43 protein-coding genes (1 of these 43 cut by a window edge) are annotated in these 57,671 nt (G+C 47.2%); 32 read left to right on the plus strand and 11 right to left on the minus strand.

Annotated features, from left to right (window positions below):
* Positions 1-275 carry the 3' portion of a type 1 glutamine amidotransferase family protein gene (locus ACE04G_RS22205; protein ID WP_221821017.1) on the plus strand. Its footprint begins 391 nt before the window's first position, so the window shows 275 of its 666 coding nt (coding positions 392-666); its start codon lies off the left edge, out of view; its stop codon occupies positions 273-275.
* 335 nt (positions 276-610) lie between these two features.
* Here the strand turns inward: ACE04G_RS22205 and ACE04G_RS22210 are convergent, their stop codons facing one another.
* Complete coding sequence (locus ACE04G_RS22210; protein WP_221821016.1) at positions 611-1,516, minus strand: NAD-dependent epimerase/dehydratase family protein; 906 nt, start codon at positions 1,514-1,516, stop codon at positions 611-613.
* A gap of 623 nt (positions 1,517-2,139) precedes the next feature.
* Positions 2,140-2,700 carry a TetR/AcrR family transcriptional regulator gene (locus ACE04G_RS22215; RefSeq protein ID WP_221821015.1) on the minus strand — a complete coding sequence of 187 codons (561 nt, stop codon included), beginning with the start codon at positions 2,698-2,700 and terminating at the stop codon, positions 2,140-2,142.
* A gap of 292 nt (positions 2,701-2,992) precedes the next feature.
* Between ACE04G_RS22215 and ACE04G_RS22220 the strand changes: the two genes are divergently transcribed.
* Together ACE04G_RS22220 and ACE04G_RS22225 are read left to right on the plus strand one after the other, a co-directional pair.
* Entirely contained in the window at positions 2,993-3,676 is a 684-nt protein-coding gene (locus tag ACE04G_RS22220; RefSeq protein WP_221821014.1) for an NAD(P)-dependent oxidoreductase, read from the plus strand.
* Positions 3,666-4,316 carry an MBL fold metallo-hydrolase gene (locus ACE04G_RS22225; RefSeq protein ID WP_221821013.1) on the plus strand — a complete coding sequence of 217 codons (651 nt, stop codon included), beginning with the start codon at positions 3,666-3,668 and terminating at the stop codon, positions 4,314-4,316. Before ACE04G_RS22220 ends, ACE04G_RS22225 begins: the two co-directional genes overlap by 11 nt.
* Before the next feature lie 321 nt (positions 4,317-4,637).
* Here ACE04G_RS22225 and ACE04G_RS22230 read toward each other — a convergent pair whose 3' ends face one another.
* Complete coding sequence (locus ACE04G_RS22230) at positions 4,638-7,460, minus strand: endo-beta-N-acetylglucosaminidase (RefSeq protein ID WP_221821012.1); 2,823 nt, start codon at positions 7,458-7,460, stop codon at positions 4,638-4,640.
* A gap of 440 nt (positions 7,461-7,900) precedes the next feature.
* On the opposite strand from ACE04G_RS22230, the gene ACE04G_RS22235 reads away from it, so the two are divergent.
* The 11 genes from ACE04G_RS22235 (at position 7,901) to dnaI (ending at position 29,308) form a co-directional block, all read left to right on the plus strand.
* Positions 7,901-9,730, plus strand: a complete 1,830-nt coding sequence (locus ACE04G_RS22235) for a sensor histidine kinase (RefSeq protein ID WP_397376257.1) — start codon at positions 7,901-7,903, stop codon at positions 9,728-9,730.
* Between the two features lies 1 nt (position 9,731).
* The gene (locus tag ACE04G_RS22240) at positions 9,732-11,246 is read left to right on the plus strand and encodes a response regulator transcription factor (protein ID WP_221821010.1); all 1,515 of its coding nucleotides are present in this window, start codon (positions 9,732-9,734) and stop codon (positions 11,244-11,246) included.
* 281 nt (positions 11,247-11,527) lie between these two features.
* Positions 11,528-13,000 carry an ABC transporter substrate-binding protein gene (locus ACE04G_RS22245; protein WP_036605779.1) on the plus strand — a complete coding sequence of 491 codons (1,473 nt, stop codon included), beginning with the start codon at positions 11,528-11,530 and terminating at the stop codon, positions 12,998-13,000.
* Positions 13,001-13,077: 77 nt separating this feature from the next.
* A complete protein-coding gene (locus tag ACE04G_RS22250) occupies positions 13,078-14,007 on the plus strand; it encodes an ABC transporter permease (protein WP_036605780.1) in 930 nt (309 codons plus the stop codon).
* A 23-nt stretch (positions 14,008-14,030) separates the two neighbouring features.
* Positions 14,031-14,951, plus strand: coding sequence for a carbohydrate ABC transporter permease (locus ACE04G_RS22255; protein WP_221821009.1), 921 nt, complete (start codon positions 14,031-14,033; stop codon positions 14,949-14,951).
* Positions 14,952-14,987: 36 nt separating this feature from the next.
* Positions 14,988-17,342, plus strand: coding sequence for a glycoside hydrolase family 3 N-terminal domain-containing protein (locus ACE04G_RS22260; RefSeq protein WP_221821043.1), 2,355 nt, complete (start codon positions 14,988-14,990; stop codon positions 17,340-17,342).
* A gap of 4 nt (positions 17,343-17,346) precedes the next feature.
* The gene (locus ACE04G_RS22265) at positions 17,347-20,562 is read left to right on the plus strand and encodes an alpha-mannosidase (protein ID WP_221821008.1); all 3,216 of its coding nucleotides are present in this window, start codon (positions 17,347-17,349) and stop codon (positions 20,560-20,562) included.
* A gap of 255 nt (positions 20,563-20,817) precedes the next feature.
* Complete coding sequence (locus tag ACE04G_RS22270; RefSeq protein ID WP_074096344.1) at positions 20,818-22,137, plus strand: glycoside hydrolase family 125 protein; 1,320 nt, start codon at positions 20,818-20,820, stop codon at positions 22,135-22,137.
* Positions 22,134-25,313: a beta-galactosidase gene (locus tag ACE04G_RS22275; RefSeq protein ID WP_221821007.1), complete on the plus strand. Its 3,180-nt coding sequence runs from the start codon at positions 22,134-22,136 to the stop codon at positions 25,311-25,313. The genes ACE04G_RS22270 and ACE04G_RS22275 overlap by 4 nt, the downstream gene beginning before the upstream one ends.
* Positions 25,310-28,093, plus strand: coding sequence for an alpha-mannosidase (locus ACE04G_RS22280; protein ID WP_221821006.1), 2,784 nt, complete (start codon positions 25,310-25,312; stop codon positions 28,091-28,093). The genes ACE04G_RS22275 and ACE04G_RS22280 overlap by 4 nt, the downstream gene beginning before the upstream one ends.
* A gap of 264 nt (positions 28,094-28,357) precedes the next feature.
* Positions 28,358-29,308, plus strand: a complete 951-nt coding sequence (dnaI, locus tag ACE04G_RS22285) for a primosomal protein DnaI (protein WP_076319793.1) — start codon at positions 28,358-28,360, stop codon at positions 29,306-29,308.
* 128 nt (positions 29,309-29,436) lie between these two features.
* Here dnaI and ACE04G_RS22290 read toward each other — a convergent pair whose 3' ends face one another.
* Positions 29,437-29,592, minus strand: coding sequence for a hypothetical protein (locus tag ACE04G_RS22290; protein WP_017692450.1), 156 nt, complete (start codon positions 29,590-29,592; stop codon positions 29,437-29,439).
* 262 nt (positions 29,593-29,854) lie between these two features.
* On the opposite strand from ACE04G_RS22290, the gene trxA reads away from it, so the two are divergent.
* A complete protein-coding gene (trxA, locus tag ACE04G_RS22295; RefSeq protein ID WP_017692451.1) occupies positions 29,855-30,172 on the plus strand; it encodes a thioredoxin in 318 nt (105 codons plus the stop codon).
* A 472-nt stretch (positions 30,173-30,644) separates the two neighbouring features.
* A complete protein-coding gene (gene uvrC, locus ACE04G_RS22300) occupies positions 30,645-32,732 on the plus strand; it encodes an excinuclease ABC subunit UvrC (RefSeq protein ID WP_221821005.1) in 2,088 nt (695 codons plus the stop codon).
* Here uvrC and ACE04G_RS22305 read toward each other — a convergent pair.
* Positions 32,701-34,398, minus strand: a complete 1,698-nt coding sequence (locus ACE04G_RS22305) for a CPBP family intramembrane glutamic endopeptidase (protein WP_221821004.1) — start codon at positions 34,396-34,398, stop codon at positions 32,701-32,703. The genes uvrC and ACE04G_RS22305 overlap by 32 nt on opposite strands.
* A gap of 445 nt (positions 34,399-34,843) precedes the next feature.
* On the opposite strand from ACE04G_RS22305, the gene ACE04G_RS22310 reads away from it, so the two are divergent.
* Together ACE04G_RS22310 and ACE04G_RS22315 are read left to right on the plus strand one after the other, a co-directional pair.
* Positions 34,844-36,163 carry a TrkH family potassium uptake protein gene (locus tag ACE04G_RS22310; protein WP_405132472.1) on the plus strand — a complete coding sequence of 440 codons (1,320 nt, stop codon included), beginning with the start codon at positions 34,844-34,846 and terminating at the stop codon, positions 36,161-36,163.
* A 54-nt stretch (positions 36,164-36,217) separates the two neighbouring features.
* Complete coding sequence (locus tag ACE04G_RS22315; RefSeq protein ID WP_017692455.1) at positions 36,218-36,889, plus strand: potassium channel family protein; 672 nt, start codon at positions 36,218-36,220, stop codon at positions 36,887-36,889.
* A 61-nt stretch (positions 36,890-36,950) separates the two neighbouring features.
* Here the strand turns inward: ACE04G_RS22315 and ACE04G_RS22320 are convergent, their stop codons facing one another.
* The gene (locus ACE04G_RS22320; RefSeq protein WP_221821003.1) at positions 36,951-37,874 is read right to left on the minus strand and encodes a LysR family transcriptional regulator; all 924 of its coding nucleotides are present in this window, start codon (positions 37,872-37,874) and stop codon (positions 36,951-36,953) included.
* A 295-nt stretch (positions 37,875-38,169) separates the two neighbouring features.
* On the opposite strand from ACE04G_RS22320, the gene ACE04G_RS22325 reads away from it, so the two are divergent.
* From ACE04G_RS22325 to ACE04G_RS22355, 7 genes are all read left to right on the plus strand, one after another.
* On the plus strand, positions 38,170-38,838 hold the full coding sequence (locus tag ACE04G_RS22325; RefSeq protein WP_036605792.1) for a succinate dehydrogenase cytochrome b558 subunit: 669 nt from the start codon (positions 38,170-38,172) through the stop codon (positions 38,836-38,838).
* 43 nt (positions 38,839-38,881) lie between these two features.
* A complete protein-coding gene (gene sdhA / locus ACE04G_RS22330) occupies positions 38,882-40,624 on the plus strand; it encodes a succinate dehydrogenase flavoprotein subunit (protein WP_221821002.1) in 1,743 nt (580 codons plus the stop codon).
* 61 nt (positions 40,625-40,685) lie between these two features.
* Complete coding sequence (locus tag ACE04G_RS22335) at positions 40,686-40,937, plus strand: hypothetical protein (protein ID WP_449004107.1); 252 nt, start codon at positions 40,686-40,688, stop codon at positions 40,935-40,937.
* Positions 40,938-41,075: 138 nt separating this feature from the next.
* The gene (gene sdhB / locus ACE04G_RS22340; RefSeq protein WP_036605794.1) at positions 41,076-41,840 is read left to right on the plus strand and encodes a succinate dehydrogenase iron-sulfur subunit; all 765 of its coding nucleotides are present in this window, start codon (positions 41,076-41,078) and stop codon (positions 41,838-41,840) included.
* 175 nt (positions 41,841-42,015) lie between these two features.
* A complete protein-coding gene (locus ACE04G_RS22345) occupies positions 42,016-42,990 on the plus strand; it encodes a metallophosphoesterase (RefSeq protein WP_449004106.1) in 975 nt (324 codons plus the stop codon).
* Between the two features lie 57 nt (positions 42,991-43,047).
* Complete coding sequence (locus tag ACE04G_RS22350; RefSeq protein WP_449004105.1) at positions 43,048-43,779, plus strand: metallophosphoesterase family protein; 732 nt, start codon at positions 43,048-43,050, stop codon at positions 43,777-43,779.
* 168 nt (positions 43,780-43,947) lie between these two features.
* On the plus strand, positions 43,948-44,580 hold the full coding sequence (locus ACE04G_RS22355; protein ID WP_449004104.1) for a GNAT family N-acetyltransferase: 633 nt from the start codon (positions 43,948-43,950) through the stop codon (positions 44,578-44,580).
* Positions 44,581-44,995: 415 nt separating this feature from the next.
* Here the strand turns inward: ACE04G_RS22355 and ACE04G_RS22360 are convergent, their stop codons facing one another.
* Together ACE04G_RS22360 and ACE04G_RS22365 are read right to left on the minus strand one after the other, a co-directional pair.
* On the minus strand, positions 44,996-45,805 hold the full coding sequence (locus tag ACE04G_RS22360) for a histidinol-phosphatase (protein WP_449004103.1): 810 nt from the start codon (positions 45,803-45,805) through the stop codon (positions 44,996-44,998).
* A 30-nt stretch (positions 45,806-45,835) separates the two neighbouring features.
* Complete coding sequence (locus tag ACE04G_RS22365; RefSeq protein WP_036605798.1) at positions 45,836-46,738, minus strand: LysR family transcriptional regulator; 903 nt, start codon at positions 46,736-46,738, stop codon at positions 45,836-45,838.
* A gap of 457 nt (positions 46,739-47,195) precedes the next feature.
* Between ACE04G_RS22365 and ACE04G_RS22370 the strand changes: the two genes are divergently transcribed.
* The 5 genes from ACE04G_RS22370 to ACE04G_RS22390 all read left to right on the plus strand — a co-directional run bounded on the left by ACE04G_RS22370 (position 47,196) and on the right by ACE04G_RS22390 (position 52,252).
* Positions 47,196-47,654, plus strand: a complete 459-nt coding sequence (locus ACE04G_RS22370; RefSeq protein ID WP_036605799.1) for a chemotaxis protein CheX — start codon at positions 47,196-47,198, stop codon at positions 47,652-47,654.
* A gap of 56 nt (positions 47,655-47,710) precedes the next feature.
* Positions 47,711-48,484, plus strand: a complete 774-nt coding sequence (locus tag ACE04G_RS22375) for an SDR family NAD(P)-dependent oxidoreductase (RefSeq protein WP_449004102.1) — start codon at positions 47,711-47,713, stop codon at positions 48,482-48,484.
* Between the two features lie 394 nt (positions 48,485-48,878).
* Positions 48,879-50,252 (plus strand): DEAD/DEAH box helicase, encoded by a 1,374-nt coding sequence (locus tag ACE04G_RS22380; protein WP_076211121.1) that lies wholly within the window; start codon positions 48,879-48,881, stop codon positions 50,250-50,252.
* A 27-nt stretch (positions 50,253-50,279) separates the two neighbouring features.
* Positions 50,280-51,032 (plus strand): ABC transporter ATP-binding protein, encoded by a 753-nt coding sequence (locus ACE04G_RS22385; RefSeq protein ID WP_036605802.1) that lies wholly within the window; start codon positions 50,280-50,282, stop codon positions 51,030-51,032.
* A gap of 2 nt (positions 51,033-51,034) precedes the next feature.
* Positions 51,035-52,252 (plus strand): ABC transporter permease, encoded by a 1,218-nt coding sequence (locus ACE04G_RS22390; protein WP_449004101.1) that lies wholly within the window; start codon positions 51,035-51,037, stop codon positions 52,250-52,252.
* A 169-nt stretch (positions 52,253-52,421) separates the two neighbouring features.
* On the opposite strand, the gene ACE04G_RS22395 is transcribed toward ACE04G_RS22390, so the two are convergent.
* The 3 genes from ACE04G_RS22395 to ACE04G_RS22405 form a co-directional block, all read right to left on the minus strand.
* The gene (locus ACE04G_RS22395) at positions 52,422-52,547 is read right to left on the minus strand and encodes a YjcZ family sporulation protein (RefSeq protein WP_206759599.1); all 126 of its coding nucleotides are present in this window, start codon (positions 52,545-52,547) and stop codon (positions 52,422-52,424) included.
* Positions 52,548-52,764: 217 nt separating this feature from the next.
* Positions 52,765-54,063 carry an aminotransferase class I/II-fold pyridoxal phosphate-dependent enzyme gene (locus ACE04G_RS22400; RefSeq protein WP_449004109.1) on the minus strand — a complete coding sequence of 433 codons (1,299 nt, stop codon included), beginning with the start codon at positions 54,061-54,063 and terminating at the stop codon, positions 52,765-52,767.
* A gap of 178 nt (positions 54,064-54,241) precedes the next feature.
* Positions 54,242-54,859 carry a pyridoxamine 5'-phosphate oxidase family protein gene (locus ACE04G_RS22405; protein ID WP_221820993.1) on the minus strand — a complete coding sequence of 206 codons (618 nt, stop codon included), beginning with the start codon at positions 54,857-54,859 and terminating at the stop codon, positions 54,242-54,244.
* Positions 54,860-55,016: 157 nt separating this feature from the next.
* Between ACE04G_RS22405 and pdxR the strand changes: the two genes are divergently transcribed.
* The gene (gene pdxR / locus ACE04G_RS22410) at positions 55,017-56,474 is read left to right on the plus strand and encodes a MocR-like pyridoxine biosynthesis transcription factor PdxR (protein WP_449004108.1); all 1,458 of its coding nucleotides are present in this window, start codon (positions 55,017-55,019) and stop codon (positions 56,472-56,474) included.
* 178 nt (positions 56,475-56,652) lie between these two features.
* On the plus strand, positions 56,653-57,438 hold the full coding sequence (locus ACE04G_RS22415; RefSeq protein WP_036605807.1) for an AraC family transcriptional regulator: 786 nt from the start codon (positions 56,653-56,655) through the stop codon (positions 57,436-57,438).
* The last annotated feature ends 233 nt before the right edge of the window (positions 57,439-57,671 follow it).

A 57,671-nucleotide genomic window follows, 5' to 3' on the forward strand; every position in this document is an offset into this window, starting at 1 on the left:
CTGCAAAATGGTTAAGCTTGAATAACACGGATGAAGTTGAAACAAGTACTATTTATGATGGTATTGGCTTTGATCATTTTGCCTACGAATCTCATTCTCAACGCGATTACGCAACGTTTGTTCAAGGCTACCTGTTCCCCTTGTCTGAAGAAATTGATATTTATGCGGCAGAACAGGAGAGCGCTATACGTGTCGAGGACGGCAAAATAGAAATAATGGGACCAGTATATTTAATTTCCCACTCAAAGATTCAGAAGTTGGTTGAGACGTTCTAATTAGGGTGAGTGGCTGGGGACCTTACATAAGTAATTCCTTTTGATGTATAAAATCATGACTTACAGCAACCTCTCTATGAGTGGAATACTGTTTGTAAACAGATGCAATCTTAACATTCCTAGGACCTATAGTCGGCAGGGTATCAAAGTGATCATCTGCTGTTTTCAACTAGCGGACGGACAATAGGAGCGTTGCAGAAATGGTGACGCTCCTTTTTTGTATACCTTTATAGAAAGTAGAGAACAGGAACAATATGATATTAGGATGATGAGCTCCTCATTAAGCTAACGGGCAGGTTAACTCAATGCCATCTTGCGAATAAGAGGTGTAATTTTTATTGACTGAAAGCGTTGTTAATACCCATGGCAAGCCAAGTTTGCACGGATTCGGCTTCAGGCTTCCAGCCAAGCAAGTTTCGAGCATGCACAGAGCGAATTCGGCAATTCGTCGCAAGTGTATATTGAGCCAGAAGGCCAAATTCAGCAACCGCTTCTTCCAGAGACCAGCTCACCGTGCGTCCCTCATATCCAAGCGCCTCACTCACGTAACGGCTTAGATCACGGAACGATTCCTCGCCATTTTCTGCGAAAAAGTAAGAGGAGGAGGGCGCTTTGTCTAGCGCAAGAAGATACAATTGGGCCAAGTCACGAATATGGACATTCGACCATCTGTTCAGACCTTTGCCAATATATACTCCGGCCTTCATTTCTTTCGATTTCTGTACAATCATTGGAAGCTGAATGCTGTCTCTTGGAAGTCCGAGAGACGTTCCATATACCATCGAAGGTACGATGACAATACCTCGCACTCCTTGATCGACCCCTGCTTTACGCACCAGCTCATTGACTCGAATCGATTCCAAGTCCCTTGTTACAGGTGTTTCTTCGTTATAGATTTGCTCGCTCTGGAATTCGCCTTTGGCATCATCCCCAACGTTGCCTGAACCGGATGTGTGAATTAATGGCTTTCCTGTACCGCGCAAAGCGCTAATAAACGTCTCAATAGCCTTGCGGTGAGCAACGTCAGCTGTATGAATCACTCCATCGCTCCGTTTTGCGTAATCAGCCAGTATTTCCGTATCTCCAAGTGTGCCCACGACAGGCTCCACTCCAAGCTCTTTCAACTCGTTTATTTGGCTGGTGTTCCGGGTCAGACCATAGATAGAATGCCCTGCATCGAGCAATACTTTAGCCACAGAACTTCCTATATATCCGGTAACGCCTGTCATAAATATTTTCATCGTTCGTCATCTCCCTAATCTAAGTTCTTAAAAGTAAAGTAATACGATCTGTCACTGCTTCCTATACTTAGATTAATAATAAGATATTATAGATATTTTATATCTATAATAGAAGCAAAAAAAAGGTGCGTGATTCAGCTTGCATTCATACAAAGTCGAGTTAAGAATAATTCATTTGCGCTCCTATTATCGACTCATCGAGTCCATAATCGACTGACTTAGCTCATTTTAGGGCTATGCATTACATATGTCAAGTACCGAGCTCGCCTAAACCGGCATAAAACTTCAAAGCTGTTCGCAATTTCTTTGTTAGCTTTATATCGTTCTCGTGCCAAATGTTTTTAACAACGAGCATCCGGTTTTTCGTTCTGCAATTATCTCAGCTCGGCCGATGAAGCTATCAACAATTAGGAAATCCTCTGCATATTATTTCAATAAATTTCTACTTCGGTTTCCTTTTGAAAAAATGAAGTGATTGCTGACATCCTAGCAGTAAAGGATATTGAACTAACGAAGAAACGATAGCTCAATTTAACTAAGAAAGCAACTGATCCATGTGATCGGCTGCTTTTATTCAACTAACGGGCAGGATAGCGAAATAAAGTGTGTTGATTCAAGATCGATTATAAATTCCTTTCTAACAATGCCCCCACTCGTTGTGCCATATAGTGAGGGGGGGAGGGCTTTCCATTCTTGAACCACCATTCCACTACCCCTACGATAGCAGCTCCAAAAAATTGAATAATCACATCTTCAGCGTCACCGTCACTTAATCCTTGAGAATCTCCTTCGGTTATGTTTTCTACATTCTTTAACTCTTGGAGGACAAACTCAAGGAACCGACTGTGAAAAAAAGGACCTCCTTGATTCGCCAACATCGTTGAAAAGAATAAATAATGACTCTCAAAGTACTCGAACCATAACAATACCGCATCATAAAAAACGGTATTATTAGCTGCTAATTCACAGAGTTTCCGTAGTTCGTTAATATGTTCTTCCATTAGCTTATCTAGAAGATCAAATTTATCTATGTAGTGAAGATAGATGGTTCTTCGGCTAACATTTGCCCTATCGGAAATTTCTTGTATAGTAATTTGGTCGATTTTTTTTTCAATCATCAGTTCAATCAGAGCTTTTTTTATCGCTTCTTGAGATTTGATTATTCTTCTATCCACCTTAGACACTATGAGTCACCATGCTTTCTGAAATAAATTACACAACTTCAAATGATTTGTGAATAAATGCACGAATTACGGTTATTTGGTAATTGCTGACGCATTATTTTTTTGTTTATAATTATACACAGTTGTTACTTAATACTCCAATGTGCATTTTTCTGTGGATATTAACCAGTAGAGAGCCGATTTTCTTCGCGGTTAGCAAGCTGCGTCAAAGCTTTGGCAGCCACTGGTGCTGTCTAGTAAAGCAGCTATGAATAGAAGTAATAATTATCATATTCAAAGGGGGAACTACTTAATGAAGATAACGGTAATAGGAGCGACGGGTGCGACTGGCAGGAAAGTGATAGAGCGAGCACTTGATTTGGGGCACGAGGTTGTAGCCGTGGCTCGCCGGCCGGAAGTCATCGCCCCCACAGCGCGCCTCAGCGTCCGACAGGGAGATGTACTTGATATGCCGAGCATTGCCAAAGCCTTGGCCGATACAGATGTGGTAATTAGTTGCATAGGTCCTACCGGACACTTTTCGCAGGGTACCGTCATATCGGAGGGGATCTCGAACATCCGCAAAAACTTTTCGCCAGGAACCATCATGTCGGTGGGCATTACAAACATCCTGGCAGCCTGTCAGAGCGCCGGAGTTAAGCACTTCGTCATGCAGAGCGGCATTGGTCTGAGCGATGGAAAAGAACTTTCAGCACTAAATCGTTTAGCCATAAATATTTCGGGTCGTATTTTCACGAAGGCGGTTGAGGACAAGGCCATTGCCGAGCGTGCAGTACAACGGAGCGAATTAGATTGGATCATTGTACGACCGCCAGCTCTTAGCGACGTAGCCGCCACTTCGAAATATACGGCAGGCCCCTCGATCCGCATTTCTCCGCTCCGGCCACTTTCCTTCGCTGACTGCGCCGACTGCCTCGTAAGGGCGGCGACGAATGAGCCAACCTGGGTCAGGAAGATCGTTAACGTTGGGCGATAATGGGGTTGTCTTAAACGGAACGTTAGTTTTCGTTATTCTAATTTTGACATTTCTAAGTATTGTTCTTATGAACTCTTTGCCCGTTTTTGGAGCAAGACCGACCAGAAAGAAGAAAAGCCAATTCCAACAATCCAAGAACTTCGTAAAAGGGAAGTTTAAATATCCTATTGAATCGCGTGTCGACTATAGACTGAAGGTGTTACTACCACTACTTTGTGAAATCGCGAAGGGAAATCCTAATGCGCGACCTAAAGAACCGCTTCAAGTTCAAAGGATAACAAAATCTTTTTTCTCAAGAAGCATGGATAATGCATCGTTTACATGGTTCGGACACTCTACCTCATTAATCCAACTGGATGGCAAATTATTATTGTTAGACCCGGTATTTACGGACTATACCTCTCCCTTTAGATTTGGTGGCAGGCGTTATAGTGAACAAATGCCAATCGGAATTGAGGAACTTCCAGAAATTGATGCTGTACTTATATCACACGATCACTATGATCATCTAGATTATCGAGCAATCAAGAAATTAAGAAACAAAGTAAGAAAGTTTCTTGTCCCTCTCGGAGTAGGCAGCCATCTTGAGAGATGGGGGGGATCTAATTGGCTGTCTGTATGTTTTGATCCTTTGCGATAGAGTTTATTGTTACGGGGAACGTTAGTTGAACAAAACTTAAAATGGCATCAAAGTGATTAGCTGCTGATTTCAACTAGCGGACTGACAATACGGATCGTTGCAAAAATCCGAACGATCTTTTTGTATACATTTCGGGACGAGAATGATGATGCCAATTAAGCTAGAATGTAGGTTACGGCAACTTTGGTAAACTCATGCGTTAAATCTCAGTCGCTAACATACTCGAGATCAACCAATACAGCCCTTCAACTTCCTTTGGGAAGTGAAGGGCTGTACGTTTCTTTTTTGTTATGCAGGCGGGCGCGAAAATACCTTGTAGTGTTACCTCAAAATCGTAGCGGCCTGATTGCCCGCATAATCCTCAATAACCAGCTTCAAAGAGCTGTTGCTGGATGATGGCGTGAAGGTCAGTTCACTCAGCTTTGTTCTTCCCCGAATGATATACGGGAATTTTTGCGATACGTAAGTGACTCCGAACTCGCGTGCCACCCCATTTTCATATACATAGATCTTATACCAGTCCTCCAGATCCGGGAGGGCTAATGTGTACTTTCCATCTTTTACCGTGACCTTTTCCTTGGCGTATGGTGTAATCTGAAGATCTGCCAGCTGTCCGGTATGGGTTACCGGGTTCTGCCCGCCAATGGCGATGTTCAGCACGTAATGCTCACCGTTGGTCGGAAGTCCGGTCAAGACGGCAGACTGTTTTCCTTTTTTAACCTGAAGTGACTTGGTGAAAGGTTCTTTTGTGTATTCGGCTTGTAGTGTGAGTTGAATAGACTCATTGCCTTTACCTTTGTCTTTATTTTTATCCTTGTCTTTACCGGTATTCTTATCTTTGTCTTTGCCCGAATCTTTTGCTTTTTTCGGGTTTTTCCAGCTTACGATGGCATCGCCATTCTTTTTGAATTTCACATCCATATTCTGAACGGCTGCATTCAGATCGTAAGGCAGGACGGTTGCTTCACTCTCGGTACCATCTGCACCCACCGCACGTATAGACAGTTCACCAGACGGCTGTTTTAGCGATTTGATATAAAAAGTGGAATCATACACGCCGCCTACATAGGCGCCATTTTCATATAAATTGTATTGCTTGACCTCTGAATAGTCCTTCATGTCCCATGCAACAACCAGTTCGTCGGTGTTGGTCAGTGCTTTGGCAATATGGAATCCGGTCGGTGCATCCGGTACAGCCGCTGAACCGTCGGAAATGCGGATCTCGCCAATGTTCATCTGGTAATTCTCAATTGCTTTGCCATTCGGGTCAAAAGATAATCCCATAGCGGCAATGGTTTTGCCTTGATAGGCACTCAAATCCAGCGAAGTTGTCTTCCAGCCTTCTGTATGCTGGCCTGCATTAGGCACATTTACGTTGACCACGTTGGATGGATCATCTTCGAAGATCAACCCAACATGCAGGGAGGAAGCGTCACTAGTCGACGGTTTGTTATACGTCAGTTCCAGTTTCGATTGTCCGTTGACGGACAGGTCGGTCTTGTACAGGCGCAGGAAGTTCTCCGCGTTCAGTGTGCCGTTCACCACGAGAGAGCTGCCGCCATTAAACGCGCCAATGGAGTCATAGTTGTACCTTGCGCCTTTCTCATAAGAGGGACCATAGTCAAAATCAACACTGAGCTTGTCACCTTTACTATCCATCCACCATTGCCAAGTGACAGGGATATCCTGAATGTTGATGTTCGACCATTCTTTATCGTTCGAGACAGCGCCGTCTTCATAATATTTCAGACCGTGGCCCGTATTGAAGCTGGTCGCAAAATTAGAGCCGTTGATAACGGAGCGTTCGGTCAGATACGCAGCGATTCCATCCCAATTTGCACCGGAAGCATACACATCCGACAGATCGGCAGACGCATTACGACGTGCATCTGTCGGATCTTGATTTGGACCAGACCACCACGCACGATCGCGCACAAAGGTCATCCACTGGTACTCATCCTCAGCTCTGTGATTGGTGCTGCCGTCGCCCATCTCTTCATCCAGGGCGTTGTGGGTGAAGTCGGCACCCAATGTCGCGATGCTGTTCATGGGTTGACCGTTCTCATCCAGGTTATGGCGCAGGTCATAGGATTGCTTCCAGCGGCCGAACTTGTCATGTCCACCTTCGACACCAGCAAATACGGTTTCCAATGGATCCAGTCCCAGACTAAGGGCATGATCACGGGAATCGCGGAGCATCTTGTGGTTCCATACATAATTCAGGAAGATGGAATCCGAGACTCTGCCGAGAACGGAATCTTGTACAAAGGGGCTGTTGAGCCCATTGAATTGGTTCTGGTATTGAATTTTGCCTGTTGTATTGATGGTGGAATCATACCACTGAACGTACAGGCCTTTATTTCTTAGATATTTCATGAATTTCTTGTAGGAAGCGATATCCTCAGGGGCTACACCCCGGGCAACCTCTTCCTGATTGAAGAAATATCCATCGTAGTTGTAGTATTCTGCCATCTCGGCCAGTTTCTCGGCCACAGGGAAGTTACCGTTTTCATCCTGGATCAGCATTTGTTTATAGGTTTGTGGTCCACGGTCATTGTCCGAGAAAAAGATGTTAGCAATGGACTTAACGCCGTTCTTGTGGGCTGCATTGGTGTAGGCCGGATTCGGAATGTTCAAAATGCCAAACTCGAAGTATTTCTCCGTCCACTCTTTACTCGGATCGTACAGCTCCTCAGGTACTCCCGCAGAGGCCATGCCGTGCCAATAGCTGTAGTAATCTGTATATTGCCAATAATTAAATAGATACTGGCTGAATTCATTGGTATAAGGTGTGCTATCGAAAAATGCATTGCCGTAATCACCACTCATTGTGAACAGTTGGGTGTCCGGGCTAAGCTCGGGATAAGCTTGGGTGGCGGCGAAGGCTTCATTACGGGGCTGCAAGGGAACATGGGCACGAAGTAAATCGCCATGGATATCACTTTCGGGTGTCCAGTTCAGAATCTGGGCCGAGGTGTATCCGTGTTGATAGGGCTGATTAACCCCTTTGGCACTTTCACCGGTGTAAGGGAGCGTGTCTCCGGCATAAACGGATGATGCAACAACTTGTCCAAGCAGAGCCGTGGTCAGGACCATGGCAGTGACCTTGGGAATGAGGCCTTTTGGTTTGAGTTTGCGTGTCATGCTGTTCCTCCTTCAAGTGGAATGAATGTAAGGTATTCTTTTACACAAAGCTAAACTTATGGTTAACGATAGTGGATGAAAGCGTTTTTAAATAGGGTGAAATTAAAGAAACACAGATATAAACTAAAGAAAAGTTCCAGGTGACAAGTTAATGTCAGAAGCCTGGTGATATAATTCAATATAAGTTGAACTAATCATTTACACGATAACGGAGAGGACAGAAGAAACCTGAAAAAGCGAAGCGTTCGCCTAAAAGCTTTCTGAAAGAAAGCTGCATCGGAAGCATACGCTATCACCGGATTTTCCCTTAAGAAAAGGGAATCGAAAAAATCTGGGGATAACAGCGATTGGAAGGTTATTCTGTCATCGTAGTGTCAGTGTAAGTAATCTTTAGTTCAACTTATATAGTCAGGAAAACAGCATCGGAGGGAACATGCGAATTGAAAATTGTTAGCGTTTACAATAATTTCTTCAAAAATAATATGTTTATGAAAATGCTCCTGATCTTTTCGATGATATCTATTGTCACGATCATTACGTTATCTTATATCATCTTCCTGTCGGTGTCCGACTCCACGATTCGCCGGGAACTGGCGATCCAGAAAGCGGCGATGGAACATGTGGATCGATACATTCATCAGCAGTATGAATCGGTACAAAACATGGTGAGGGACATGCATCAGAATGAGGCGCTTTCCGCCAACATTACTTACCTGATGAATCATTCGTACGCTGAATATGTTCAGCACATGACCAATGGATATTACGCCAACCAGGACGACTATTCGGCCGATGTATTGAAACATTTTCAGAACATTATGGATCGCAATTCGCAGATTAATCAACTCATGTTGTATAGCGCCGAGCAGCAGGATCTGTCTACCTTTAATCAACACAAGCAGTTCCGCAAGCTGGACGCGAATGTGGCTCATTCCTATATTCCGGACGTGATGGCGATGGAAACACCCAATATCAGTGCACCCAATTACTGGATTCGCAAAGAGATTAATCAATGGGACCCTGCGCTCTATTCCATCCGCGTACCAATTAACAATACACAGACTCTTCGGAATCTGGGCCAATTTCTTGTTTTCTTTGACTCAGAAGGAATCGGTAACGCTCTGGATAACTACGAGAGTAATCTCAAGGGAGAAATCGTGGTGTTATCGGCGAAGGGGACAGTGTTATTTGACTCCAACAATCATTATTACGGGAAGAAGTACCCCTACGTGAATGTGGCCGATTCGCTGTTTGATCAGACGGATATGGATTCAATGAAAAAGGAGCAGAACATGTACGTGAACAAGTTTGTCTCCGCGGATCAGGGTTATGTGGTCATTGGTACCGTTCCGGTGGAAGAGATGGCTGAAACCTATGCGGGCATTCGCAATACCATCATCTCGATCAGTATTGTGTGTATTCTGTTTGCCGTGCTGGTTCCGGCGTTTTTCATTATTAACTTTGCCAAACGAACCCGTCGAATTATTCGCTTTACGCAAAAAGTGAAATATGGCAACTTGACGGCTCGCATCGACGACGCACGTGATGATGAACTGGGGCAGATCTCACATAGCTTCAACGACATGCTGGATGAGCTGAATCTGTATATTGAACGGGTCTACAAAGCCGAGATCAAACAGAAGGAGACCGAGCTGGTCGCATTACAGGCGCGCATCAACCCTCATTTTCTCTACAATACGCTTGAAGTGATTCGGATGAGGGCGATATCCCAAGGGGCGAGAGATGTTGGCGAGATGATCTATAGTCTATCCGTATTGTTCAAGAGCCTGGTACAGCAGAAGAAAAATTATACGCTGAAGGATGAGATGGAAGCTTGTCGATTGTATCTGGAGTTATTCCGAATCCGCTACAAGGATATTTTTATATACACGATCCAGATCGACGCTGCTTATTATCAGCACCCTGTGGTCAAACTTTCGCTGCAACCTATCATTGAGAATTATGTTGTACACGGCATTCAGACAGAACGTTCGGATAACCGATTATCGATTGTTGTGGAAGAGACAGATGATGTGGTGCAAGTGGAAGTGAAAGATAATGGCAAAGGCATTGATCCGGCACGCCTGTCGGAAATCCTTGAAGAACTGGAACGTCCTGAAGAGTCTGGTCAGATGTTCGGGCTGCGCAGTGTCCATAGTCGATTGCGCTTCCTGTATGGACCAGAGTTCGGTATCACCATAGAGAGCACCCTCGGAGAAGGAACACGAATCAGGGTGCGTTATCCACATACAGAAGGGACAGGTGTGTAATATGTACAAGGTGTTTATTGTGGACGATGAGCCATTCATCATTGAAGGTTTATACGATATTGTGGATTGGTCTTCATTTGGTATGGAAATTGTGAGCCATGCAGGTAATGGGCAGGCAGCGTTACAAGCGCTCTCCACTCAGCCTGTGGACATTCTGATCACGGATATATCCATGCCACTCATGAATGGTCTTGACCTGATTCGGGAAGCAAGGCGAGTGCAACCTGAGATCAAGGTCATTATCCTGAGTGGTTTTAATGAGTTCGAATATCTGAAGGAAGGCATGCAGCTGGGGATCGAAAACTATCTGCTCAAACCGATTAATGTGGAGGAACTGGAATCCACGCTGAGCAACACGGCGTCCAAGCTGGATCATACGTTATCACCTCAAGCCGATGATGCGTATGGTATCCAGATTCTAAAAGATAACATTCTTCATCGATGGCTTACGGGACAGATTGCAGCTACCGAATTTGAAGAACGTGCCCAGTTTATGAACCTTTCGCTAGATGCACCTTACGTTGCTGTGGCTGTCTTGCGGGACAAAGGGCAGACAGCTGGCATGTTTGAACGCGTTGAGGAAATGCTGAGAGACAAACGCCATTTGAACGTATTTCATGATATCGATGGAGACATCGTCATTATTGCCAATATTCAGGGTACGAGTGACGAGGAACAGGAGCTAATGGATGGCCTTCAGGCATTATCTGATGCGATAACCCTAACCCATCCGGCGGCACGCATTGGAGCAGGCAGATTGATGAAAGGGTTATACCATGCGCCGACCAGTTATGCGGAGGCCAAAAAAGCACTCCAGTATGTGATGATTTATCCCGACCTTAAAGTCATCGACCATGCCATGCTGGAAAGGTGCGGAAATTCAACGGCGACCTTTTTCATTGAATGGAGGGAGTATGCCAAACTCATTCTATCCCGCAATACAGAACAACTTGCCGACCGGATTCGCATGGATTTTGAACAGCATCGCGATGGGCTTACACCTGGGGAGTTACAGAATACCGCATTGGAAGTTGTGATTCGCTTCAAAATGGAACTGGAGAGCATCAAACACTCGGATGAGTCTGCCATATACCAACAAGGGCTTCAACTTGTACTGGACAGTGGCACTTTTGATGAACTCGTGCGGGCACTTCAGCAGGTTGGGTCGCAGACGATCCAATCCCTATTGCAGGATCTGAAGAATCCGATTGTGAACCAGGTGCTTCAGCATATCGACAAACACTACGCAGAAGAGCTTTCCCTGAAGCTGCTGGGTGCCCATTATCATCTTCATCCGGTGTATTTGGGACAATTGTTCCATAAGGAGACCGGGGAGACATTTGCCGAATATATCAACAAATACCGGATTGAACGTGCGAAGGAGCAACTACGTAATTCCAATCTGAAGGTACATGAGATCGCCCGAAATGTAGGGTATTGGGAGACGGGGTATTTCTATAAACAGTTCCGCAAATATGTAGGGATTTCACCGACTGATTTCAAGGTGTTTGGTTAATTCGGTGACGGGTAGATCCAACCATGCGGACAGAGAGCCAAGAGACATATCGGGAACAGGAATGGCATGGATGAAAATCATGGCATACGTTACCCGGCATGTCTCTTTCATGTAAGCGATTTATTTAAATAGGTACAAAATAGATGCCCAAGGACGATTTCTCTTTAATTTGTACCTCGAAAACTTAAGTTTATCTTCTTTTTGTAAATGCTTTCATTCGATAAGGTTAAAGCAGTTAGTAAGTAGAGCCTAAGGGAACACGAAAAGGGAGGATCAAAGAAATGAGTAAACAAAGAAAACGCTTCTCACTCGTTCTTGCATTGTTAATGGCCGTTACACTTGTTCTTAGTGCCTGTGGAGGAAGCAAAGATGCTTCAGAATCCGGGGGAGCTGGAGATGACGCGGTAGAGTTGATCTGGTATACCATCGGTACCCCTCAGAAAGACGTCAATAAAGTGATGGAAGAAGTGAGCAAGTATACCAAAGAGAAAATTAATGCCACGGTAACGATGAAGATGGTTGACTGGGGTGACTACCCGCAGAAGATGCAGGTTAACGTAGCATCCGGTGAGCCAATGGACATTCTGTTCACTTCTTCTGGTGGATTCGATTATGTACAAAATGCCAGAAAAGGTGCATTCCTCGAACTGGATGACCTGCTTGCTGAATACGGTCAGGATCTTACCAAGACCATTGATCCTGCATTCCTCAGCGGTTCCAAGGTAGATGGACACAATTACGGAATTCCAGCCAACAAAGAGCTGCCACAACAAGAGGTATGGCGCTTTAACCAAATGTTGGTTGATAAATACAAGCTGGATATCTCGGGCGTTCGTACGTTAGACAGTCTGGAGCCTCTGCTCAAAACAATTAAGGAAAACGAGGCAAGTGTAACACCATTTGCCATGGATAAAAACTATGTTCCTTACGTGCCTTATGACTATGTCATTCAGAATCTGCCGATGGCAATCAAGCTGGATACAACAGACTATAAGCTTGTAAACATACTGGAAACACCTGAAATGAAAGAAGCACTTACCACGATGCACAAATACTACAAGGCTGGTTATGTGTCGGCAGAAGCGGCAACAACAGGTTCCACGAACGACCTGACAACATCGGGTAACTGGTTCCTGGATCGTGCACAGACTCAGCCGCTCGCGGACAATCAATGGTCTGCAAGTTACGGTTATCAAGTCGTTTCCACACCTGCAAGTGAAGCAATTATAACAAATACATCTGTACAAGGTTCCATCATGGCCATCTCGGCGAACTCGGAATATCCGGAGAAAGCGATGGAATTCCTGAACCTGCTCAATACAGATCCTGTGCTGCGTAATATGGTGGACTCCGGTATTGAGGGCACACACTACAAAAAAGTGGATGACACACATATGGAAAATCTGCCTGAATCGAAAAACTACGATATGCCTTCATACTCCCTTGGGAACAACATGCTGCTCTATCTGAACAGCAATGACCCGGATAACAAATGGGATGAGTTCAAGAAGTTTAACGCTGAAGGTGTCAATTCCCCGATCCTCAGCTTTAACTTTGATGCAAGCAATGTATCGTCCGAACTGACAGCGGTACAGAACGTGAAAGAGCAATATTGGGCAGCACTGATGACAGGTACACTGGACCCGGCAGCCAATCTGGATCAAGTGATTGAGAAGTTCAATCAAGCCGGACTGGAGAAAGTAATGGCTGAAGCCCAAAGCCAGCTGGATGCCTGGAGAGCGGAAAACAAGTAACAGTACATCGTAAGGATCGGGCGGCTGCTTATCGCGTCCGGTCCTTTTTCATTCAAGCCTGAAGGAGGATATCCACAATGACTACATTTTTGAAAAACCTGATTAGAAACCGAGTCATGCTGCTCATGGTGCTGCCAGGCGCCATCTGGTTCTTCTTCTTCTCCTACTTGCCACTTGTGGGCACAGTGGCTGCTTTCAAAGAATATCGATTCAGCCGTGAAGGGTTCTGGGCAAGTCTGATGAAGAGTGAATGGGTTGGTTGGGACAATTTCAAATTCCTGTTCAGCACAAGTGACGCATGGCTCATTACACGCAACACCCTCTTTTATAACATCGCCATTATCTTCCTGGGACTGGTATTTGCTGTGGCATTGGCAATCCTGCTCTCGGAACTAGTGAATAAACGACTCGCCAAACTGTATCAAACCGGCATGTTTCTGCCGTATTTTCTATCCTGGGTTATCGTTGGTTACTTCGCTTTCAGCTTCTTGAGCATGGACCGCGGGATGTTGAATCAGATTATCGGCTGGTTTGGGATGGAACCGATTCAGTGGTACTCTGAGGCAAAATATTGGCCGTATATTCTGGTATTCGTAGCGTTATGGAAAACCATCGGGTATAGCAGCGTTGTCTATCTGGCTTCCATACTGGGGATTGATAAATCACTCTATGAAGCAGCCATGATTGATGGAGCAAGCAAATGGCAGCAGATTCGTAATATTACGATTCCGTTGCTGTCACCCATCATCACGATTATGACCTTGCTGGCAGTAGGCCGCATTTTCTATGCCGACTTTGGACTGTTCTATCAAGTCCCAAGGGATTCGGGAACGTTATACTCCGTGACCAATGTTATTGATACGTATGTATATCGAGGTTTAAAAACTAGTGGTGAGATCGGCATGAGTACAGCAGCGGGATTGTATCAATCCGTGGTGGGCTTTGTGCTTGTTATTATCTCCAATTATGTTGTTCGCAAAGTAGATAAAGACAGTAGCCTATTCTAGGACAGGGAAAGGAGTGAACCACTATGGCTCAAGCAAGGCTCGTTAAAAAACGCGACTTCCACCACGTATCCAACGGATGGAACGTGATCATGAACATCATCGCCGGTCTATTTGCTCTGATCTGTGTATTTCCTTTTATATTTGTAGTTATCATCTCGTTTACAGACGAGAAAGCACTGGCCCGTGATGGGTATCGTCTGATTCCGGCAGAATGGAGTCTCGCGGCATATCAGTTTGTCTGGCAGAGTGGGGACACGCTGCTGCGGGCGTATGGAGTTACCATTCTGGTGACGGTACTTGGTACCATCATCAGTCTGATTCTCATGTCGCTGTATGCGTATGCGATCTCCCGCAAGAGCTTCAGGTATCGGAGATTTTTCTCCATCTTTGCAATTCTGACCATGCTGTTCAACGGCGGGATGATTCCAACCTATATGGTCGTATCCCAGCTGCTTGGATTGAAAGATACGTTATGGGCACTGATTCTGCCGCTGGCGATGAATGCCTTCTATATTATGATTCTGCGTACATTCTACTCGACTAGTGTACCGGATGCAGTCATTGAATCGGCGAAAATTGATGGCGCTGGTGAGTTCTATACCTTTATGAAAATCGTGGTTCCACTTTCCTTGCCGGGACTGGCAACCATCGGGTTGTTCAGTACACTCGGTTACTGGAATGATTGGTTCAATGCGTTATTATATATCGATAATCCGAATCTGGTACCGCTGCAATCCATGCTGATGCGGATCGAGTCGAGTATCCAGTTTATCCAGCAGAACTCTGCTAACAGTTCGATGAGTCTGGCAGCCATGCAGTCCATTCCGCAGGATACGTCCCGAATGGCGATGGTTGTGCTTGCTACGTTGCCGATTATATTCGCTTATCCGTTCTTCCAGCGTTATTTCGTACAGGGTCTGACGGTGGGCGCGGTCAAAGAATAACCGGATCACGTTATAGGATTGGAGAGATGCAGATTGATGACTTACAAGGACCAAAGCAAATCCGTAGAGGAACGGGTACAACACCTGCTTAGCCTGATGACTACGGAAGAAAAGGTAGGCCAACTTACGCAGCCATTTGGCTGGCAAACATATACGAATGATCAAGGGAACATCACGTTAAACGAATCCTTTAAACAGCAAGTGGAAAATGGGGGCATCGGCTCCCTTTACGGTGCGCTTCGGGCAGATCCCTGGACTGGCGTTACACTGGAAAATGGACTGTCTGCCAGAGAAGGTGCTGAGGCGGTCAATCTGATTCAACGTTATGCAATAGAACATTCCAGACTGGGGATTCCCATTCTGATCGGGGAAGAGTGCTCGCATGGTCATATGGCTATTGACGGAACGGTCTATCCAGTTCCTCTTTTATTGGGGAGCACCTGGAATGTGGATTTGTATCGGGAGATGTGCCGGGCAGTAGCACGGGAGACACGTGCTCAAGGTGGTGCGGTCACCTATTCTCCGGTACTGGATGTTGTGCGTGATCCGCGCTGGGGACGTACGGAGGAATGTTTCGGTGAAGATCCGTTTCTCATTGGAGAGCTGGCAGTTGCTTCCGTAGAAGGGCTTCAGGGTGAAAGTCTTGACCGTGGAGATACAGTAGCGGCAACGCTGAAACATTTTGTTGGTTATGGCAGCTCGGAAGGTGGACGTAATGCAGGGCCTGTACATATGGGCTGGCGCGAACTGCTGGAAGTGGATCTCTATCCATTCCGCAAAGCGGTGGAAGCTGGCGCTGCGTCGATCATGCCAGCGTACAACGAAATTGATGGCACGCCTTGCACCGTGAATACGGAATTGCTGGAAGATGTACTGCGTAAGGATTGGGGCTTTGACGGTCTGGTCATTACGGATTGTGGTGCGATCAACATGCTGGCAAGTGGGCATGATGTCGCGGCAGATGGAATGGAAGCTTCCGTACAGGCGATTGAGGCAGGCATCGATATGGAGATGTCCGGTGAGATGTTTGGGCAATATCTGGTGCAGGCGGTGGCAGAAGGCAAGCTTGATGTGCAGGTTCTGGATCAGGCTGCTTCTCGCGTGCTGGCGTTGAAGTTCAGACTGGGCTTATTCGAACAGCCTTATGTGGATGCAGATCGTGCAGCAGAAGTGATTGGCAGTGAAACTCATGTTGAGCTGGCACGCCAGTTGGCAGCGGAAGGTGTTGTACTTCTCAAAAATGAGGCTGACACGCTACCTCTATCGATAGCAGATGTGGGCCAGATTGCCGTGATTGGTCCTAATGCAGACCAGGCTTACAATCAACTGGGCGATTACACATCTCCGCAACCGAAGTCGAAAGTGGCAACGGTACTGGATGGGATTCGCAGTAAGCTGGCTAATCATGTGGATGGGCAAACGGAGAAGAGTTCTGTTGGTGCTTTGACTGGTGACAGCAGTACAGATCAGGTTCTTTATGCACCAGGCTGCCGGATCAAAGGTGATTCGAAAGAAGGATTCGAGCGTGCCCTTGAAGTTGCCAGCCAGGCAGATACAGTCATTATGGTGGTTGGTGGCTCCAGTGCACGTGACTTTGGAGAAGGAACGATCGATCTGAAAACGGGAGCTTCCAATGTGTCCGATAACTCCTGGAATGATATGGAGTGTGGCGAAGGGATCGACCGGATGACGTTGGGTCTTGCCGGAGTACAGTTGGAACTCATTCAGGAGATTCACAAGCTCGGCAAAAAACTTGTCGTTGTTTACATTAATGGTCGTCCCATCACTGAACCTTGGGTGGATGAACATGCCGATGCAATTCTGGAGGCGTGGTATCCGGGCCAAGAGGGCGGGCATGCCATTGCAGATATTTTATTCGGTGATGTGAATCCATCGGGTAAATTGACGATCTCCATTCCGAAGCATGTCGGTCAGTTACCGATCTATTATAACGGCAAACGGTCCCGAGGCAAAAGGTATTTGGAAGAGGATTTGGAGCCACGTTATGCATTTGGATACGGACTGAGTTATACCACATATGAGTACAGCGAACCGAAGCTGAGTTCTTCGTCCATGACAACTGATGATTCAGTTAAGGTATCGGTGAATGTGACCAACACCGGCCGTTATGCAGGTGCAGAAGTTGTACAGATGTATATCTCTGACGTGGTCAGCTCACTAACTCGTCCGGCCAAGGAACTGAAGGGGTTTGCAAAAGTGAACCTGGAGCCAGGAGAGACACAGACCGTGGAATTCCGAATCGGAGCCGAGCAACTGCAGTATATTGGTCGTGATTTGAAGCCTGTCGTTGAACCGGGACAATTCCATATTCATATCGGCAGCAGCGTTAACGATACGCAAATAGCCGAACTGACCGTAAGGGAGGCGTAAGACGTTGGAACGTATCAGACGATTTATTCGCGAGTTGTCCGAACATCAGTGGCTGGAGCAATTACAGCTGCGCAGCTGGGATATTACCCGCGCTTATTATAATGTGCCAGGACAGTATGAGGATCAGGGTGAGTACCCCGAAGGGAAAGATTTTGAGCGTTTTCCGAGCAAACAGGGAACGACTTATTTTTTCAGAACACGTTTGGAGATCCCTGCTACATGGCAGCAAGCAACTTATGGGCTTGTATTTGAGACAGGCGGAGAAGGCTTGCTTCGGGTAAATGGGCACTCTTATCAGGGTCTGGACCGCAATCATACCTACGTCACGCTTGATCCATCCAAAGTTGGAACCAATCCCGAACTGGAGATCGAGATGTTTGATCCGGTACCTGAACCTATAGACCCGTTGAATCAACAGGCGGTTATTCAGCCACCGATCACATCAATTACGAGCCTGCTGGTGAGACCCAATGAAGCGGTTCGTAGTCTGATGTATACCGTCATTATTGTGCGTGATTCGGCTGTGTTGTTACCGGAAAGTGACTTTCGGCGGGTTCGCCTGTTAGAACTGGTATATCGTGCGATGGATCAATTTGTAGGCATGTCAGCAGAAGAGATTGAGCAGGGAGAGGGTATTTGTCAGATTGAGAATAATCTGAAGCATCATGTGCGTGAGATTGGCGGAAACGCGGAAGGTCTGGAGCATATGGTGGGACAGTCCCATATTGATATTGCCTGGCTGTGGCCTGTACGTGAGACGGTACGCAAAACGAGCCGTACCTTCTCCACTGTAGATGCACTCATGAATGAATATCCGGACTATGTTTATTCCCAGAGCCAACCCTTACTATATGCGTTTCTGAAGAAGCATGATCCCGAGCTGTACGCGCGGGTGAAGCAGCGGATTGTAGAAGGCCGCTGGGAACTGGTGGGCGGCATGTGGGTTGAGCCGGATCTGAACATCCCGAGCGGGGAGTCCCTCATTCGCCAGATGTTGTATGGTCAGCGTTTCTATATGGAGGAGTTTGGCAAGACATCACAGATTGAATGGCTGCCGGATACATTCGGGTATTGTGCCTCCCTGCCACAGATTTTGAAGCATGGCAATGTGGAATATTTCATGACAACAAAGCTCGGATGGAACGACACAAATGTGTTTCCATACGATCTCTTCCACTGGGTGGGCATTGACGGCACACCGATCCTGTCTTACCTCAATCATGGTGTTAACGAGCATACGTTGCCGAAGGACATTCATGATCACTGGCAGTCCTACCGTGAGAAAGCGGCTCATCCGGAGCATATGCTTCTATACGGACACGGAGATGGCGGCGGTGGCGTAACACGCGAGATGCTGGAGTATGTGAATCGCGCAGACCTGATGGTTGGACAGCCTGCGAGCCGATATAGCACAGCTGGAGCTTTCTTTGCCGGGATTGAAAAGGAGCAACCTGTACTGCCGAAGTGGCATGGGGATCTGTATCTGGAGTTACATCGGGGAACCTACACGACCCATGCGCGCAATAAGCGTAACAATCGGAAAGCGGAGGTTCTGTATCGTGAAGCCGAGCTGTGGAATACACTTGCTCTTCCAGATATGGAGGCAGATGCAGAAGCTGAAGTGCGTTCAAATCTGCATGACGGCTGGAAATTAATTTTGCTGAATCAATTCCACGATATTATTCCGGGATCGGCGATTACGGAATCCTACGTCACTTCGAATGAAGAATATGTACAGGTATTTGAATTGGGCAGAACCGGACTGGATCAAGGCATTGCAGCATTGACTACGGGTATCAACACAGAGGGACCGGAAGGTTCATTAGCCTATGTTGTATTCAACAGCCTGGGCTGGAAACGGAGTGCAGTTGTTCAATTGGCTGTGCAGGATAGCTTGGATCGCTACGGCATCGATGAAGAAGGTCAGCGCTTGCGGATGGATCGGGAGGATGGCAGCATGTCTATTCTCGTGACAGACATTCCGGCGTTTGGATATAAGACGATTTGGCTGGTACCGGAAAATACAAGGGAAACGAATGTACGGGAAATGACGACCCTTGCCGCACAACCAACCTTTAATGATACATGGGATACCGCCTTTTATCATGTGCAATTCAATGAACGTGGGGAGATCACCCGTCTGTGGGATAAGACCGCGGAGCGTGAGATGTTGAAGCCGGGTGAACGAGGCAATCAGCTTCACTTCTTCCACGATCGTCCAACCCTATGGGATGCATGGGATATCGACAGTCGTTATGAGGAACAGATTGCTGGCGAAGTGGAACTGTTGGAGAAAAAGCTGGTGCTGGCGGGTACAACGAAGGATATCCTGCGTTTCCGCTGGAATCTCCATCAATCGGAAATCACACAAGATATCGTCTTTTATCATGACTCACGGCGAATTGATTTTCAAACACAGGTGAACTGGAACGAAAATCACAAACTTCTGAAAGTTGGCTTCCCGATTGATGTGGTGACCTCCAAGGCCACATTTGAAATTCCATTTGGCGCACTGGAACGTCCAACACATCGCAACACAAGCTGGGAACAAGCGCAGTATGAAGTCTGTGGACATCGCTTCGCAGATGTGTCCGAATATGGATACGGCGTGAGCCTCCTCAATGACTGCAAGTACGGGTACGACGTGCAGGGAAGCACTATTCGTTTGTCCCTACTGCGTGCACCCAAATGGCCGGATCGCACAGCCGATCTGGGAGAACATGAATTCACGTATTCCCTATATCCGCACGACGGAGACTGGAGAACTGCACACACCGTACGTCAGGCAGCTGAGCTGAATCATGAGGTGACGGTACAGCAGGTGAACCAAAAGGGTCAGATACAACAAGAGCAACAGATAGAGCAGGTACAGCAGAGGGAAGAAGTACAGCAAAGCACAGGGACTGGAGTTGATCCAATTGCAGATGCAACTGCAATTGCGGCACCTGTACGTCCAGCAACAGGCTCCTGGATTAACTTTAATAGTAACCATGTTATTCTGGATACCGTCAAAATGGCAGAGGATGGACAAGGCACCGTGCTGCGTTTCTATGAATCCTCAGGCAAACGCGAAGACATCACATTGCAATGGCCACATGCCTTTGAGCAAGCCCATCACTCCAACGCACTCGAAGAACCGGTTCAACCACTGGCCCATACCAATGGCCAGATTACACTATCTTTTAAACCTTATGAAATACAAACCGTGCTACTGCGGTAAACCTTTTTGAAATATTTTTGAGCTATACATGTTCAACTAAAAATTTACACGATAACGGAGAGGACAGAAAGAATTCGAAGAAGCGAAGCGTTCGCCTTTATCCCCAGATTTTACCCTCTAGAAAAGGGAATCAAAAAAATCTGGGGATAACAGCGATCGGAGGATATTTCTGACCGCGCAGTGGTCCCGTGTAAATTTTTTGTTTCATCCTGTATAGCTACACCATTCAATTTGTTTAAGGAGTTGCACTCATCCATGGAACAGTTCAGATTACCCAAAATACCCATGCCGCCTGTTGCTTTGCCACAATCCATTCAGGCCGTGCTCGAAGAAGCGGAACAGAAGCTGGCTCACCGACCGAAGCTGCTTCAATTATTCAAAAACTGCTTCCCCAACACTATCGAAACAACAACCAAGTTGATGGAGGACGGTACCACTTTTGTTATCACGGGAGATATTCCGGCTTCCTGGCTGCGTGATTCCGTGGAGCAGGTAGTACATTACATTCCGTTTGCAAAAGAAGACGAGGACCTGCAACGCATTATTGGCGGGCTGATCAAACGTCATATCCAATATGTTCACATCGATCCGTATGCCAATGCCTTCAATGAGACGGCCAACGACTGGCACTGGAACACCACGGACGAGACCGAGATGTCACCTTGGGTGTGGGAACGCAAATTTGAGATTGATTCATTATGTTTCGTTGTGCGCCTGGCCTATTTATATTGGAAGGAAACCGAGCTAACTGACATTTTCGATTCAAGCTTCAAAGCAGCGATGCGTAAAATCGTTGACCTGTTCAAAGTCGAACAGCATCACATGGAACAATCTCCATATCGCTTCACTCGCAATAACGGTATCCCAACAGATTCCCTGCGCAATCACGGAAAGGGTATGCCAGTCAATTACACGGGTATGATCTGGTCCGGTTTCCGTTCCAGTGATGATGCGTGTGATTTCCACTACAATATCCCTGGCAACATGTTCGCGGTTGTAGCTCTGCGCCAAATGCAGGAGTTTGCCGAGTGGGTGTTCCGGGATATGGAACTTTTGCAGGAATTGAAGGATCTGGAGCAGGACGTGGATCACGGCATTCAGTTGTACGGGATTTATCGTCATCCGGAATTTGGACCGATCTATGCATACGAGACGGACGGTTATGGCAACCACTGTCTCATGGACGATGCCGGTACACCAGGATTGATGTCCATTCCATATCTGGGTTACGTCACAGCGGATGATCCAATCTACCAGAATACCCGCCGCTTCGCTCTGAGCAAAGAGAACCCATTCTATTATGAAGGCAAGGTTGCCAAAGGGATCGGAAGCCCGCACACACCACCAGATTATATCTGGCATATGGGCTTGTCCATGCAGGGACTGACTGCGCAGTCTGCCGAGGAGAAACTGGAGATTATTCGCATGCTTGAAGCGACAGATGCAGATACAGGTTATATGCATGAAGGCTTCCACGCTGATGATCCGACGATTTTTACACGAAAATGGTTTGCATGGTCCAACAGCCTGTTCTCCCAGTTGGTCTATAAATCCATGAAGGATGGCCTGTTATGAGTATCCAACCTAATGATAAAAAGCTGATTATCCTCGCTGACTCTACGTTTCCATTGGATGGTACTTTTCCAACTGAGCAGGCTCTGAATACATGGAAAGCAGTAGAAGAGATCACCGTTGTAAACGCCGAAGAACTCGCAGAGACTTTGAAGACTACAGCAGGTGAAGGATGTCTGGTGAATCTGCATGCACCCTATTTCCCAAAATCCGCCTGGACGGAGATTGCAGCTTACTTGCATCAGGGCGGAAGCCTGATCAGTGTTGGTGGTGCGCCCTTTAAACGTCCGGTTCGATATGAGAATGGGGCATGGGTCGTAGAGTCGGAGCAGACCGCATATCACCAGGAACTCTATATTCATGAGGCACTGAACGTATCTTCTGCCAATGTGCAATCGTACACGTCATCCGAACAGATCCCGCTTCTCACTGGGAAAGAAGGACTGTTTGAGAAGGCAGATACATGGAATCTGGTTCCACATACAACCAAAACAAGTGATCTGCCTCATCAGATGGGTTCATCCGGCCCGATGAGTACTCAGATTTACCCATTACTTCGTGGCATGAGTAAGGATGGACGCAGTGTCGCCGCTCCGGTCGTTCTGTGGGAGAATTCCCGCGGGACTTTCGTTGGTTCACGCTGGATGTTTGTGCATCTGCCGCTGACCACCTCATTCTGGACGCAGGATGGAGCTGACGAGATTGTGAAGTGGGCGCAATTCTGTGCGCAAGGTGTAACCGAGTTATCCCTGAAAACAAATTATGCTTCGTACGAACCAGATGAGCGGGCTGTTCTCACACTGCAAGGCCAGATTTTACAGCGTGCAGGCAATAGACTTACCGAGTCCGAGCTGTGGACGTTTGACATTACGGTCGAGCATGAGGATCGCACAAGTGGCATGACAGAGAAGGTATGGAGCCATCGATTGGAGATGGAACTTTCCGGTGAGCAGTGTTTCGAACGCATACTTCTCCCGGTTTCCATTGAAAGTGGGCTGTATCGGATCATATGCCACGCGCAGGCACCTGACGGGGAAGTTCGGACCTTGCGTCAAGGCTTCTGGGGACAAGATGCAGCACTGCTGGCAGAAGGAGAAGTGATTAGCCGTAGCAGAGATTATTTTGTAAAAGACGGACGTCCTCTGCCTGTTGTGGGCATGACCTACATGACCTCCGATGTGGCACGGAAATTTCTGTTTTTGCCAAATGCGGATGTCTGGGACCGAGACATGGCTCAGATGGCAAAAGCCGGCATCAACTGGATTCGGACGGGAATCTGGACCGCCTATCGCAACATGATGCAGGTGGACGGACATATGGCAGAGGATGTGCTTCGTGCCATTGATGCATTTATTTTAACGGCGAAACGCCACGGCTTACAGGTTACGTTCACTTTCTTCTCCTTTACACCGGAGACATGGGAAGGCACGAATCCGTATTTGGACCCGCAGAGTGTCGAGGCTCAGAAACGTTTTATCCGCAGCATCGTAAGTCGTCACACGCACACAACGCATGTGGACTGGGATCTGATTAACGAGCCATCGATGTTCGATCCAGTACGTATCTTCTCAGCTGGCCCACGCTCGGCGAGGGATTCGTATGAACAGCAGGCTTTTGTCGAGTGGCTTCAGCAACGTCATGAGACGATTGAAGCGTTGCAGGAGGCATGGAACATGTCGCCGAAGCAGCTCCCCAACTTTGCAGCCGCGGTGATCCCGGAGGCGGAAGAGATTAATTTTGATGTACAGGACATGCACAAGGCCAAAAAAGGAACACGCTGGCTTGATTATTGTCTTTTCTCCATGGAAATGCACAATGTTTGGGCAAGAGAGCTTGTAGGTACGATCAAGGATCTGGTGCCGAATCATCTGGTCACCGTGGGACAGGACGAAGCCCTTGGTGCGCAGCGTCCTTCACCATTCTTCTATGAACGTGAAGTGGACTATACAACGGTGCATTCCTGGTGGTTAAACGATGATCTGATCTGGGATGGCATTTTCGCTAAAACGCCACATAAGCCAAATCTCATTCAGGAGACGGGCATCATGTATGTGGAAACCCCGGATGGACGAGCCAAACGTACGGAAGAAGAGCTTCGTGGCATTCTCGAACGCAAGTACGCCTATGCGTTCTCGACAGGCGGCGCAGGAGCGGTGCAATGGATCTGGAACACCAACTTCTATATGGATAATGCCAATGAGTCTCATATCGGAGCCCTTCGTGCAGATGGTACGGAGAAGCCAGAGGCGGATGTGTCTTATGATTTTGGCCGATTTATGCATGGCATTCGTGATCTCTTTGAAGACCGCGAGCTTGAGGATATTGCAGTGGTGTTCCCGTATTCCAATGACTTCTCCAACCGTGCCCTGGCCTATGATGCCACAACAAAGCTTACTCGTGTGATGTCCTATGATCTGAAATTGCCATTCCGTGCATTATCCGAATATCATCTGGAAGCGCTGGAGCAGCAGCCACCGAAGCTGATTATCGTGCCGAGTCCACACAATATGGACAGCGATGCACTTCAACAATTGCTCACGTTTGCAGAGAAAGAAGGCGCGAGCCTGCTCATCACTGGACCACTGGGGCTGGATGCGTACTGGAAGGCAACTGACCGTGCAGATCATATTGTAGGCAAACGCAGTCTGGGTAACGTACAGCGGGAAGAACTGCTGAATATTAATGGCGTGAATCACCGGGTGACCTATGGACGGCGTCGTATCGCCGAGGTGACAAAGGAGACGTTGCTTCATGGGGATAATGGTACAGCAGATGAAGTACACGTTCTGCCTTTGGGCAAAGGGAAATTAATCTGGACTCCACTGCCGCTTGAGTTAAACGGACGGGACGAGCCACTAGCTGAATTATATCGTTATGCGACTGAGATTTCGGGCATCGAACAGGAGTTGGAATGGATATCTGGCGGAGATATCGCTGGGATCTACGGCCGGCAGCTGAGTTTTCCAAAGGGAAATCTGTATGTATTTGTATCGGAGTTTGCCTTGAACCATGAAGTTCATGTGAGAGATCAACGTACAGGTGTATCGTACTCGTTCCAATTGGAGAAAAATCGTTCCGTGCTGTTTGCCACGGATGCTTCCGGAAAGCTGACTGCGGTGTATCGCCCGGATGAGGTTGAGATTGTACAACAAGACGAAAGAGGTGGGATAACACGATGACTAAGAAAAAGAGAGCACATATTATTTCGCATACCCACTGGGATCGGGAATGGTACTTGCCGTATGAGAAGCATCATATGCGACTCATTCAGCTTGTCGATTCACTGTTGGATCAGCTTGATGAGGGATCGGACTACAAAAGCTTTTATTTAGATGGACAAACGATTATCATCGAAGACTATCTTCAGGTTCGCCCTGAGCAGAAGGAACGACTGGAGAAACATATCCGCAATGGGCGGATTGTGATTGGACCATGGTACATTTTGCAGGATGCGTTTCTGACGAGTGGAGAAGCCAATGTGCGCAACATGCAGGTTGGACATAAGGACGCTAAACGTTACGGCACACCTTCGAAAATTGGTTATTTTCCCGATACATTTGGATTGGTCGGACAGACTCCGCAGCTGATGCAGCAATCAGGCATTGATAATGTGTTCTTTGGTCGTGGTGTGAAGCCTACGGGATTTAATAATACGGTGTCGGATGCCGGATATGAATCAAGCTTCTCGGAGTTGATGTGGGAAGGACCAGACGGATCAAAAGTGCTTGGTGTATTGTTTGCCAACTGGTACTCCAACGGAAATGAAGTTCCGGTAGACGAGGAATCGGCCCGCAAGTTCTGGGAAACCAAGCTTGCAGACGCTGAGAAATATGCATCAACGAATGAGTTGTTGTACATGAACGGATGTGATCACCAGCCGATTCAACGAGACCTGCCAGAAGCCATCCGTATGGCTGAGCAATTATATCCCGATATCGAGTTCATTCACTCCAACTTTCCAGATTATCTGGAAGCTTTGAGAGCATCGTCTGAACATGAGTTGTCCACGGTCAAAGGTGAACTGCGCAGTCAGCGTACTGATGGCTTGGGAACTCTGGTGAACACGGCCTCGGCTCGTGTGTATCTGAAACAGATGAACCAGCTAGGCCAGACTATGCTGGAAAAAGTGGCTGAACCCTTGGCATCCTACGCCTATCTGCTTGGACATGCCTATCCACATGATCAATTGACATATGCCTGGAAAACGCTGATGCAGAATCATCCGCATGACAGCATCTGTGGATGCAGTGTGGATGAGGTGCATCGCGAGATGGTGACACGGTTTGATAAGAGCCGTCATGTGGCAGAGGCGCTGATTGAAGAGAGCACCAGCCAGATTGCTACAGCTGTCGATACCTCCATATTTGAGCGCTACGGCGAAGGTGCCCGGCCTGTCGTGGTATTTAATACAACGGGGTGGGAACGCAGCGGTGTAGTTCAGATGGAACTGGACGCGGCTCGGTTGTATTTCCGGGATGGATATACATTGGAGGAAATGGCGGCACAGATGAAAGCCGTTGACCTGTCAGATCGCATACTGGTAGATGAAGATGGTAATCACATTCCATGTACGGTGGAGGATCTGGGTCTGCAATTTGGCTATGATCTGCCAGATGATCGCTTCCGTCAGCCGTATAGCTGTCGGCGCGTTCGTATTCGTTTTGAAACAGAGCATGTAGCCGCATTTGGCCTGAAAACCTATGCGTTGGTCAACGTTGCGGATGATGCTAAGAGTGGTACTCCGTCGAAAACGACTACGCTGTTGCGTGGTGAACGTGGCATGGAAAATCAACATATGATCGTCACGATTGCAGACAATGGTTCATTCACACTCACAGATAAACGAACAGGTCGGACTTTTAAAGAGCTCGGCGTGTACGAAAATGTGGGCGATATCGGCAATGAATACATGTTCAAGCAGCCAGAGAACGAAGTGGCGCGAACAACACGCGAGCTTCAGGCAGAGATTCGGGTCCTTGAGAATACATCATACTTGGCCTCATTCGAAGTGATCCATCATTGGGAAATACCGGAGTCTGCGGATGAGATGCTGGATCAGGAACAGCGGGAACTGATTTATTATCCACATCGCAAAGCCCAGCGTTCAGCGAAAATGACTCCACTTCAGATCCGTACAGTGATATCGCTTAGTCGTAGTGGAAAAGGTGTCCAGGTGGAGACAACCTTCAACAATCAGGCGAAGGATCATCGGGTGCGTGCTCTTTTCCCAACGGATCTTGTATCTGCTGTTCATCATGTGGATTCCATGTTCGAAATTGCAACACGTGATAACAAGCCTGCACCGGAGTGGCAAAATCCAAGCAATACACAGCATCAACAGAATTTTGTAGATGTAAGTGAACAAGACGTCGGATTGGTCGTTGCCAATCTGGGCCTGAATGAATATGAAGTCCTTCAAGATGGACGTAACACGGTTGCCGTAACGCTGCTTCGTGCGGTTGGCGAACTCGGAGACTGGGGTTTGTTCCCTACACCGGAAGCACAATGCCTTGGTGAACATACATTTCAGATCGAGATCATTCCGCATGATGGAAATGGTGCAGCATCAGGTGCATATATCGAGGCCTATCAGTTCCAGGTTCCTTGGACGCTGGCACAAACCGAAGTACACCCGGGTTATCTGACACCTAGTAACACACCATTTGCATGGCAAGGAGACGGATTGGCGTTTTCTTCACTCAAGGTAAATGAGGATTCCGGTGATGTGATGCTACGCTGGTTCAATATGACCACCAACTCTGCCACGTTAAATCTTGCTGCATCACAGGCGAATCCACAGCCATTCGAAACGGCATACAAGAGCAACATCTTGGAGGAAGAGGGCAAAATGCTCCATTCTCACAGCATAGAAGAGGCATCGACATTATCATTTGCCAGCAAGGAATGGAACATACAGACAGGTTCATGCGAGATCATCACTGTTGGCTTACGGCTCTAATAAAGGTTGTTCAAAAGGCCGAAAAACAGACTTTTGACCACGCACTAAAAGGTACCGGACTGCAAGTGTGCTCTAAACTAGGCATTACGTACGGTGGTGGAAGGGTTACGCTATTTACCAGATGTATCTGTTGAGTTATTGGTTGTTTTTCTATAGAATGAACAGTAGAATTGCTAATGATCGAAAGTTCCTATGCCATCAAGATGGCCATGGGTACACTTCAATTGTTCATTCTATATTGAAACATTAAGGGGGCTTGAAGCCATGGAATCCTTGGGAGGACTGCTTCAGCAGCTGAACCCTGCCTTTCGTGAGCAATCGCGGCGGATTGCGGCGGAATTGATGGAAAATCCGTACGTACGCGAATTCCGCGCAGGTCATCCTGAACTGCAAGATGCACAGCTCATGACCGATCTGAGCAAGCTGTTTCAGTACGCCAAAGACTCTAAGAACTGTGCGAATTGTCCGGGACTCGACAACTGTCCTAACGATTTTCAGGGCCACTTTTGCAAACTGGAAGTAGAACATTTTAACGGTAAACCCGAAATCATAGATATAAAAGCGCCTTGTTCCAAACATATCGCCCGGCAAAATGAACATATCATTAAGCAACGCATTCGCAGTTTCTATGTGGACGAGCGTGCGCTCAGTGCTGGATACAACGACGTGGAGATTATGGGCAAGGATCGGATGCGTGCTCCGGCAGTGAATCAGGTGCTTCGGTATATTAGGGAGACCAAGGAGAACGGATTATCTCCGCAAGGACTGTTTCTTGAGGGAACTTTCGGGACGGGTAAGACGTTCCTGATGTGTTATCTGCTGCATGAACTGGCGGTTGCAGGGCACACGGGTGTCATTATCTATATGCCTGACTTTGTGGAGGATCTGAAATCCATGATTAGTGAAGGGCAGAAGCTGAAGGAAATGACGGATATTTTGAAAAGCTGTGATCTGCTCATTTTTGATGATATTGGGGCAGAGAATCTGAACCCTTGGGTTCGGGATCATGTGATGGGGTCCATTCTGAACTATCGGATGAATCGCAAACCAACGTTCTATACGTCCAATTACAATCTGGATGGGCTTGAAAAACACCTGAGTTTCACCAATCGGGATGGCGAGGAAATGAATAAAGGTCAACGTTTGATGGACCGGATTCGTCCATTCGTGGATGTCATCTCCGTTCGGGGTGAGAATCAGCGTGGCAAACGTTAAACCGGTTAGCTTTTGGTCTGATTTACAAAATGTTCTTCTTAAACGATAAGTAGTCCCAAAAAAAGCCTGGCTTTCGCATTGTTGCGAAAACCGGGCTTTTCTGGTCCTGCGTGAGACCTGTGAGTGTCCTATTCGGTGAGGAATTTGAAGATAACCATACCGAAAAAAATCACTGTCATGAGACCGGCCATGCCGGCAACACCCGCGATCAGATCAAATAGATCGTTCCGGGGTTCCTCGTTCACATGTTCACGCGGGTCGCTGATCCGCACATTTGCATCCATGTTATTGCCTCCTTATGGGGAAACAGCTTGCCCTTATGGGGGCTGAAACCCGGAGTAATTTTAGTATACTTGGAAAAGAAAGCGTTTGTAAAGATTTTGCAGTTGGTATGCCATATCCTCTAATTGTGAAGATTTGATGTTGGGAAGATGAACATTGCAGCGTTCAATTCACAAGTTTGACGTACCTGTGTTATACTGGAAGTGTCGTTCACGACGTTACAGGTTAAAATAAACCGTAAGTATATATAAGGAGGACAATTTCATGGCTATTGTTAACGTATCCGATCAATCCTTCAACGCTGAAGTAGAAGGCGAAGGAACGGTTCTTGTTGATTTCTGGGCGCCTTGGTGTGGTCCTTGTAAAATGCTCGCTCCAATCCTGGAAGAGCTGTCCACAGAAGTTGGCGATGCAGTGAAAATTGCTAAAGTTAACGTGGATGAAAATCCGGAATCTGCTTCCCGCTTTGGCGTAATGAGCATTCCAACTTTGATCTTCTTCAAAGACGGTCAACCGGTAGATAAAGTGGTTGGTCTGAACTCGAAAGATGCGCTCAAAGGAATTATCGCAAAACACCAATAATTTACAGGCTTACACATACGCCTCCGGTTTACATGCCGGGGGCGTTTTGCGTCGAATACCTTTATATAGGGCAATATAAAGTAAAAATATTTTTTATACTTGAATGTAGAGTACAGAACCGATCTGGAGAAGCGAAGTGCTCGCGTTTATCCCGGATTCATCTCTGATATAGTTGGAACTATGTATTTACACAGTAACGGAGAGGACAGAAAAAACCTGAAGAAGCGAAGCGTTCCCCTTTATCAACAGATTTTTCCCTTGAGAAAAGGGAATGAAAAAAATCTGGGGATAACAGGGATTGGAAGGTTGTTCTGTCATCGTAGTGTCAGTGTGAATTATCTTTAGTTTCTTCTTATAGAAAAAGGTGACTCAGAGACAATACGATAACGGATTGGAAGACGGTACTGTAATCAGAATGGCTTAGTGTAACCTTTTATTTATACTTTTTTCGGGAAGGAGGATTCACCGAATTATGGATCAATTCATGAATGATTTGCAGGATCAGGAGAAGGCATTGGAGCAGATTCGCCACAAGCTCGCTTTGCTGCCAGACATGTCTGGTTGTTACCTGATGAAGAACAGTGAAGGCACCATTATCTACGTAGGTAAGGCCAAAGTGCTGAAGAACCGCGTACGCTCTTATTTTATCGGCAGTCATAATGGAAAGACTCAGCGTCTGGTGTCTGAAATCCGTGATTTTGAATATATCGTGACGGGCAGTAACATGGAAGCACTCATTCTGGAGTGTAACCTGATCAAAAAACATATGCCGCGGTATAACGTGTTGCTCAAGGATGATAAGACATTCCCATATCTTAAAATTACAAATGAAAAGCACCCCCGTCTGGAAGTAACCCGGCGTGTGCTGAAAGATAAAGCCAAATACTTCGGACCTTATCCGAACTCGTATGCGGCACACCAAACGAAAAAATTGCTCGACCGCATGTATCCACTGCGCAAATGTGGTGTAATGCCCAAAGAAGTCTGCCTGTACTATCACATGGGACAGTGTCTTGCCCCTTGTGTGAAGGAAGTGGAGAAGGAGCAGTACGACCAGATTTCACAAGAAATTGGTTCATTTCTGAGCGGCGGTCACGAAGAGATTAAGAAGGATCTGCAGCGTAAGATGCAAGAGGCTGCGGAGGATCTTTATTTTGAACGGGCCAAGGAACTGCGCGACCAGGTAATCGCCATCGATGCGATGATGGAAAAACAGAAAATTACGATGGCCGATGCCAGAGACCGTGATGTATTTGGTTTTGCCATTGATAAAGGCTGGATGTGTGTCCAGATTCTATATATGCGTCAGGGTAAAATGATTGAACGTCACGTATCAACCTTCCCGTTTTACGGTGAGGCGTACAGTGATTTCATGTCCTATGTAACACAGTATTACAGCGATAATCCGGCATTGCCACAAGAAATTTTGTTGCCGGAAATGCCCAAGGATCTTGCAACGGATAACGACAGTTTGGATACGGGTTCTGATGCTGATGGATCGGTACCTGCCGCAGTTACGGTGGAGTTCGATCAGACGGGACAAGTGGAGCACAGTTACGCTTCCCAGCCACTGGTTGCTGAGACTCGTGCAGCTTACGGAGGTTCCGCTGAGGCAGAAGGTGAACAACCTGACAGTATGCAAGAGGATGCTCCAATAACGGATACAACTGCTTCTACTGAAAAGCTTCCATCAGGACTGGAAGACCCAACTCAGGTTGCTGCTGCTTTACAGGAGTGGTTGGAGATCAAAGTGCTCATCCCGCAACGTGGATTGAAACGCCAGATGATCACCATGGCCGTGGATAACGCACGTGTGGCATTGGAAGAAAAGTTCCGTTTGATTGAGCGAAATGAAGAACGGACATCCAAAGCTGCCGAAGGGCTGGGACGTTTTATTGGATTGGATCAGCTTCACCGTATTGAAGCGTTTGATAACTCGAACATCCAGGGTACAAACCCGGTATCTGCCATGATTGTATTTACCGATGGTAAACCGGATAAGAAGGAATATCGGAAGTACAAGGTTCGTTCGGTTGAAGGGCCGGATGATTATGAAACGATGAGAGAGGTCATCCGTCGCCGTTACGAGCGAGTATTGAAAGAAAACCTGACCCAGCCTGACCTGATTGTGGTTGATGGTGGTAAAGGACAGATCTCGGCTGCGGTCGATATTTTGGAAAATGAGCTGGGGCTGTTTATTCCGGTATGTGGTCTGGTGAAGGATGCGAAGCATAAGACTTCACAGTTGATGATCGGTAATCCACCAGAAGTGATCTCCCTGCCTCGGGATAGCCAGGAATTCTACCTGTTGCAGCGGATACAGGAAGAGGTCCACCGTTTTGCGATCTCGTTCCACCGGGAACAACGTGGCAAATCGATGGTGACATCACGTTTGGATGCCATTCCGGGTATTGGAGAGAAGCGGCGTAAGTTGCTGTTGAAGCATTTTGGCTCTTTGCGCAAAATAAAAGAGGCCAGCGTCGAAGACTTCCGGCCTCTATCTATTGGTGACAAACTGGCAAATCAGATTATTGCAGCACTTCGTGATGAGGAGTCGTAACATACGGCTTCTCTTTTTGTTTTGGATTGAATTTGTAGACCACATATCCAACGATGGCCGGCAGTACAATCCAGAAGAGTCCGGCAGCCATATTCAGGGCATCGCCCATAAAGACCAAGCTGAGTCCCATCAGCAAGCTGTCGAAGATCACATGGGCAAATACAACGGCAATGAAGCCGTGACGCAGCATGATCAGACTGAACAGCAATCCAATCACCATCAGTTCAATGGGACGAGTGATTACTGGATAGATCGGATACAATGTGTGTCCAAGTGCCCAAATGATGGTTGGGATCAGACAGGCAATAAACGTGTTACGCACAATCTTTTGCATCATGCGAATGCCGAACAGTCGATAAACAGTTTCTTCACCAATACCGGCCATCCAGGCCATGATCGGGAAGAGCCAGGCATAGGTCATATTAAATGTAGATTGATCTGCTGACGTCGTTGACCATGTGCCGATGCTTCGCTCCAGAATGAAGAACAGGATGGATTGAACACCCAGTAGAATGAACGCCCACAGGTAACCAGCAACCATGCTGTGAAGTACATATTTTCCATATCCGGGTTCCTTGGCACGAGGCCATGGGTTCAGACCTATTTTACGCCACATGCCGTCACCAGCAACGAGAGACAGATAGATGGTTGCACTCATAACCAGTGTAATTCCTGCCTGCATTAACATCAGGAACGCTAACATGAAGCTGGAAAGTCCTTGTGCCTGAAAGAGTGGAATCATGTTCAGTGTACCAATTACTGAAGCTGCGAAATACACCAGCGAGAGAATGATTCCGCGTTTGAAAGATGTATGTGCTCGGGTCAGAATGCTATAGATGATTGCCAGCACGCCCAGAACAAAGGTCAGGAATGCATAGCCGCCATAAGTCATCCAATTGGCCTGACGTGTTTGATCTTTCACATAATCGGTATGGGATTCAGGGACCGAGAAGCCAGGATCGAACGATCGTACCGCACCCTCTTCAAACGTAAAGTTCAGTTCAAGCTTGGAGTCTCCGATGGCTTTTGCAGAATCTGTATACTTCAGTCCCGCTTCACCATCGCGAGTCTCCAGTTGAAGTGTAGGCACTTCATAACCGAATTCGGTCAGAACGCCAGCCGCGAGCTGTTGTTTCTCGTCCAGAGATATATTGCCTTCAGCAAGTACTTGCGATGTGGTCACTCGTCCACTAACCTGCTCCGCCTCAATGGCGGTATAGAGGGAAGAAGGCAGTTCCCGTTTGAAGCCGACTACTTTTCCTGTTTTCATATGTACGTCAACATTAAGATAACCGCCTTTGTGTTGATCAGGCAAACGAACGCGGAATACATCGTAAGGATAGCTAGTTTCCCATTTCTGGTTATAGGTATCAAGTTGTTTGGTTTTGGCCATATACCCGTAGATATCGGAATGTGTCTGGTAGGTTACCAGAGTTTTTTCATCATCATTTGGCAGTGAATAGTCATTCACAGAAGCTGCGAATGATCGTGCGGATTGCTTCGCCTGCTCCTTGGTTATGAAGGAGGTGGACGGAATTTCTGTCGTTTGTGATGAGGTAGCTGGAAAGATCTGAAATACAAAAAATAGAATCAGGCCAATCGCCGCAAGCAACCCCAGCCGCTTGAAGTTAGCCTTGAGTAGCAAAGGCTGCCCTAAGGGATTCATGTAATGGTGTTCCTCCTTAATCTAATATGGATATTAAAGTTAACATAGCACAGGGCAAGCACCGAATGCCAATGATGTAACGAAAACAGGTGTAAATCCTTGAAAATGAATGAAAAGGACCGAAAGAATCTGATCCATCCGTCGCCATATCTGAGTTCTTCCCTTTTTGGCGGAATTCGATGCTATTTACACAAAAAACGTTTTGTCTACAAACGTCGCAGCGCTTATAATTTTGAAGCAAATGTGCAATGATTCGCATGTCTTTCGCCCAACAAGGGAACGAATAGAATATATTCCAACTTCATTATATATGTCGTATTAATCTGAATCATACTTGTTTAACGTTTGGCAACAGCATTTCAAATGAAGAAGGCTCCACGGGTGTGGAGTTATTTTCATTTTAGAAGAGGTGGAAGATACTCAAGTGAAACTGAATGTTCAATGGATGCGATTATCGCCACCCCGTATTCTTGTGTTAGGATTTGCTGGCATCATATTGGTAGGTACACTATTGTTAATGCTTCCGGCATCCAACCGTAACGGTGACAGTCTTGCATTTATTGATGCGCTCTTTACAGCAACTTCGGCTGTTTGTGTCACCGGTTTGGTAGTGGTGGATACAGGGACTCATTTCTCGATGCTGGGTCAGGTTGTGATTGCGATTCTGATTCAGATTGGTGGACTGGGCTTCATGACAATGTCCACATTGGTTGCCATTGCGTTCAAACGGCGGATTTCGCTTAGAGAACGGTTGATTCTACAGGAAGCGATGAATCAGAGCACGATGGAGGGCATCGTCCGGCTGATTCGGAAAGTTGTGATCTACTCACTCATTATTGAAGGCATATGTGGCACACTGTTTGCCATCCGCTGGTCGTTCGACATGCCGGTCGGACAGGCGATCTATTATGGCTATTGGCATGCGATCTCCATGTTCAACAATGCGGGCTTTGATATGTTTGGCGATTTCCGCAGTCTGACCGGTTATGTGTATGACCCGTTGGTTAATTTTACAGCAATGTTCCTCATTGTCTCTGGCGGTATCGGTTTTGTGGTGTTGTCAGACCTGGTAGATTACCGCAAAACGCGAAAGCTGTCTCTGCACTCCAAAGTTGTACTGTTAACAACTGGATTGTTGATTGTGTTTGGTGCACTTGTCATTTTCGTATTTGAATTCAGCAATCCACGGACATTGGGTGGCCTGAACTGGGGTGGCAAAATTCTCGGTTCATTCTTCCAATCCATTACGCCGCGAACAGCAGGAGCCAATACGGTAGATATTGCGGGGCTGAGACAGGCAACACAGTTCTTTATGATCATTCTGATGTTCATTGGTGCTTCGCCGGGTTCTACCGGAGGCGGGATCAAAACAACGACATTTATGATTATGGCTGGAGCGGTCATCGCCATGATGCGTGGACGTGAAGATATCGTGTTTTTCCGCTATCGGCTCGTACAGGAACGGATTTTCAAGGCGCTTACCATTACATTGCTGGCGCTTTTGTTCATCATAGCTGTAACGATGGCACTGAGTACCACAGAAGACGCCAGTTTTATGATGATCTTATTTGAAACGACATCAGCTTTTGGTACTGTCGGATTATCGCTCGGACTGACGCTGAAGCTGACTACTTTGGGCAAACTTCTGATCTGTTTTACGATGTTTGCAGGAAGGCTTGGACCGATCACATTAGCGTATGCACTTGGGCAGAAAAAGGGTAAAGAGTTATACAGGTATCCGGAAGGCAAAATGATTATTGGATAAATCTATTATTAGTGAGTTATGAAATTGATCTGGATAAGGGGTTCGTGAAGAACAATGAAAACACAGCAGTTTGCGGTGATTGGGCTTGGGCGGTTTGGCTCCAGTCTGGCGCAGGAATTAATGGAACTCGGCTACGAGGTGCTCGGGATCGATAAAAATGAAGAAGTCGTCGAAGACATAAGTGAACTGGTCACCCATGCCGTTGTAGCTGATGCCACAGATGAGGAAGTGCTGCGCTCCCTGGGTATTCGAAATTTCGACTGTTGCATCGTAGCCATCGGGGATGATATTCAGACGAGCATTCTCACTGCCATCCTGCTGAAAGAGCTGGGTGTCAAGACGGTCGTTGCCAAGGCGATCTCCGTTCTTCACGGACGGGCACTCGACAAGCTGGGCATCGATCGTGTCGTTTATCCTGAGCGGGATATGGGCATTCGGGTTGCCCACCAGCTGGTTACCCCGAACTTGCTGGATTACATTGAATTATCCAATGATTACAGTATTGTTGAGATGAAGGTTCCCGCCTGTCTGCACAACAAAACCCTTTCAACCCTGAATGCACGCGTACGTTTTGGTTGCAGCATTGTGGCGTTACAGAAAGAAGCCGGGGTCATTATCGCTCCGACGGCATTGGACTCGCTTCAAATGGGGGATATCATGGTCATCATTGGTAATAATGCAGATATCGACCGATTTGAAGAAGAGGTTATCAGCCAGGAGAGCTGATAATTATCATAAGTTAAAATGGAAGAGCCAGGCGTTAGAGCCTGGCTGATTCAGATCAAAGCTAAGGCGTCGTAGTCCTCCGTGAGGGCAATGGCGCCTTAGCTGTAAAGAGTGCAGCCGTCTCCTTGACCCATTGTCTGGAGGTCTCGCTGAGGTCCTCTTTTTCCCCATATATCATGCAAGTTGTTCTGCGGGTCTGCTGTAATTGAGGCAAATGAACAGAAACCAGATCATTGTCCGCGAGCAATTGTGGACGAAGATATGACTTGGGCAATAGAGCAGCTGCTTTGGCGGAAGGCAGAAGTCGGATGATCGCTTCAAAGGAATCAATCTCCATGCGAATATCCGGCATCACGGCACAGCGCTGGAAGAGATCGTCCGTTAATTTGCGGTACCAGGTACCTTTGGAGAACGTGATCATCGGCAGATCCTGCAAATGCTCCATCCCGGCTTCCTTGCCGGATAAGGGGTGCGTGAGCGGTACAACCAGCTCCAGATGATCATCAAATAGCGGTACGCAGTTCAGCCCCACTTCGCTGATGGAGGAGGCGACAATGCCCACATCGGCTTTTTTGTCACGCACAAACGAGACAATCTCATGTGTTTTACCCGTCAACAGTTTCAGTTCGGCATTTGGATGTTTCTCCATAAAGGCATTGACGAGAGGTGGTAACGTAGTTTGAAGCGTCGTCAGACTGGCTCCGAGTGTAATGGCGCTCTGTTCTTCGTCTTTATACTGGGCCAGCATGGTGAGGAACTTCTGTTGCTGCTGCTTCTGTTCTACAGCGTAGGTATAGGTGAACTGGCCCACACTCGTTAACTCCAGCCGTTTGCCACGGCGGTGGAACAGTGCAACCCCGAGTTCATCCTCCAATTTGGCAATTTTACGTGAGAGTGCGGGTTGGGACAAGTTCAGTAACTTGGATGCACGGTTCAGGCTGGACTGCTCCACGACCGCTGCAAATGCATTTAACTCCTCAAACATGAACAATAACCTCTTTTCCATGAATGTGATTCTTGCCCTTGTTTAATCGTTTTCCATGTTGTATGGCCTGTAAACCCAATGTTTCACTGCTTATACCTATAGGTTATAACATTTAATAATTATATTGCAATTCCATTATAAGAAAAAAAGGAGTAACATGAACCGTGACACAAGTTGTTCACACCTGGGGAAAACGGAACAATTTGTCGAACCTTTTCAGGGAAAAGGATTCGTGTCATGATAAGTGAAATCATTTATGAAAACGTTGTATTTAGCGAAAGGGGATCGACATTTTATGAAAGGGTTTTACTCCAGAAAGCTGCACTCCTTGCTTGGCGTCATTCCGCTCAGTCTGTTTTTTGTTGAGCATTTGGTGACGAACTTCACGGCAGTTGAAGGCGGCAAAGAAGCTTTTTACGGTGCCGTTGCATTTCTGAACGGTTTGCCTCTTGTTATTGTAATTGAGGCATTACTTATCTGGCTGCCGTTGTTCTATCACGGTGTTTATGGTCTTTACATTGCCTATCAGGCCAAGCCTAACGTTGGGCGTTACGGTAATGAGCGCAACTGGCGCTACACGTTACAGAGGGTAAGCGGTATTATTACGTTTGTATTTGTCATCTGGCACGTATGGGAGACGCGAGTACAGATTGCGCTGGGTAATGTATCCCATGAAGAGATTGGCGGCGTTATACATGATGCGGTAACGAATCCGATAACCTTTGCGATATATATGATCAGTGTGGTTGCGGCGTCATATCACTTTGCCAATGGTCTGTGGTCGTTCCTCGTTAGCTGGGGAATCACAGTTGGTCCGCGTGCGCAGCGTGTATCCTCTTACGTATGTATGAGCTTGTTCGCTATTGTTTCCATCATGTTTATTGCTTCACTATTTGCTTTCCGGAGCATTGATTTCCAGACAGCTACTTCGATGATTGACGCAGTAAAAACAGTTCTAATTTAAGCATTTAGCGTATAAATGCTGACTTATAAGGGAGTGAACAGCAATGGCATCAACGAATGTAATTATTGTGGGCGGCGGTCTCGCAGGCTTGATGGCGGCGATCAAATCGGCTGAAGCCGGAGTCCATGTTCATTTATTTTCACTGGTTCCTGTTAAACGATCCCACTCTGTATGCGCACAAGGCGGCATTAACGGAGCGGTAAATACTAAGGGTGAGGGTGACTCCCCATGGGTACACTTTGACGATACGGTATACGGCGGTGACTTCCTTGCGAACCAACCTCCTGTTAAAGCGATGTGCGAAGCAGCACCTGGCATCATTCACTTGATGGACCGTATGGGCGTAATGTTCAACCGAACACCAGAAGGTTTGCTTGATTTCCGTCGTTTCGGGGGAACGAAGCATCACCGTACGGCGTTTGCCGGAGCGACAACAGGACAACAATTGCTCTATGCATTAGACGAGCAGGTACGTCGCTGGGAAGCAGCCGGACTGGTTACGAAATATGAGAACTGGGAGTTCCTGCAGGCGGTTTTGGATGATGAAGGCGTATGTCGCGGGATCGTGGCTCAGGATCTGAAAACGATGAAGGTACAGACCTTCCCGGCAGAAGCGGTTATTCTGGCGAGTGGTGGTCCGGGTATCATCTTCGGTAAAACGACCAACTCTGTAATTAACACAGGTACAGCGGCAAGTGCGGTGTATCAGCAAGGTGTAAACTACGCCAACGGGGAGTTCATTCAGATTCACCCAACAGCCATTCCAGGGGATGACAAGCTACGTCTCATGTCTGAATCCGCGCGTGGTGAAGGTGGACGGATCTGGACGTACAAAGACGGCAAACCTTGGTACTTCCTTGAAGAAAAATATCCATCCTACGGTAACCTGGTTCCACGTGATATCGCGACTCGTGAAATCTTCAGTGTCTGCGTAGACATGGGTCTGGGTGTGAACGGTGAGAACATGGTTTATCTCGATCTGTCGCACAAAGATCCGAAGGAACTGGATGTAAAACTCGGCGGAATCATTGAGATCTATGAGAAGTTCATGGGTGATGACCCGCGTAAAATCCCAATGAAAATTTTCCCGGCAGTCCACTATTCCATGGGCGGTATGTGGGTAGATTACAACCAAATGACTAACATTCCGGGGCTGTTCGCAGCTGGTGAATGTGAATATCAATACCATGGTGCGAACCGTCTGGGTGCAAACTCACTGGTATCTGCGATCTATGGTGGTATGGTGGCAGGACCAAAAGCGGCTGAATATATCAAAGGACTCAAAAAATCGTCCGCCGATATCCCTTCTTCCGTATTCGAGAAACACACCAAACAACAAAGCGACAAATACGAAGGCATCTTGAAAATGCAGGGCACGGAAAATGCCTATGTCATTCATAAAGAGCTTGGCGAGTGGATGACAGCCAACATGACGGTTGTACGCTACAACGACAAGCTTGAAGCCACGATTGGCAAGATCAAGGAATTGAAAGAGCGTTATGGCAAAATCAACATGTATGACAGCTCCGGTTGGAATAACCCGAGCGCAGCATTCACTCGCCAATTGTGGAACATGATTGAATTGGCAGAAGCAATGACTCTCGGCGCACTGCTGCGTAATGAAAGCCGCGGCGCGCATTACAAACCGGAATTCACGGAACGTAATGACGAAGAGTTCCTGAAAACGACAATTGCGAGCTGGTCGAAGGAAGGCCCGAAAATCTCGTACGAGGAAGTAGACGTATCTCTGATCCCACCACGTATCCGGGATTACTCCAAGGATTAAGAAGTATCACACTATTCATGCAATGAATAGTTAAACACCTGAACGGAGAGGCAGGAGAACTTTGGAGAAGCAGAGCTACTTCAAAGTTACTGCCATCAACGTGAGGGAAATGCCCAGAAGAAGCAAGCGCTTAGCGATGCTTCAGAACTTCAATACTGCCATCCACAATGAATTGGAGAGCAGTTTCCAGCAAAGTGACCCAGTGCACGACGTAGCGGAGGAAGCGGAAATGCCCAGAAGAAGCGAAGCTGAAAGCTTTCTGAAAGAAAGCTACTTCGAAAGCATACTCTTCGCCTTTATCACCGGATTTTAACCCTGTGAAGGGTTGATCAAAAAAATCCGGGGATAACAGCGATCAGAGGGGCATTCCGCTGACGAAGCGTCTCCCGTGCACCAAACCATTTTGCGCATCAGCAATACAATCATCGTCACCAGAGGAGGGGACAACGATATGGCGGAACAAGCTACAGCCAACAAAACCGTCAAGTTTATCATCACCCGTCAGGATAGCCCGGAGTCATCTTCGTACAACGAAGAATTTGAGCTTCCGTACCGTCCCAACATGAATGTGATCAGCGCCCTGATGGAGATTCAGCGGAACCCCGTCAATACAGATGGCAAATCCATTGCTCCCGTGTGCTGGGATTCCAACTGTCTCGAAGAAGTCTGCGGTGCCTGCTCTATGGTCATCAACGGCAAGCCACGTCAAGCATGTGCAGCCTTGATCGACAAGCTCGAACAGCCCGTTCGTATCGAACCAATGAAGACATTCCCGGTGGTTCGTGACTTGGTCATCGACCGTAGCCGGATGTTTAGCGCCCTGAAACGCGTAAAAGCATGGATTCCGATCGATGGTACCTATGACCTTGGTCCAGGTCCACGGATGCCTGAGAAGAAGCGTCAGTGGGCATACGAGCTGTCCAAATGCATGACATGTGGTGTATGTCTGGAAGCATGTCCGAACGTCAATGAGAAAACAGACTTTATCGGTCCAGCAGCACTGTCCCAAGTGCGTCTGTTCAATGCTCACCCAACAGGAGAGATGAACGCCGACGATCGTCTGGAAGCATTGATGGAAGACGGAGGCATTGAGGGCTGTGGTAACTCACAGAACTGCGTGCAATCCTGTCCAAAAGGCATTCCACTGACAACCTCCATTGCCGAAATGAACAAACAAACGACCAAGCATATGTTCAAACGCTGGTTGGGAGTTTAATCTCGTCATAACATGTGCAGAAGTGTAATCTGCAACTTAGAAGAAGTCGTGATCCCGTGCAGCAACATGCCGGAGATCCCGGCTTCTTTTTGTGATGAAGCAGAGGAACCGGGCTATCCATGCAGAATATGGTATACTAAGGGGATGGATTAAGAGCGTAGAAGGAGGGGGAGATATGGCAGAGACACCGCGTCAGGGCAGCAACAACTCGCCGTCCCAGCGCTCGCACAAAGCACCAGGTGCAGAAGAGTCTGTGTTTCCTGGAGAAGAAAAGGATCATGATCCCTCTCGCCGAAGTTTCTTATTGCGTATGGTTTTGATGACAGCAGGTGCCAGTTTGCTCACAGGAGGTTATGCCTGGCTTTGGGAGCCGCGTCGTCTGGAAATCAAGCAAGTGGAACTGAAACTTCCGAAGTTTCCAAAGGCATTTGAAGGTTTGCGTGTAGTTCAGTTCAGTGATGCTCATCTTGGTTTTCATACTGGGGTGAAAGAGATGAAGAAGCTGGCAGCAACGATGGAGCAGCAGCAACCAGACTTGATTTGTTTTACCGGAGACATCGTCGAGAGGGAAGCAGAGCCGATGCGTGAATGTATTCCGATATTCGCCTCCATGCAAGCCAAGTATGGCAAATTTGCTGTTTTGGGGAATCATGATTATCGGGGCGGACAGCAGAATGAAGTGACAACCATGTTCCGTGAAGCTGGATTCACTTTGTTACGGAACGAACATGTGGTGATTGAACAAGGGGGCGAACGTCTGGCCATAGCTGGTCTGGATGACGCACTTACAGGCAGGCCTGATCCTGCCCAAGCCATCAAGGGATTGGATCAAGATGTGTGGAAATTGTTACTAATGCATGAACCGGATTATGCCGATATTGCCACTCCCTATGGTTTCGGATTACAACTTTCTGGTCATAGTCATGGTGGACAGGTACGTTTCCCCTGGATCGGGGCACTGACAACTCCGCGAGGTTCACACAAGTATGTTCAAGGGTTGTATTACACGGATGTTCAGGGGGTATATTACACCACCCAGACACAGATGCCTGTGTATGTGAATCGTGGTTTTGGCATGACTCAACTGCCCATTCGTTTTCTGTGCAGACCAGAATTAACGGTGTTTGAGCTTAAAGGATTAACCACATAAAAGAATATAAGATGAATGTAAAACATAAAGGATTTAACATGAATGGAGGTTATCCAGATGGAACGAATTGCGATTGTATCCGACATTCATGGCAACATGACTGCCTGGGAAGCAGTGTTAGGAGATATCCGAAGTCGTGGCGTGGAGCGAATCTTTTGTCTTGGTGACCTCGTGGGCAAGGGGCCAGAACCAGTACAGGTTGTGGATCAGGTGAGAGCAACGTGCGAACTTGTTATCCGTGGCAATTGGGATGAACTGGTTGCGGTTAACCAAGACAACGAGAACTTTACGTGGCAAGCAGAACGGTTGGGTGAGGAACGATTGGCGTACTTGGCGGGCCTACCCTTCAGTCACCAATTTCAAATGAGTGGTCGCACCATCCGTCTGGTCCATGCTTCACCTCAAAGTGTATACCATCGTGTACAGCCGTGGGACGCGATGGAAAAGAGGTTGGCAATGTTTGATCCTCCGGCTGATGAGCCTGAGCAAGGTGTTGCAGATGTTGTAGGTTATGGGGATGTGCATAACGCATACTTGCAGTATATAAACGGCAAGTTACTGTTTAATGCAGGCAGTGTTGGTAATCCACTCGATCTTCCCCAAGCTTCCTACTGTATTCTGGAGGGTGAAGACAGCAACGATAACAATACCCCGTTCAATGTTCAATTCGTGCGGGTGCCTTATGATATTGAGCGAGAAGTACAAGTTGCACAGTCGGCGAATGTTCCTGCATTGGATTTCTATATTCGTGAGATTCGTACGGGTATCTATCGTGGGCTGCAGGAGTAGTCAGCATCTGGACCCTTTAGCGTGAGAAATTGAATGATGCAATATATTAATACTAAAATGCGAATACTAAAGTTCGTGGATCAGTTCAAATGGTATTACGCCGGATCATCTTCAGAGCATGCTTGTCTTACCGGACTAGAGCCCGTTTAGGCAAAAGGAGCGATTGTCATGCTTACCCGAAAAATGCTGGTTCAAGGTCTGCCGGCTTTGTGGACAGAGCGTCTTGTCCTGCGATCATTACGTCAAAGTGATTACAGCACATTATCGGAACTCTTCTCCGATCCTCAAGTCATAAGATATGTGAATAGGGGAAGCCAGCCCACGCCAATCAGGGCGAGACGGTTATTGAACCAGATACGGAGCAGCAGCGCCAAGCTGGATTCGTTACATTATGGGATCTGCTGGAAAGGCAAGGAACAGGTGATTGGGATCACCTCATTCCAGCACTGGAATGATCAGAATGGTACTGCACAGATTGGTTACATCCTGAACAGGTCCTGTTGGGGCAGGGGTGTGGCTACCGAGGCGGTACAGCGGCTGCTGCAGTTTGGATTTGACGATCTTCATCTGGGGAGGGTGGAAGCACGTTGTTATGAGGCCAATGTATCTTCACAACGGGTGCTAAGCAAAATAGGGATGTCCTATGAGCGGAGTCTTCCCTCCTTCGGACTGCATGATGAGGATGACGAGGGATCAGAATCCCTGATGGATGTTAAAGTGTACAGTATGTACCGGGAACAATACGCCCGCCCTCTTCAGGAAAAAGACCTGCAAACCCTGGTATCTGACAAGCCGCAATGACATAGAGTAAGAGTAGCCAAACGTGAATGAATTTAACTTCAATCATTTGTTACACAATTGAAATATAGCTGCAATTGAACTCTAACAGACAGGGGGTAAACTTATCTCATGACCCCCTTTTTGATAATAGATAATGCTGTTGGGACCCGCGCGAGCGGGTTCATTTTTTTTGAATTTTTACACAGTCACTCCGATGACAGAATAACCCTTCGATCGCTGTTATCCCCAGATTTTTTGATTCCCTTTTGAAAAGGGTAAATCCGGGGATAAAGGCGACCGCTTCGCTTCTTCACGTTATTTCTGTCCTCTCCGTTATCGTGTAAAATATAATTATATTTCCTTATATAGGGCAATAAAAAGGCCCCCACGGCGTGAACAAGCGCGCTGTGGGGGTTTCTATGTGGTCCTATATTTTTTACAGTGATACAACCTGCATCTGTTTCTGCTTGAAGTATACCCAGTCGGTGAATCCGATCTCCTTGAGACGTGTACGAACGTCATCCAGCTCGTCTGCAACCCGCTGCGGTTTATGAGCGTCCGATCCGAAAGTCACCTTTACTCCGTAATGATGGGCCCGTTCCAGAATGGCATCTGAGGGATACCAGCCACCACTGATCTTGGTTTTGCCAGATGTGTTAATTTCAATCGCTACGTTGGATTCTGCAATGACCTGCAACGTTTCATCAATGGCCTGATCAGCGATAATTTCGGAGAAAGGGGGATAGTTTCCTTTCATCGCATCAATGTGTCCAAGAATCTGGAACATACCGCTGCGCGCCGATTCCCGGATTAATGAATAATAACTCTCTTTCACTTCAACTTTGCGAGCATCGCTCAGTCCTTTCCACCGGGTTTTGTTGAAGATACTCACATCCTCGGTATGATGAACTGAACCAATAATATAGTCAAAAGGATACTGTCCCAGCGTGGTACGGTACAATTCCGCATAAGCAGGGAAGTAGTCGGATTCAATGCCGAGCAGTACATCGATTTTACCAGCGTACTCTTCTTTCAAAGCAAGGACTTCTTCCACATAATGCTGCAATTCCGACTTGCCCATTGCGATCCGGGGAAATGCCTGCTCAAGCTCACTGCCAAAGTATGGCGTATGATCCGAGATACCGATGGCCTGAAGTCCTGCCTTAATACCTGCCTCTATATAATCTCGGATGTTGCCGTCTGCGTGACCACAACGAAAATGATGTGTATGAAGATCAAATTTCATATGGAATCCTTCCTTTCTCATGGCTCATTGTCATTCTGAACTGATGAATTGGGTTTCCGGCATACCTTTGAGGTCACTTATGAATTGCTGCATTGCTGAGTTAAGGTATCGACTGGACTTATAGATGACACCAACAGGGTGACTGACCTCCAGCTCACTTAAGGGTATCATTCGCAATGTACCTTGACGCAACTCATGCGCAACAGATTGTTTGGAAATGACAGCTGCCCCGAGATCAATCTCGACCATCCGTTTCACTTCTTCGCTGCTCGACAACTCCATTACAATATTAGGTTCAATATTATGTTTCTTGAAGATCGTTTCCGTAAACCGTCGGCCTACTGTATCAGGGGACAGCAGAATCAATGGTGTACTCCGGAGCACATCGACTGCAGCATGTTTTTTCTTCGCCAGCGGATGGGAAGGAGATACCACGAGTTCAAATGTGTCATAGTACAGCACAGATGTATTCAGGTTGGGATTACGCTCCGTGAGATAACCGATACCAATATCAACCAGACCATTTTCGACCTGAGTATAGATCTGTGATGAAGGAAGGGATTGGATACTGGTTTTGATCAGCGGGAATTGATCTTGGAAATAGGATAACACCCTTGGCAAGATCTGAATCGCAATGGAAGTTGTTGTGCCTAATACGATACGTCCCTGAGGCGTTTCATCGAGATCGGACAATTTTTGTTTCAACTCATCAACGATGTCGAGCATCCGTTCAGCGTGCTCCAGGAATACCTGTCCACGGTCTGTCAGGGTAACGGGTTGGTTCCGATCCACAAGAACGGTGCTGAATTCGTCCTCCAGACTTTTGATCTGGGCTGAGACGGCAGGCTGGGTCAGGTTCAGAAGTTCTCCTGCTTTGCGAAAGCTCATTGTTTTGGAAATGGTAATTAGTGTCTCCAGTTGGCTTATGTTCATAGGTGACCTCCTTGCAGGCAAAATAACTTGATTATGTAGTGTTTGGTGCGATGTAATCCCGTAACTGGTTATTGTTCCGTTATCTTAAATTATAGGTGATTCAGGACAGCAGAGCAATGAAGGTAATTCTCAGGATCAAAAGTAGTTCAAGAGACTGTGAAAAAAACGCGAATACAAGAATTTGATTTTTTTAACAGTTGTGAGAAAACAGTAATAAAGTCCTAAATCCCTTTTGCCACGCACAATGAACGAAAAGCTTTCTTCAAAAGAAGTAAAAAGCTCTGTTTATTCGCTAGAATCAGCTATAAACATTTGCCCCACGGATGACGATAAATTATAGTACACATGGTTTAACGAATTCTTAATGAATTCTTGTACGTGATAAAGTATAATAAATTTAATGAATATGGGACTTTTGGTGTGTGACCAATAACCCAGTGCGAGGGGGACATAGACAGTGAAAGCGGAAGTGATTAATCCTTTCCTGGAATCGGCACGGAACGTATTTGAACAGCTCATCCAGGTTTCGCCTTCCACCGGGAGTCTTGGCGTGAAAAATGTAGAGTACATTGCAGACCATGTCTGGATCGTGATCGGAATGACCGGACAACTTAGCGGAAACATTGTATTTGGAATCAATGAACAAGTTGCATTGAAAATTGTATCTGCGATGATGGGTGGTTTTGTCATTACAGAAATGGATGAAATGAGCAAAAGTGCGATTTCGGAACTGGGTAATATGATCAGTGGTAATGCCAGCACTATCTTGTCAAACCAGGGTGTTGTTGTCGATATTACACCTCCACAAGTAATGAAGTCCGAACATCTGACTACATTTAGTGCAACGAAAGCACTGAGCATTCCTTTGCTGATGGACGGCATTGGTGAGATGGATATTCAGGTCATGATCTCGTAGAATAGAACCATACGCCTCAAAAGGCAATATGTGTTCAATACGGGAGGACATCACGGATGCTGAAAGATCAGGTAGTGTTTATCACAGGTGCATCGAGTGGTATCGGTGCGCTGTGTGCGCAGATGCTGATAGAAGAAGGAGCCATCCCAATTCTGGCTGCCCGTTCACGGGACAGGCTGGAAGAGATTGGTGCCTCGCTGAAAGGGCAGCATGAATTACTCACACTTGATGTTACGGATAGTGAGCAGGTTCAGGCAGCAGTGGATGCGATATTGCATAAATACGGACGAATCGACATTTTGCTGAACAACGCAGGATACGGGAAATTCGCAGCGATGACAGAGATGTCTGTACAGGAATTCGATGAGATGATGGACGTTAATTACATGGGCATTGTCCGCTGCACCAAAGCAGTGCTTCCACAAATGCTGGAACGTGGCAAAGGTCAGATTGTGAACGTGGCCTCCATGGCTGGCAAAATCGGTACAGCCAAATCCGCTTCTTATACAGCTACGAAACATGCTGTACTCGGATTTAGTAATGCGCTGCGTCAAGAGCTTCGCAAGACTGGCGTGATGGTCACAACGATTAATCCAGGTCCAATTGATACACCATTTTTCCATCGGGCTGACCCGTCTGGCAATTATGTGAATAATGTACGCTGGATGATGTTGAAACCGGAAGACGTTGCGGGTCATATGATTCGGGCGATGAAAAAACGCAAGGAAGAAGTGAATCTGCCAAGACTGGCTTCTGCTGGCATATGGCTGTACCAACTATTTCCTCGTCTTGCAGATCGATTGTCGCACGGTGTAATGAATCAGAAGTAAATGTGATACGAGGCATCATACGGAATGAAAGAAAGGCTCCGCCGAGGGGCTTTTCTTTTTTTTGGCGTGTATATATACAATTCTGGAATAAGATTTGGTACACGGGCTTTTTTCGCATATAATGAAAGGTAATGTGATGACAGGCTTCGGTTTTATACAAGCAACTTATATGTTCAACTAAACTTTTTACACAATAACGGAGAGGACAGAAATAACCTGAAGAAGTGAAGCGTGCACCTTTATCCCCGGATTTTTCCTTTTGGAAAAAAGGAATCAAAGAAATCTGGGGATAACAGTGATCGGAAGGTTGTTCTGTCCTCGTAGTGTCAGTGTAATAACTCATTAGTGGAACTTATATAACATCAAAATGAATAAATTAAAAGGATGGACATACATGACGAATCAAACATTTGCTTCAATTGGCGTGGAACAGGATCTGGAGGCCGTTTTGGCGAAACATGGCATTAACGAACCTTCACCTGTACAGGCTCAGACGATCCCGGTTATTTTGGAAGGCCGTGATGTCGTATCCAAATCCCAAACGGGAACAGGAAAAACGCTGGCATATCTGCTGCCACTGTTACAATCCATCAAAATGGATATCAAAGGTACGCAGAAACTCATTATTGCACCTACGCAAGAGCTGGCGATGCAAATTGTACGTGAAGCGCAGCGTTATGCGGAAGAACGTAAGATCGGCGTATTGGGTCTAATTGGTGGCGCAGCGGCTAAACGTCAGATCGAGAAGCTGCGTGAGCATCCACAATTGGTTGTGGGTACACCGGGACGACTGAAGGAATTGATTACACTCAAAAAACTGAAAATGCACAACGTTTCCACCATTGTTATCGATGAAGCGGACCAAGTGTTCCAACTTGGCGGCGTAAGTGACGTGAACTTTGTACTCAAGAGCGCATTGCGGGACCGTCAGCTGATCTTCCTGTCAGCAACCATTGATGAGCATACAGCTGGACTCGCCAAGCGTGAGATGAAAGAGCCTGTTCAGATCGGAATTGAACCGGATCGAGCTACGGCTGCGGGCCTTGAGCATTATTATTTTGTAGAAGAAAACCGCAACAAAATTGACATGCTGCGTCGTCTGGTTAGACAGTACAATCCGGATCGGGCAATCGTATTTGTGAATGCAACCGAAGATATTGGTGAAGTTGAAGCAAAAATGAATCATCTGGGCTTGTCCGCTGCTGCGCTGTATGGGGATGCTGACAAAGTGACCCGCAGTAACGTATTGTCTGCCTTCCGTAATGGCAAACTTCAGTTGCTGATTGCCAGCGAAGTCGCTGCCAGAGGACTGGATATCGAAGGCTTGCCAATGGTCATTAACTATGACCCTGCCTTTGACTCGGAGCACTATGTTCACCGTGCAGGTCGTACAGGCCGGATGGGACGTTCGGGTATCGTTTTGTCCATTGTGGATGAAACACAGATCTTTATTATGCGTAAATTCGCACGCGAACTCGGAATCGAACTGTCAGAACGTGTACTCTTTGGCGGTAAAGTACTGGAGGCTGACCCGCGTCCGGACACGCGGCCTGAGGGACATTCGTTCTCCAGAAAACCAGGGCAATCCAGAGATCGCAAACCAGGTCAGGGCAATCGAAATGGGGGAACCCGAGCTACAATCTCCAATTCGCGTCCAGCAGGTAACAAACCAACGGGTAATACAGGCCGCACGGAGCGCGACCAGGATCGTAAAAACAAAGGAGCACCCAAGTGGAGTAAAGATAAAACGCCACGCTCCGAAGAATAGAATCTGACGAAAGGGGTGCAGGGATAGATGGAAAACGTTCAATCGCCTGTTCTGCAAATTAGCGGGTTAAGCGGAGGTTATAGTGCCAAACGGCCAGTCCTTCACGGCATCGATCTGGAAGTTGGACGTGGAGAGATGGTCGGACTAATCGGCTTAAACGGTGCTGGCAAAAGCACAACCATGAAACACATCCTCGGCTTGATGACACCTCAACAGGGCGAAGTGCGAGTGATGGGCAAGAAACGGGACGAGGATGCGCAGATCTACCAATCGGCTATGGCATTTGTACCGGAATCACCCGAACTGTATGATGAGATGACGGTGATGGAGCACCTGGAGTTTACGGCAAGAGCGTACAATGTGTCGGAGGCTGATTTCAAACAACGTACGGAGAAACTGCTGGAACTGTTCCGTATGAATGAGAAAAGTACAAGTCTGTCGACTCACCTGTCTAAGGGGATGAGGCAAAAGGTCATGATCATGTGTGCTTTTGTGGCAGGACCACCACTGTACATCATTGATGAGCCTTTCCTGGGGTTGGACCCGCTGGGAATCCGCTCCTTGCTTGATTTTATGCTTGAGATGAAAGCTTCGGGATCATCCATTCTACTCAGTTCACACATTCTGTCCACGATTGAAAATTACTGTGACCGTTTTATCGTTCTGCACCGTGGGCAGGTTATTGCTCAAGGGACGCTGAATGAACTGCGCTCCCAATTCGGGGAATCGGATGCCACGCTGGAGCACATGTTCTATTCCCTCGTACAAGGCAGGGATTGAGCATGGATCTCAAGCTGCTATGGAAGCAAAGACGCACAGGATTCTGGAACGGAATTCTTCCTTATCTGGGTTATGTGATCCAGAGCGGTGTAGCTATGGTCTTTTTATTTCTCGTCATTGCGTTCTCCGCCTGGTATACATCATTTGTCCAGAACATTCCCGCGGAATTTCCGATTCGCTGGATTGCATTGCTGCTGCTGGCACCGCTAGTGCTGTTTAGCAGTTATCGTACATATCTGCTTCCGGCAGATATTGTGTTCCTGCGACCACAGGAATACCGGATGCAGGAATATTTGAAGAACAGCTTTGCCCGGGGCATCATCTATAAAACTCTGGGCTTGCTGCTTGTGTTTGTTACACTGTGGCCGCTCTATGTCAGAGCAGATCTGAATGCACGGCCATTTGGCTGGTTCATCGTATTCCTGCTGCTGTGGAAAGGGTTGTCCAGTTATGGAGCATGGCAAGAGCTAAGAATGGTTCAGGTTGGGGCAGCAAGAGGATATCGTCTCTTGCGATGGGCTCTGGCAGTGCTGGCGGTTGGCGCCTGGTTATGGCAACCACCGCAGCGCAGCGTCTGGTTCCTGCTGTTGCTGGCTGTTGTCTACATCGTCGCCCTGCGTATACCGGTGAAACATCGTGTAGCGTGGGAACGACTGATTCAGGTAGAGCAGGGTCAGGCTGGCAGGGTTATGCGGACGCTTGGCTGGTTTGTGGATGTACCTTCATCCGGACAGAAAGTAAGTTCGCGTCGCTGGCTTAGCAAATTGGGGAGTGGTCTTCCCTGGAATGCAGGGAAAGCTTACCGTTACTTGATCACCAAAACGTTTGTTCGAACCGAAGTGTTCTCAATCGTGTTACGCCTAGTTGTACTGGGCGTGTTACTATCCTGGTGGACAGCAGGCAGCTACTTTGGTGTCGGGGTGTATCTGTTCTTCCTGTTGCTTGCAGGTGTACAGCTTGGTGCACTGCGTCGCAGTCATAGTGAATCGTTCTGGATTATGATCTATCCAATCTCGGGTGAGAGTCGTCGTTCTCAGGTGTTGGGATTCATATTCCATCTACATGCACTGGTTGCATTACTCATGTGGTTGCCTATGCTGGCTGCCGGAGCAAGCGGACTGACTGTCACAGGAGTAGCACTTATTTTGGGTATACTGGTGATTGTGATCATGCGGCGTTCGCAAGGTAACAAGTGGTTGAAGGAAGAAGAGGACGAGTAAACGATCGGACACCTGACCAACTCGGATTATTACATTGGGTTCATCAGTGAGAGGTACAAAAGATAACAAAAGAAGGGTATGCCGGGCTGTATCCCGGTATACCCTTCTTTGTGCTGTAATGGAATCATGCAATCAGATCACTTGGTTCTTGCGCAAGTGTGTATTGGTACTAACAGAGGAACGATTTAGTGATAATTACGAGCAAGATGAACAGAACGAGAATGGCACCTGTGTTAGTAAATCCTCCGTAACCGCCGCATCCATAACCGCCTCTTGTATCTTCAACTCCAGACATGGTCATTCCCCTTTCAAGTGGTTGTTTGGCACGCCCTTGCGTACATCGTATATTATGTGCCGTGGGGGTAGGCTGATTGGGCCGATGCCCGGTAAAGCCAGAAATTAAAGCTTTTGGGCAGATAAAACACAAAAGAACCCTTCGTATGTTTAGTGACATGAAGCGTCGCCGTTATACAAAGGGTTCTTATATCATTCAGGGTACAGGTCTGTGTTAACTAAGTCGTCCGCAGATCCTGAACTCCACGATAGATGGTTTCATACAGATCTTCCAATCCGGATTCTTCAATACAGGAGAAGGCGATTCGCAGATCCGATACACCCAGCGCAATTGTACCCACACCATATTGGTGCAGCAAATGGCTTCGAAGTTCTTCAGCGCCAACTTCTTTCAGCTTCAGGCACATGAAGTAACCGGAGTTGAACGGATAATAGTCCCATGCATCTCCATACTTGCCGCTATCGAGAATGGCTTTTACCTTGTTGGCGCGGCCTTTCATAATCTCGAACTTCTCCTGTTTCTGTGCTTCAAACTCCGGTGCTTTGAGCGCATCCAGTACAAAAGTCTGGGAAGGATGCGGGCCACTGGAGATCGTTGCCCGGATAATACCAAGTGTTTTTTGTTCCAATGCATGCAGAACGGCTGCATCTTCATGGGCATACGTAATGAATCCAACGCGGAAGCCCCATACAAACTCCTCCTTGGTTGCACCATCCACTTTTACAGTCAACACACGTGGATGTATGTTGGCAAGTTTGCCAAACAGGGATTCATGAATGGAATCTTCGAAGAACAGTCCAAAGTACGCATCATCTGTTACAGCAACCACGTTAACGCCGGCTTCAGCTGCCTGACGAATCGTGTTCACAATTGCATCTGCTTCTTCGGCTCCAGGCGTATAACCTGTAGGGTTATTCGGGAAGTTGAGCAGAACGATCGCTTTACCTTTGTCCTTTTGATCAAGCAAAGCCCGAAGCAGACCATCACTGTTGAAGTTCAACTGATCATCGAACAGGGGATAATGAACCAACTGGCCATGACGACGAATTCCGAAGGTCAGCTCGTAATTTTCCCAGTTTTTATCTGGATATATGACAGCGTCCCCTTCATCGGCGAACAGGTCGGCTACGATACTAAGTCCATGGGTTAATGCATTGGTTACAATCGGATTGCCAAACGTTTTTCCTTCTAGAGAAGGCGTTTCCTTCAGCATCTTGTCTCTCCAAACGGTCCGCAATTCAGGTTTGCCTGCAGGTGGAGCGTAAGGATACAGATCCTTTGGTTGGAATGCAGACAGCTTCTCCTGAATAACCTGAAGATGCATCGGCACACCACCCTCCAGGGCGATACCAATCGTGGCATTATGGGTCTTGGCCAAGCTTGCTGCTTCAGCAGATTGACTCAAAATCCCCTCTTTAGGAAAATAAATTTCTTTGCCAAGCTGTGACAGCATGGAGTAGACGTGACTGCTGCCTGTCTGAATACTTTCGTTCAACTGTTCAGCCAGTGGATTCATTCTTTTCATCCTTCCAAGTCTTTGTGATTCAACTGCCTAACATTATATCACCTTGACATGCCCCCGTCACGGAAATTACGCAATATGACAGTTATATCACTTTACCGCGTTGTTGCAGAGGGTTTTGGGGTGGGTTATCGTTGTATTCGACCTTGGAGTAATCCTCAAGAAATGAAACTTATTGCTGATGAAATGGACAGTATTTCCGCATCATTTCAGCAGTTTCGGCATCTCTTCCTTCATTGCGCTGTTCCAGTTCACCACTGATATGATCGAATCGTTCACTCGAGAGGTTTTGTCCAAATTTAAACTTGGCGCTGATCCGTTCAGGACTAATTCGCACTACGGCTACAGCTTTGAGGTTTCCTGTGTAACGCGAGTCAGTAGCGTCAATGGGTACATATCCGCCTTGCGGCTGGAGTTTCTCCATGAATCGTTGCAGTACCTTACCTTTGATGTCCAGATCTTTAACCGGTTCAGCCTGACCAAAGGCCATAACACTTTTGAAGAAAGAAGTCGCCGGACAAGCCAGCTCAGGATCACTGAAATAAGATGGAATCAGGGAGAACTCTTCAGCTACCGTGAAACTGACCGACGAATCCTGCTTGATCTGTTTCATCTTCTCACCAGCCAGACTGCCGTGAAAATAAAAGCAACCGTCCATATATACGAAATTCAGCGGTGTAACCCGTGGTTGTCCGTCCGGACTGACCGTCCCCAGAAACCCGAAGGAGCACTGATCCAGAAATGCGGTAATTTCCTGTTCTTCATCTACTGTGAATTCTTTCCGTCTCATGTGTATTCCCCCATTATTGAAATGTATAATAGAACGCCATATCTTATGGATAACAATAATTCATACATTGACAATGAAATAGATCCAATTTACATTCACTTTAGTAGGCCAATTAGTCGGGGATCACATAATGAAGACAAATGAAGAGAGGTGCATGATGGAATTGTGGCTGCCGATGGATACCTATGAACTTCAGCATCGATACAAGTATGAGGCACTGTACCATGCGTTACGTGATGCCATTCATGCAGGCACATTGGTGGGAGGCACGCGGCTTCCTTCCACCCGTGAGTTGGCAAAGCAATATGAGATGTCACGTGGTTCGGTAGCTCAGGTATACGACATGCTGCTTGCGGATGGTTATGTCCATGCACATCGGGGAAGAGGTACATTTGTCACCGAAACATTATCCAATCAGGAAAATGAGAAACAGGAAGCCGTTCTCAAGCTGTCTGCCTGGGGCGAACGAGTACAGATGTTGAATACGCAACATGAAGTCCTGCGGACTCAGATGTTTTCACCGAAGCCATCCGTCATTAATTTTCAAATGCAGCGCATGCCTGCAGAACATTTCCCGTTAGGGGAGTGGAAGAGTGCACTCGCAGCGGTTCATCGTAGTGGTTGGCGAGAATCGAGCGGTGCAGCCGGTGATCCGGAACTGCGTGAGGCCATCGCCTCCCATCTCAGATGGACACGTGGTATCCAGGCTGAACCATCTCAGATTGTATTGTTCAGTGGTTCAATGCAAGGCATCACCTTGTTATCTCAATTGCTGATTACGGAGAATACAGCAGTTGTATTGGAGAATCCGGGTTATCCGGGCATCGCCCATGCCGTCAAGTCCTGTGGTGGGCATATCATCCCGGCAGAGGTGGATGCCGCAGGCATTATTCCTCTGCCTTGGGAGGCACAGACGTTATTTGTCACCCCTACCCGGCAGTTTCCAACAGGGGCCGTATTGGGATTGGATAGAAGACGTGCCTTGCTTGCGTGGGCCTCAAAGCGGAATGCAGTCATCATTGAAGATGATTATGACAGTGAATTCCGATGGGGTGGAAGGCCGATTGAACCCCTCAAAGTGCTTGATCGTGAACAGCGCGTCATCTATGTCGGTTCATTCTCACAAACGATGGTTGCTTCGTTCCGACTTGGCTATGCCGTACTGCCACCTGGTCTGGTAGAACCTCTCCTTGCCGCCAAGGCGTTGTATGAACCGGTACCTCCGGCGCTGTTAGAGCAGCGTGCACTGGCAAAATTTATGACCAGAGGGGGTTACCTGAGGCACTTACGGCGGTTAACCCGATTATACGGGGAACGGCATGATTTTTTTGTCCGAGAGATGCAGCGACAGTTGCCGGAGGCATTCACAATGCAGCTTGGTGATGCAGGACTGCATATCTACGCTACCTGGAATGGCGATGTGGACAGTTATCAGCGGTTTAAAAAGCTTGCTGAGGAGGATGGCATACTGTTCCGTAGTGCAGAGCGATATCGGCTGACTTCAGGTCATCCGGCGGCCTGTTTTGCTTTTGCACATCTGGAGAAAGAAGAGATGACAGAGGGAATCCGGCGAATGCGGCTAGCCTGGGAGAAGTGCACATTTTCGTTTCGGTGAATTCCGCTGTATAATGGAATAAGACATTTCGCTCCTGTAGGAGCAGAGATCATATATGAGCAAGTTGTATTTAATCATGCAAGATACTGAAATACATATGGCCTGGATTGAAGAAGTGAGATTCAGATCAGAATGATGCCATATGCAGAGAGATTAACTATCAAGGGGGAGTGGCGACATGCTGCAGGCATCGCCGTCATCATTTGTTATTTTGCCCGCTGTCGCCAAAATTGTCTGTGAACCGGGCTGGAAGTGGCAGAAACGGGAAAAACCGATGCAAAACTATGATTTATTTTATGTATGGAGTGGTGAAGGAACGCTTGTACTGAATGACCAGTCATATGAAGTTGGCAAGGGTAGTTGTTTTTTGTTCAGGCCAGGAGATCATCCTACTGCAACACATAATAAGCAAAAACCGCTGGTACTTACGTATATTCATTTTGATGTGGACGTGCCTGTTGCTGATGTTCCCCAGTCCTATCGCGAGGTACAGGAAACGGTGGAGTTTGAGCACTTGCTGGCACGTTATGTAAGACTGTTCTTATCGGATGTGTACGGACGTGATGAAGAGAGCCGATTGATTCTGAAGCAATTAATGATTCATTTGCTGCGCGCCGATACGGAAGAACCTGTGGAGAAAAAGGTAAGCAACCAGTTGTCCGATGTGATCCAGGAGGTCGCCAATTATGTGCGTCAGCATCCGGGGATTACGCATCGGGTGGAAGATCTGGCTGCGCGGGCTGGCTTATCGCCCCGATACTTCTCGATCAAGTTCAAGGAACTGGTGGGATCATCGGTGCAATCTTATATTATCCGCATGCGTATTGAACGGGCGGAACATCTGCTGGTGCATACCGGCATGAATGTGACCGAAGTGGCGGATGCTCTGGGCTACCGGGATATTTTCTTCTTCAGTCGTCAGTTCAAGCAGTATACCGGCAAAAGCCCGTCCGAGATTCGTTGAAATTCTGATGAGAATAACAGGAAACCGTTTCAAGTCTGGAACGCAAGGGTAATGATCTAGCATTCCAGATGACCAAAAGGGGGAACTTGTGATGAACGGAAAACGTCGGGTCCGCAACCGGGGATGCTCTACGAAGGGATGCAATATTTTCCGGAACCGTCTGCGTCGCTTCAAACCGGCAGAGGACTTGCAAGATGTGTGGTTTTGAGGAGAACTCAGCAGACCAATAACGA

It is taken from the genome of Paenibacillus sp. AGC31 (assembly GCF_057334655.1).

Bases quoted from the DNA above. Each gene is read 5' to 3' on its own strand.
- dnaI (WP_076319793.1), top strand. From the start codon at position 28,358: ATGGAATCCTTGGGAGGACTGCTTCAGCAGCTGAACCCTGCCTTTCGT.
- ACE04G_RS22350 (WP_449004105.1), top strand. From the start codon at position 43,048: ATGGAACGAATTGCGATTGTATCCGACATTCATGGCAACATGACTGCC.
- ACE04G_RS22380 (WP_076211121.1), top strand. From the start codon at position 48,879: ATGACGAATCAAACATTTGCTTCAATTGGCGTGGAACAGGATCTGGAG.
- ACE04G_RS22345 (WP_449004106.1), top strand. From the start codon at position 42,016: ATGGCAGAGACACCGCGTCAGGGCAGCAACAACTCGCCGTCCCAGCGC.
- ACE04G_RS22230 (WP_221821012.1), bottom strand. From the start codon at position 7,460: ATGACACGCAAACTCAAACCAAAAGGCCTCATTCCCAAGGTCACTGCC.
- ACE04G_RS22365 (WP_036605798.1), bottom strand. From the start codon at position 46,738: ATGAACATAAGCCAACTGGAGACACTAATTACCATTTCCAAAACAATG.
- ACE04G_RS22275 (WP_221821007.1), top strand. From the start codon at position 22,134: ATGAGTATCCAACCTAATGATAAAAAGCTGATTATCCTCGCTGACTCT.
- ACE04G_RS22315 (WP_017692455.1), top strand. From the start codon at position 36,218: ATGAAAACACAGCAGTTTGCGGTGATTGGGCTTGGGCGGTTTGGCTCC.
- ACE04G_RS22220 (WP_221821014.1), top strand. From the start codon at position 2,993: ATGAAGATAACGGTAATAGGAGCGACGGGTGCGACTGGCAGGAAAGTG.
- ACE04G_RS22270 (WP_074096344.1), top strand. From the start codon at position 20,818: ATGGAACAGTTCAGATTACCCAAAATACCCATGCCGCCTGTTGCTTTG.
- pdxR (WP_449004108.1), top strand. From the start codon at position 55,017: ATGGAATTGTGGCTGCCGATGGATACCTATGAACTTCAGCATCGATAC.
- trxA (WP_017692451.1), top strand. From the start codon at position 29,855: ATGGCTATTGTTAACGTATCCGATCAATCCTTCAACGCTGAAGTAGAA.
- ACE04G_RS22290 (WP_017692450.1), bottom strand. From the start codon at position 29,592: ATGGATGCAAATGTGCGGATCAGCGACCCGCGTGAACATGTGAACGAG.
- ACE04G_RS22415 (WP_036605807.1), top strand. From the start codon at position 56,653: ATGCTGCAGGCATCGCCGTCATCATTTGTTATTTTGCCCGCTGTCGCC.
- ACE04G_RS22325 (WP_036605792.1), top strand. From the start codon at position 38,170: ATGAAAGGGTTTTACTCCAGAAAGCTGCACTCCTTGCTTGGCGTCATT.
- ACE04G_RS22390 (WP_449004101.1), top strand. From the start codon at position 51,035: ATGGATCTCAAGCTGCTATGGAAGCAAAGACGCACAGGATTCTGGAAC.
- ACE04G_RS22355 (WP_449004104.1), top strand. From the start codon at position 43,948: ATGCTTACCCGAAAAATGCTGGTTCAAGGTCTGCCGGCTTTGTGGACA.
- ACE04G_RS22255 (WP_221821009.1), top strand. From the start codon at position 14,031: ATGGCTCAAGCAAGGCTCGTTAAAAAACGCGACTTCCACCACGTATCC.
- ACE04G_RS22310 (WP_405132472.1), top strand. From the start codon at position 34,844: ATGCGATTATCGCCACCCCGTATTCTTGTGTTAGGATTTGCTGGCATC.
- ACE04G_RS22385 (WP_036605802.1), top strand. From the start codon at position 50,280: ATGGAAAACGTTCAATCGCCTGTTCTGCAAATTAGCGGGTTAAGCGGA.
- ACE04G_RS22260 (WP_221821043.1), top strand. From the start codon at position 14,988: ATGACTTACAAGGACCAAAGCAAATCCGTAGAGGAACGGGTACAACAC.
- ACE04G_RS22305 (WP_221821004.1), bottom strand. From the start codon at position 34,398: ATGAATCCCTTAGGGCAGCCTTTGCTACTCAAGGCTAACTTCAAGCGG.
- ACE04G_RS22250 (WP_036605780.1), top strand. From the start codon at position 13,078: ATGACTACATTTTTGAAAAACCTGATTAGAAACCGAGTCATGCTGCTC.
- sdhA (WP_221821002.1), top strand. From the start codon at position 38,882: ATGGCATCAACGAATGTAATTATTGTGGGCGGCGGTCTCGCAGGCTTG.
- sdhB (WP_036605794.1), top strand. From the start codon at position 41,076: ATGGCGGAACAAGCTACAGCCAACAAAACCGTCAAGTTTATCATCACC.
- ACE04G_RS22405 (WP_221820993.1), bottom strand. From the start codon at position 54,859: ATGAGACGGAAAGAATTCACAGTAGATGAAGAACAGGAAATTACCGCA.
- uvrC (WP_221821005.1), top strand. From the start codon at position 30,645: ATGGATCAATTCATGAATGATTTGCAGGATCAGGAGAAGGCATTGGAG.
- ACE04G_RS22245 (WP_036605779.1), top strand. From the start codon at position 11,528: ATGAGTAAACAAAGAAAACGCTTCTCACTCGTTCTTGCATTGTTAATG.
- ACE04G_RS22240 (WP_221821010.1), top strand. From the start codon at position 9,732: ATGTACAAGGTGTTTATTGTGGACGATGAGCCATTCATCATTGAAGGT.
- ACE04G_RS22210 (WP_221821016.1), bottom strand. From the start codon at position 1,516: ATGAAAATATTTATGACAGGCGTTACCGGATATATAGGAAGTTCTGTG.
- ACE04G_RS22400 (WP_449004109.1), bottom strand. From the start codon at position 54,063: ATGAATCCACTGGCTGAACAGTTGAACGAAAGTATTCAGACAGGCAGC.
- ACE04G_RS22280 (WP_221821006.1), top strand. From the start codon at position 25,310: ATGACTAAGAAAAAGAGAGCACATATTATTTCGCATACCCACTGGGAT.
- ACE04G_RS22360 (WP_449004103.1), bottom strand. From the start codon at position 45,805: ATGAAATTTGATCTTCATACACATCATTTTCGTTGTGGTCACGCAGAC.
- ACE04G_RS22375 (WP_449004102.1), top strand. From the start codon at position 47,711: ATGCTGAAAGATCAGGTAGTGTTTATCACAGGTGCATCGAGTGGTATC.
- ACE04G_RS22320 (WP_221821003.1), bottom strand. From the start codon at position 37,874: ATGTTTGAGGAGTTAAATGCATTTGCAGCGGTCGTGGAGCAGTCCAGC.
- ACE04G_RS22395 (WP_206759599.1), bottom strand. From the start codon at position 52,547: ATGTCTGGAGTTGAAGATACAAGAGGCGGTTATGGATGCGGCGGTTAC.